The following is a 46,295-nucleotide window of genomic DNA, read 5'->3' as shown; positions in this document are numbered from 1 at the left end:
CTTGATCCCAAAATGCTGGCCCGGAGCAGGCCTGACGAACTCCATTCGAAGCGCCGATGCCACAGAATCGGGGGCGATTCCCAAGTGCGTCGCCCTCATCCCACCGCTGGCGCCGGCGTCGGTCTCCCGCGCTCGAATTCAATCTCCATAGCGCATCGCCTACGCTGAGCGCTCCCGACCGAAATCCGCGGTTTCCTCCCTGGAGCGTTGTCCAACGCCTGCCATCAGCCTCGACCGATCATCGACGGCTTTCCCGATTGGCAGGCGTCGAACAACGCTAAACCTTTGCCGTCGTTCACGTCCATCTCACTAGGCGGCTGGTCCTGCGCTCACACCTGCCATTACTCATGGATACTACGGCCCCGATGGCGAGGGGTCGTAAGGCGCGTCATTTTCCGGCCATGACCTGAAGCAGGTATTGGCGTTGGAGAGATTCGCGCGCTTTAGCGCTTGTACCCAACCGCGTTCGAAATCATTGAAAGCGTCGGTACCGGGTTGGTATGGGTTCTTGTAATGCTTGTAATCCCGGAAATGTCGTGCGCCTTCCGCGACGATGTCCTTGTTGCTCATCTCGTTCTCCAATCTTGCCCTGATGTCAGCTTGATCGACGGGCCGCTACTTGCTGGCGTTAAAATTGTCTCGACATCCCGACGTTCTTAGCCGAGATCATGAATACACCAACTCCCACCGCCCCCTCTCGTGGCGCTGATCTGAACGTCAGCGACGAGCTCAGCGTGGCAGCCGAGCGCGGCGGAAACCACGGAAAAGCGCCTGATACCCCGTTTGCCGGGGAAAGGGAGCTCAAAGTGCTGGCTAGGTGGCTGGACCAAGAGCAGTCCGATGCTGATGGTTGGCACATCCTTAACGAACTCACCCGGCGAAGTCTGGACCGTATCAACATGGCGGAAAGCGCCCGATGTTTCACCACCGAGGAGCTGTGCGATTGGGCAGGCATTGCCGCCACCGGCAACCTCTGGAAGGGTGTCAAGACGTGGTGGGAGTCGCGACGTAGACGAGTACATCTCGCGATGCGCCGCGCGGGTGTCGAATTCGAGCCCATCCTCGATCGCCGAGGAGGTGGCGGACGCGGCAATAGGGCGGTGAACTCACTGCGGATGATCCCCTTAAGCGATGGCGCTGCCGAAGGTTTGCTGCAGGAAACTGACACTCAGGACGATGATGCGGTAACCAGCGCACGGGAATCCCCGGTAGCCAAGGAAGCGCTTTATTGGCGGCCCAACGACTCGCCGGTCAAGCTCTCCAACGTGCTACTCCGAAGGCTGTTCAGTGCGGGCGAGGTAGGCATCGGCTCATCACGCCACAACATCTTGCGTTTCAACTTGTTGGGCTCGTCCCTGTTCATGCTCATCTTCTCCTTGTCGGCGGTTGGCATGATGGTCATCGAGAACCGGCCGGTTGGGACCCGTGACCTCGGTCTTTTTGTCCTCGTGGGCATCGGCGGCCTGATGTGGTGGCAGAAGTGGCGGCCTGTTTTTCATTCGCGTGAAGACCGCATCACCCCCTTGCCCGACGAATGGTTGCCGATTAAGGCTGCCCCGGCGCAGCTCGAGCGCAAGCGCACCGACTCAGGCGAGGTCTTGCGCCTAGTGCGCTATGTGGCCACATGCCCAGTATGTGGAGGCGACATGCACTTGGCCAGCGGGGCTCCCGCATGGCCACGGCGGACTGTTGGGCGATGTGCCGATGCGCCACGGGAGCATGTGTTCAGCTTCGATCCTGTGAAGCTCATCGGCCATCGTCTCTAATCGGGGCTGCCGGCTTAGAAAGCGGGCGAACCCCGAGGGCCAAGACGGGTGTTCGGCCGGTGCTCCCGTTGGCGACCAGACCTTACTTTGGTCCGTAATGTGCACGTCACCAGTCGTCGGTCAGGAAGATCAATCTCTAGTCGGAAACCCCTTCCTCATTGTTGGCAACCGCTATGGGCGATGATGCTCTATGCGTACAATCGGTCAGACTCGAAATTGTGACCGTCTGCTTAGAAGTCTATGACAGTTGCTGGCCATGGGCAGTACAGACGCCTGCTGGTAGGTGGGCTTCATCTTCCTTGGGCAGCAAATTCGTCCCTTTTTCGGCGGCGCCGATCCCAAAGTCACACCGTACATTTGAATGCCGCGCCAATACTGGAGCCATGTATGTTTCTGAACGATCAAGAGACGGCCACAGACCTTCTCTACTACGAGGCGATAGCGCGAACGGTTGTTCGATTTATCCGAGAAACGCCAAGCGCTCCCGTGACCATCGGCGTCCATGGGGACTGGGGGGCCGGCAAGTCCAGTGTCCTCAAGATGACTGAAGCGGCATTCCGGGGCAATGATCGAGTGCTGTGCGTTTGGTTCAATGGATGGACCTTCGAAGGTTTCGATGACGCGAAGACCGTGGTGATCGAGACGCTCATCGAGGAACTCCGCAGAGCGCGGCCGACCTCGAAAAAAGTGGCAGAAGCTGCCAAGAAAGTTCTAAGGCGAGTCGACTGGCTGAGGCTGGCACGCAAAGCCGGAGGTTATGCATTCACCGCATTCAGCGGTATTCCCACGCCCGACCAGTTGCGCGCCGTGATGGACACTGCAGCAGCATTCGCTAAGAAACCACAAGATCAGATCTCGGTCGAGGAGCTGAAAGCGGTCGCTGGCCAGGCCCAGGAGTATTTGAAAGCGTCACCTGACGACGTTGAGCGGCTGCCTGAGCACATTCACGCATTCCGCAGGGAGTTCAAAGAACTGCTCGATGCTGCCGAGTTGGACCGTTTGGTCGTGATTGTCGACGACCTCGACCGCTGCTTACCAAAGACCGCCATTGCCACACTTGAGGCGATCCGTCTTTTTCTGATGGTCGACCGCACAGCGTTCGTCATCGGCGCAGATGAGCTGATGATTGAGTACGCCGTCAAAGAGCACTTCCCCGATTTGCCCCCCAGTTCCGGGCCCGTCGGCTATGCCCGCAGCTACTTGGAAAAACTAATTCAAGTCCCTTTCCGCGTCCCGGCGCTTGGGCTCGCCGAAACACGCGTCTACATCACGCTTCTCCTGGCCGAGCTCGCCTTGCCTGCGGGCGACGAGCGGTTCAAAGAGCTGCTCAAAGCCGCAAGCGAGGACATGAGGCGCCCCTGGGCGAGTCGTGGCTTAGACATCAAGGCAATCCAAGAGGCCATAGGCTCACCGATTCCGGACGCGGTGCGCGAAGCGCAAGTCATCAGCACTGTTTTAACCAAGATATTGACGGAGGGCACGCATGGCAACCCTCGTCAGATCAAGCGGTTCCTGAATACCATGATGTTGCGTCGAGCCATCGCGGAGGAGCGCGGGTTTGGCGATGACATCAAGCTGACCGTCCTCGGGAAGATCATGTTGGCGGAACGCTTCTATCCAGACTTCTACAAGCAACTTTCCCAACTGGCAACGGCGGAAGGTGGGATGCCGACTTCAGTTGTTCAGTTCGAAAAGCTCCTGAACGGGGAGTCGAACGCACGAACACCAAAAGCCGGCACGAAAGAAAATTCGGAGCCGGAGGGCAAGAAGACAGGGGCCAAGGTCGAGGACGCGGAGCTCGCTTCGACGGAAGCTGCGGAATGGCTCAAGAACGAATGGATCAAGGGCTGGGGAGCCATGGACCCGCCACTCACCAATGTGGACCTCCGCCCCTACGTCTTTGTGACCCGCGACAAGCGCGGATCTCTGGGCGGATACGCAGCCTCTGCACACCTGGAAGGTTTGGTCGAACGACTAATGGGCGGAAAGCTAGTCGCCCGTGGGTGTGTGCCCGACGTCGCCAAGCTCTCGTCCCAGGAACTGGACGAAGTCTTCAGCGCGGTCAGCGAACGGGTCATGCAGGCTGAAAGCATGAAGGGTGAGCCGAGCGGCATCCAAGGCCTGATGGTCCTGTCCGAGCGTGCGCCTGAGATGGGCCGGCGCCTGCTTGAGTTTGCGAAAGATTTGGATCTTGGCAAGGTCGGCGTGTGGCCGGCAGCCATGGTCGCGAACATCAAGGATCCGACACTGGTCGAGGATGCGAAGACGTTGCATATGGCATGGGCTGCACAAGATGAGAACCCGAAATTGAAGAGTGCAGTGACGCTCATGGGAAACATTGCAAACAAGGGTTGATGGGCATGGGAACATCAAAAGGATATGGCGGACCACCCACGGACTTGGTGCCTTCCTGGCTGGCTCCGGCTGCCGGTGACGCCGATACCGGCGGCGATGGGGGCGACTCGAGTGACAACGTACCCGCTGATGGCGGTTCCTCGGCCGCTCCTGTGACAAGCGGCTTCACCGCCGCCAGAACGGCATTCACGCGCTTCTCAAAGAGCGGTAGTGCCAGTTCGCTGGGCTCGGCTCTAGCGAATTACGTTCGAGGAAGCAGTTCCAGTGGAGGACGTGGCGGTGGCGGCGGCGGCGTAAGGCGTGCTGCGCAGCGGATGGGCGCATCACGAGGGGCCGGTTCTCGACTGCTTGGCGTGGTTCGAGACTTTCAGCAGATTGGAGCAGCTGAGACGCTGCGACGGCTGGACCTCGGGGACATGGTCAACAGGCCTGCAGCGGACGTGTTCGTCGCGATGTTGGAGTTTCTTTGCCCGCCGGGCGGCGCCATTGACGAAGCGATCTCCAGGCAGGCCATGCTAGAAGCGATCGGGAATCTAGAGGACATCGGTCCAACTGGGTTTGGAGAGATGGCGCCTGAGCAATTGCGGGAGTTCTTCATGGATTTCGTGGCGCTGTCCATCGAAGGCAGGGTCATCGCCGACATCGCAGCTCGCGGGATTGCAATCTCGAGCGACATCGAAACCGTCGAAAACACGCACACACAGTTGCATGAGTTCATCGATGGATGCTGCCGGGTACATCTCTCCGGCCTTCTGACTGGCCTGGAAGCCCTGAGCAATCGGGAGATTGATCAGCGGGTCGACGAAATCTACGAGGCCGCATTTTCTTTGATCGCTGAAGCAGGGGAGGATGCCCAATGACGGCACACACCTTGATAAGTCGGCTTGGCCCATCCGACGACGCCCCTGTTGTGCCTGCCATTCCAGGATCGCAAGCCACTGAAATCCACTTCATCGATGGCTACAACCATCTCGATTTCGGGCTTGGGCAGGCGCTGGAGGAACTCGATCTATTGGGACTTACACCCAGTGAGCGAGCGATCGACTTCGCCGTGCTTGCAGCGACCGTGACGGCTGCAGACACACGGATCTCCCGGGAACATTCTGCCCAGGACGCCTGGACGCGTGAAATCGAGATCTGCGTGCCAGTCTCGGAACCGTGCATTTGGGAAGAAGCCACCCCTCTTCTGCGGACCACCCTGGACTTCCTCTCCGGAGACAAATGGACGTTCCAGTTTCGTGCGCGTCCGACCGACAGAAGCCGTTTGGCCCCTATCACCGAGCACCTCCGCACGGCGAACCCCGACAGCGTCTGCCTTTTTTCAGGCGGGCTGGACAGCTTCATAGGTGCAATTGACCTGTTCTCCGAAGGCGCATCACCCTTGCTCATCAGCCATTACTGGGACGGCATCACCAGCCAACACCAAAGGCTGTGCGCGGATGCACTCAAGGCCCGGTTCCCTGGCTCGGAGTTCAACCACGTCCGAGCACACGTTGGTTTCCCCAAGAACACGGTTGACCAGGCGTCCGTGGAAGACACGCTGCGCGGCAGGTCCTTCATGTTCTTCGCACTGGCTGCGCTTGCTGCGGATGCCGTCGGTGGAAATATGACGATCCATGTGCCCGAGAACGGATTGATCTCGCTGAATGTGCCATTGGACCCGCTTCGAATCGGCGCGCTGAGCACGCGGACCACTCATCCCTTCTACATGGCACGGGTGAACGAGTTGTTGGATATGCTCGATCTAAGGAGCCACCTGCTCAACCGCTACAGGTTCCAGACCAAGGGCCAAATGGTCAGGGGCTGTGCGGACGACACGTTTCTTGCCGTCAATGCGAAGCTCACGATGTCCTGCTCGTCGCCTACCAAGACGCGGTTCGCCAAGGAGGAATCCCAGCGTCAGCCTAAGCATTGCGGCTATTGTGTGCCGTGCCTCATCAGACGTGCGTCGCTGCTCGGGGACTCTCCGGACATGACGCAGTATCAGTTGCAGGATCTCCATGCGCAGGTGATCCATACCGACAGGGCTGAAGGCAGCCACATCCGATCATTTGGGCTCGCGATTTCACGGTTGCGCAATAGCCCTGCACGCGCTCGATTCGACATCCACCGCCCCGGTCCGCTCAGCGATCACCCGAACGACCTTCAGGCTTATCATGACGTTTACGTGGCCGGCCTAGAGGAAGTTGCTGACCTGCTTGTGGGCGTGCAAGCGGAGCCATCGTGACTGCTTTGCCGTTGGTTGCCGCCAAGTGGGTCGACTTCCACTGCCATCTGGATCTCTACCCCGACCACGCACAACTGATTTCGGAATGCGAGCGCGAGCGCATCGCAACCCTAGCCGTCACGACTACCCCACTGGCTTGGGCACGCAATAAGGAGATGGCGGAGGGCTCGACCCATGTTCGCGTTGCACTCGGACTTCATCCTCAGCTTGTTGCTGAGCGCGAGAACGAGATCGCCCTGTTCGAAAGGTTACTGCCAGAAAGCCGATATGTGGGCGAAGTTGGGCTCGATGCGAGTCCACGTTTCTACAAGAGCCTTGAGGCTCAGGAGCGGGTATTTGAGCGGGTCTTGCGAGCGTGTGCAGAGCAAGGCGACAAGGTTCTGACGTTGCACAGCGTCCGCGCTGTCTCCAAGTTACTGCAATATCTGGAGAAGACACGCCTCCCCGATCGCGGTAGGGTTGTCATGCACTGGTTCACGGGTTCCGTGTCGGAGGCCCGTCGAGCGATCGACATGGGCTGCTATTTTTCCGTCAACTCTGAAATGCTGAGATCGCCAAGGCTCCGCTCATTGATTGTGGGCCTCCCTCTTGATCGCATCCTGACCGAAACGGACGGGCCGTTTGTCCAAGTGGATGGTGTCGCTGTTAGACCGAGGTCGGTTGCGGGAACCTTGACTGCCCTCGCACCCCTGAGGGGAATCGAGCCGGAGGCGATGCGCGTTCAGGTGCTGCGAAATCTTGCAATTATGTTGAAACAATAAAACGGATCCGACCTAACGCGCCAAGCTGGCTGCAAACGTCGAGGAAATTCAGGTCGTCTGGCGTTCAGCCGACCTGCGCCGACCCTGAGCGGCAGGTTACCTTCGGATTGCGGACCGAGGCAGCGGTGTAATCCACCGTCCGCTTCGGCCGACTTGGCGACGTTCCCTCATCGCCCGATTCGAACGCGGATAGCCTTGCCCACCTCAATAGTCACTCGACCTACGGAGAATGTACGTCCAGATCTCCGCGAATTATGCGGTGAATAAGTTGCGCGTGCGGGGAATGGATCTCATAATCTCCGCATGAAACGCGGAGATTGCACTTATATCTGGCAAGCCGGCGACTGGCCGGACTGGCGCTACGACTTGGCTGCACTCGCGGGCGCTTTGGCCGAAGTCAGTCGTGCCCAAGGCCTGCTGGCGGGGCGTCTGGCGGATGTCGGCATGGCCTTGCGTGATCAGGCGAGCCTCGCCGCGCTCACCGACGACGTCGTCAAGACGAGCGAGATCGAGGGCGAGCGCCTCGACGTCGAATCGGTGCGTTCGTCGATCGCTCGGCGAATTGGGGTCGACATCGGTGCTCTGGCTCGCGTCGATCGCAATGTCGAAGGCGTCGTCGAGATGGTTCTCGACGCGACAGCCCACTGCAACGAACCCGTCTCGCGCGAGCGGCTGTTTGGCTGGCATGCCGCACTGTTTCCGACCGGCTATTCCGGCATTTCCAGAATCAACGTCGGTGCCTGGCGTGATGACGGCAGTGGGCCGATGCAAGTGGTGTCTGGCCCGGTGGGGCGTCAGCGTGTGCATTTCGAGGCACCGCCGGGCGATCGCCTGGAAGCCGAGGCGAGCCGCTTCCTCGACTGGATAAACGCTGCTCCGAGCGAACCGGCCCTTATCCGGGCGGGGATCGGGCACCTCTGGTTCGTCACGCTGCATCCTTTCGACGACGGCAATGGTCGGGTTGCGCGGGCCATTGGCGACTTGCTGCTCGCGCGCGCCGATGGCAGCCCGCAACGCTTCTACAGCCTGTCGGCGCAGATTCAGCGGGAACGGGAAGCGTATTACGACATCCTGGAGCGAACACAGAAGGGGCCGCTCGACGTCACGGAGTGGCTCGCGTGGTTCCTCGTCACGCTGCATCGTGCCGTCGATCAGGCGCAGCACACCGTCGATTCCGTGCTGATCAGGGCCCGGTTCTGGCAACGCTTTGCCGGCACGCCAATGAACGAGCGACAGGCAGAACTGATCAATCGGCTGCTTGACGGTTTCGAGGGCAAGCTCACCAGCAGCAAGTGGGCCGCGATTGCCAGATGTTCGACCGATACGGCTTTGCGCGACATCAATGAGTTGATGGCCCGCGGTGTTTTGCGCAAGTCGCCGTCGGGTGGCCGTAGCACCTGCTACGAGTTGAATGCGCCACCCTCGGAATAAGGCCGACTGCGATCGCGGGTGCGGCGGCAAGGAAGGGGATGTGTTGCTCAACCGCCCTGCCGCGAGGTGAACTCCAATTTCGGCCGACGTTTCATCGCGCTGTCGCTTCGGCCGCCCCCGGCTTCATCGTGAGCGGATGCCCCCGCCGTAGCTTGTTGCCCAGCGCATATCCCTGCACCTGTGCGGCGCGGGTGATCAGCTGCAGCTTGAAATGCGCGCCGGCGACGAGCGCGGCGACCGCCGCGAGGGGGGCTATCGCAGGCACCGCAAGTGTGAGCCCCGCGGCGGCCAGCGGCGCGACCGTGCCCACCCAGAGCATTCCGCGGGATACCGAATCCAGCACGCGGCGCGTCACGGGCGGCATGTCGGAGGCGTCCATGCGGGCGCGGTAGCGCAACCAGGAGGCGAAGCGCAGCACGGCGAGCGCGGTCAGCGCAGCGAGGAGCGCCGAGGACGGGACCTCCTGCGCCGTCGCGATCAGCACCAGCAGCGACACGCCCTCGACGAGCCCCGTCGCGACGATGAGTGGCACGATCGCCGGTTCGCGCCATGCGGGAATGCCGCGTGCGGCTTTCAGGATGCGCGCCTGGCAGTAGAGGAACAACAGGGCGGCGAGACCGGCGGCGTGGGCGAGGGGGGCGATGCCGGTGAAGGCCCAGCCTGCGACCAGCGCGCCGGTCAGCGCGGCGACGTAGGCCTCGCGGGTCATCCACGACGTCTGCGGATGGAACAGCACGTTGAACGCCCGCCACGTCCGGCCGATCTCGGTCCAGACGAAGACGAGGCCGGCGCCGATCAGCAGCAGCGCGGCGAGCAGAACACGCCAGTCCGGGGCCTCGGGGAAGGCGGCGGCGACGCTGCCGGCGAGCAGCGACGAGCCCGCGCCGCCGCAGATGAAGTTGCCGGCCGCGCGCCAGTCCCAGCTCGTTTGGTGCGAGGTGCCGAAGCGGGAGAATTTCGTCCGAGTCATTTTTCTTCCCACAGGTAGTAGAAGCCGGGATCGGTGCCGAGATCTTCGTGCATCCGGAACCAGGTGTTGTCGGTCAGCAGCTTCGAGACGTTGCTGTCGGGGTCCTCGAGGTCGCCGAAGGTCAGCGCGTTGGCGATGCAGGCGTTCGCGCAGGCCGGGGTGGCGTCGGGATCGACGCCGGGGGTGAGTCCTTTCGCCAGGCCGGCGTCGACGCGATCGGCGCAGAAGGTGCATTTCTGCGCGACGCCGATGCGGCCCTCGTCGAAGCGGATCGCCTCCGTCTCGGTCGGGCCGCTGGAGTACGCGAAGCGCGGTTCCTCGACCTTGTAGCGCGCCTGGTATGGACAGGCGACCGCGCAGTACGAGCAGCCGATGCAGATGTCGTAGTCGATGGTGACGATGCCGTCCTTGCGCTGGCCGGTCGCGGTGCTCGGGCACACTTCCATGCACGGAGGATCGGAGCAGTGCTGGCAGCCGACCGGCATGAAGAGGCGCTCGACGTTGGGGTATTCGCCCATCTCGACGTCGAGCACCTTGCGCCACTGCACGCCCGGCGGTGTCGCGTTGGTGTGCTTGCACGACGCGGTGCAGGTCTGACAGCCGACGCAGCGGTTGAGGTCGGCAACCATGACGTAACGGGTCATGCGGATTTCCTCCCCACTTTGCGGATATTCACGAGCACCGCGTCCACTGCCGAGCCGGTACCGTCGACGAGATCCATGTTCATCGGCACGAGATTGTTCAGGCTCGGCATGTCGAGGTCCTTCGCGTAGGGCGTCTTCCAGTGGCCGAACTGGCCGACCATGACGATGGTGTCGGGGCGCACGCCCTGCCGCAGGAGCGCGCGCCCGCTCGTCACGCCGATCGGCGAACGGACTTCGATGCGGTCGCCCTGCTCGATGCCGAGCTCGTCGGCGACCCGCGCGTTGATCATGATTCCGTCGTGGCCGGCGACGTTCGCCGCGACTTCGCGGATCATCTGCAGGCTGACGTTGCCGCCCCACGCGTACTGCATGCTGCGCGCGGTCAGCAGCCAGAACGGGTAGTCGCTCGCCTTGATGCCGTAGGCGCGCTCGTACGCATCCGCCCACAGCCGGTTTAGATCCTTCCACGTCGGCAGCGGCTCGTATTCGTGCAGTTGCCGGTCCCACCACGTGACGCCTTGTTCGTGCAGGCGCGCGGACAGTTCCTGGCCGATGCGCAGGATCCGCTCCTGGTACGGCAATTCGAAGCGCAGCCCGAGGTCTTCCATGCGCGGGTACAGGAACCAGTTCATCTTCGGGAACGGTTTGACGCGGAAGCCTTTTTCCTTGAAGTAGGCCAGGCCGTCGCTCGCCGCGCCCTCGGTGACATCGGCGCTCGCTGCGCGACAGATCGCGTTCCAGGTCTCGTCGACCGAATGGGCGCGCGTGACGTCGAGCGAGAAGTCGTAGGCCTCGGTTTTCAGCGGCAGCCCGGCAGCGCCGAAGTTGATCATCGCGTTGTAGGCCTCGAGGAGTCCCGTGCGCTGTGCGAGTTCGGTCGCGATCCACGTGAAGTCCTTCGCCTCGCCGCGCGGGGGTACGACCGGTTGGCGCAGCACCCAGCCCTGCGTGTCCCAGAACTGCTCGAAGTAATGCGTGCCGCCGATGCGAATCAGCTGTGTGCTCTCGAGGTCGATCGCCTCGGGCAGCACCAGGTCCGCGAAGTGATTCGTCTCGTCCTGGGTGTAGGAGAACGCGACCGTGAACGGGAAGGTCGCCATCGTCTCGCCCATCCGGTCCGTCTCGGAGAACGAGATGTTCGGGTTGCAGCGATAGACGAACCAGACGTCGGGCGGCTTCGGCTTGCCCCAGCTATCGGCGGCGCGCCCCTGCAGGCGCATCCACGACAGCACCGTCGAGCCCATCAGCTGACTCGTCAGGCCCCCGCCGATGATCGGGATCAGCGTCGTGTGGCCGTGGCGCACCTGTGGCTGCGCTGCCCAGTGCTCCTTGTCGGTCGGATTGAACGGGTAGTCGAGGAAGCCGTCGGGGTGCGGGGCGACCGAGCCCATGCGGTCGAAATCCATGCCGGAAATATGCACGGTGCTGCCCAGGAGCCCGCCGGGCACTTCGAGGCCGCCGACGAGCACCATCAACATCGTGCGCGCCCATACGCACTCATAGGCGCCCCAGCCATTGTTGACGCCCTTCCCGAGCATCACCGCAACGGGCCGGAACGGCAGCGTGCGGCCCTCGAACTCGATCGTCTCGCCGATGCGTGCGTGCTGCAGGAACTCCGTTGCGACGCGCCGTATTGTCTCCGCGGGCACGTCGCAGATGGGCGCGGCCCATTCGGGCGTGTGCATTGCGACGAGTTTTCGCGCGAACTCGAACGCGGTCGTCACCTCGACGGCCTCGTGAGTCCAGCTTTTGTTGTCGGCGCCGACTTCGATGCCCCCGACGCTGAAGCTGCCGACGAGCGCAGGGTCGAGCCCGGGCGTGTCGAACGGCAGCGCCCGTCCGCTCGTCGCGTCCCATACCAGTGGCTTCCTCGACTCGGGATCGCGCAGGAAGAAGCCGTTCGGGCCGACGAGGTAGGGCGAGCCGGTGCGGTTCTTCAGAAACGGCACGTCGAGCTCGGCGAGCGGGCGCTCGTGCAGCAGCACGTGCAGCATCGCGTACAGGAAGGCCGGGTCGGTCTTCGGCCGGATCGGGATCCATTCGCTTGCCGATGCGCCCGTCACCGACAGGTGCGGCTCGATCTGGATGCGGCGAATGCCTCGGGCGCGGGCGTCGGCATGGCGGCGCACGCTCGTGACGCCGCCGGAGGCGTCGATGTTGTTGCCGAACGAGACGATGTACTCGCAGCGCGGCGTGTCCGGGCACACCGTGAAGGCGCGGTGCCACAGCTCGCCGTAGACATGCTCGGTGTGGTAGCACTTGACGGTGCCCCCGGCGCCCAGGCTCTGGTCGACCGGTCCCCACGCGGCGAGGAACGATGCGAACGTGCCCATATAGAAGTAGGGCGTCGCGGCACCTCCGGTCGTGAAGGCGACGCGCGGATAGCCCTGCTCGTCGACGAGGCTCGTCGCGCGGATCGCGTTGAGCTTCGCGGCGATCGTGTCGAGCGCCTCGTCCCACGTGATCTCGACCCAGCCGGGATCCTCGTGCCGGCCCTTCTTCGGGTTCGTCCGCTTCATCGGCTTCAGCAGCCGGTTGGGGTTGTAGATCTTCTGCACGAGTCCGTACGGCTTGACGCACACCTTTCCGTCGGCCGGGTGGTAGCCCTTTGCCTCGAAGTTGGGCGCGACGGTCGTCGCGACGCCGTCGGTCACTTCGACGGTGAGCATGTCGGGACCGTTGACGCACTGATAGCAGTACGTCGACACCTTATGCGTGGTGCTCATGTTCGTCTTCCACTCCTTGCCGGGGTCGCAGGGGTGACTCGGCTTGGTTTCGCCGCTCGTCACGTGTGGCGCCAGACTAGGAAGCGGGGGGGAGACGGACTATCCGGTGCGTGCAGCGCCTGTCCCGGCGCCGCATCTTTCGCTGAGCACGGGGGAAGGGCCGTCGCGCGGGACAGGCGCGACGGCGGTGGGTTTCAATGAGGGCGGCGAAGAGCGGCCCCGCGCGCGTCAGGGCGTCTTCGTGAAGTCGGGTTTGCGCTTCTGCTGGAACGCGGTGATGCCTTCACGCGCTGCGGCCGTGCAGGCGCTTTCGCCCCAGGCCACGTAGCCGATCTCGAGGGCCTCGGAGAAGGTCGGCGCGGCCGCCGCGGCGCTCACCGCCCGCTCGAGGATGCCGATGACCTCGGCACTCAGCGGCTGGCCGCTCGCCGCCGCTGGCACGATCGGATCGAGCGGGGCGATCTCGATCGCGCCGTCGGGGATATTGCCGACCTGGCCGTCGAGCGCCTTCACCCGCCCGATGGCGGCGCGGATGAGTTCGGGGTAATCGTTGGCGATGCCGTCGACGACTCCCAGCTCGAATGCGCGGCTCGCCTTCAGCCGCTCGGCCCGGCGCAACATTCCGTGGAACTGGGCCGATGCCTGCGGCCAGCGCCGGTAGGGCACGACCATCGCGCCGATGCCGTGGACGATGCCGAGCGTGATCTCGGGCATCTGCATCCAGGCGCTGTCCAGCGCGACGATGCTGTGGCATCGCATCGCCAGCTCGAAGCCGCCCCCGAGCGCCATCCCGTTGATCGCGGCGACGACCGGCTTCTTCATCTGGTCGAGATGCACGAGCAGTCGCGAGCAGTCGCGCGCGTACTGCGCGGAGGCCGTCGCGTCGCCGAGCATGTCGACGAAGCGCCCGATGTCGCCGCCGGCACAGAAGGCCCGGTTGCCATAGCCGACGAGGACGAAGCCGGCGACGGCCGGATCGTGCTCGAAGCGGCGGATCACCGCCAGGATCTCGTCGGTCATTTCGTCGTGCAGCGCGTTCATCGCCTCGGGGCGGCGCAGCGTGATGATCTTCACTCCGTCGAGGTCGTCCACGAGCACGTGACGCAGGAAGCCCTGGTAGTCGCCGAGCGGCTTCTTCGCCGCCGGCATGCCGCGGCGCTCGTCGCAGAAGCGTGCGAGGATGCGGCCCGTCTCGGCGCCGCCCACGTCGCGCATCAGCTCGAGCGGTCCCTTCTTGAAGCCGAGCGCCTGGCGGCAGCCAAAGTCGAGGTCGGCGGGCTCGCCGATGTTGCGGTCGAGGATGTCGACGGTCTGCGAAACCAGCACACCGACTAGTCGCTCGCGCACTCGCTGGGCCGTGTGCGGCGCGACCGCAACCGGCCGACCGGGAGGCGCGGTGAGCCAGCGATCCACCGAGCGGAACACCGGTGCGGGCCGGTAATGCTCGCCTTCGAGCTCGGCCTGCAGGGTGTTCGTCTCGGTGATGATCGGGTTGCCGTTGGCGAGGTTCAGCACGAAGAACGGTCCGGCATGGACGAACTCGCTTGCGACGCTGTCGATCTCCGCCGCGGTCGCACCGTCGAGCAGCAGCGCGGACTCGTTGCACCAGTTGTCGAAGATGCGGTCGAGCATGAAGCACGCGACGTCCTCGGTGACGAGCGGCACCTTGCCCGTGGTGCAGAATAACCAGCGCAGGTATTCGACGTGGGCGGCGTCGACGCGGTTCCAGCGGACGACCTCGACAACCGGGTTCTTCCACGCCGGCGCGAAGAAGTGTGTGACCGTTGCGCGCTCCGGATGTGCGAGGCCCGAGAAGATCTGCTCGGCGGGCAGCGAGCTGGTGTTCGACGTAATCAGGGCATCGGGCCGCACGACCGCCTCGACCTGGGCGAAGATCCGCCGCTTCAGTGCGAGGTCCTCGGTGGCGGCCTCGAGCACCCAGTCGGCCTCCGCGAGGTCGCCGTAATCGAGCGTCCCGACGACGCCGGCAGTCACTGCGGCGGCTTCCGCCTCGCTCATCTTGCCCTTCGCGACCGCCTTCGCCGCGTAGTCCGCGAAACGCTGCAGCGCGCGATCGAGCGCCCCCTGCGCGACGTCTACGAGGATCAGCCTGAGGCCCGGGAGCGCGCTCTTCAGGTAGTAGCCGATGTCGGGGCCGATCGTGCCGGCTCCGATGACCGCGACAGTGCGAGGCAGCGGTCGCGCCGGGTGATGCAGCAAGGGGTTCGAGAAAGTCTTGGGCATGGTCCGGCGCTCCTTTGAAGGGGGTCGTGCTCAGGGAGGGACCGCTGGCGCCCGGCATCCGGTGCGGGCACGGCCCCATGGGTGTTCAACCGAGGTCTGCGTGGCGGCAGGGAGGGAGCCCCGCCCGCTCGCTTGTGGCTTCAGCGCTTCTTGCTCTCGCCCGGGGGGCTGACGCGGCAGTAGGTCGCCGAGATCCGGCTCGCCTCGTCGTAGGTGCCGGTGAGCAGGCTGATCAGTTTCGCGGCTTCGTACAGCTTCTTGTCGATGCTCTCGAAGTTCTTCGTCTGGTCGGTAAGCATCTCGCGGCGGATGCGCGTGTATTCGTCCAGCATGGCCGCGGCGCGCTCGGTGGCGGCATACATCCAGATCTTGCTGTTGGCGCCCTTGATCTTGTCGACGAAACCGGAGTTGAGGAGCTTGCGCAGGCTGTACTGCACGTTCGTGACGCCGTCGATGTTGAGCTGGCGCGCAAGCACGGCGGCCGTCTTGGGGCCATCCTGCATCCGGATGACATGGAGCAGGACAAGCTCAGCCGAACTGAGTTCGCCCAGGCCGCACATACTCGCGATCTGCAGCATGAAGCGCTGGAACGCCTGCTCGAAGCGCAGCATCGCCCATTCGAACTCGGTGGTCATCGCGTCGTGGTGCGTGCCGCCGAGGTGCCAGCCCTTGTAGTAGCTCTGATCCAATTCGTCTTCCCCGGTAAGTGTGGGTTGCAGTGTCTTCGTCAGCATGAGTCGTTGGGTAGTGTTGCGCGGATTAATTGAAATTCAATTGATTTTATCCTAGACGTCGTGAATTGCTGTTGTCAATCGCCGGGGCTCGGCTTCACGGATGTCCCAAGGCGCCTCCCCCCGCTCCCGCACCTCCCGCTTTCCTCCTCCCGCCATACAGTCCGGCGGTGGGCTACCCCCGTCCGCAGTCCCGTTGCAAGCGCTCACGGAACTACCGACGGGCCCGTATACGCCGTTCAGCCTGGCGGCCGACGCCGCTTTGTCCGCCGGTCGAGCTGGTCTTAGGTAATGTTATAAATATCAATAAAAAAAAGTTTAAAGATCGATTGACTTTCAATCGATAAAGGTCGAGATTAAAAAACGAGCTCGGGTCCGCGTGTCGTCGATTGGCGCGCTGAGGCACGAGACGGCAAAGGAGGAGACAAATGGCACTCAAAGCCGAGATTCCGTACGGCGCTTACTGGAGTACGCCCTTCGCCCGCTGGCAGGGCAGCCTCGCCGCGCTGCACAGCGTCGAATTCGCCGCCCATGTGGCGAAACGCGAGCTCGCCCGACGCGGCATTCCGTTGGAGACCTTCGATTACGGCGTGCTCGGCCTGTCGGTGCCGCAGCGCCACGCGTTCTACGGCCTGCCGTGGCTCGCGGGGATGTCTGGCGGCGCGCAGGTCGCCGGCCCGACGCTGATGCAGGCCTGCGCGACCGGCGTGCGCTGCCTGCTCGCCGCGGCGCAGGAGATCGAGCTCGGGCTCGCCAGCGCGGCGCTCGCGGTGACCTGCGACCGGACGTCGAACGGCCCCCACCTGTACTACCCGAACCCGCGCGCGCCCGGCGGCACCGGCGCAAGCGAGAACTGGGTGCTCGACAACTTCACGTACGACCCGCTTGGCGGACACTCGATGCTCGCAACTGCCGAGAACGTTGCCCGCAAGCACGGCATCTCGACGTCGCAGCAACACGAGCTGGTGCTGCGCCGCGAAGCCCAATACCGCGAGGCGCTTGCAGACGATTCCGCGTTCCTGCGCCGCTTCATGACGTTGCCGTTCGACGTGCCGACACCGGATTTCCGCAAGAGCGCGGCGACCCTCGACGGGGACGAGGGCATCAATCGCTCGACCGCTGAAGGGCTGGCCCGCCTGCGCCCGGTCGTCGAGGGCGGCAGCGTCACCTACGGCTGCCAGACCCATCCGGCCGACGGCAACGCGGGGATCGTCGTCACCGATGCGGCGTGCGCCCGCGAGCTGTCGTCGCAGCCGTCGATCGCGGTGCGCCTGCTCGGTTTCGGCCAGGCGCGCGTGCCACTCGCATACATGCCGGAAGCGATGATTCCGGCAGCCCGCCGGGCGCTCGACCACGCGGGGCTCGCGCTCGCGCAGATGGACGCGATCAAGACGCACAACCCGTTCGCGCTCAACGACATCGTGTTCGCACGCGACACCGGCGCCGACCTCGACGCGATGAACAACTGGGGCTGCTCGCTCGTCTGGGGCCACCCCCAGGCGCCGATGGGGACGCGGTCGGTGATCGAGCTGATCGAGGAGCTCGCGATGCGCGGCGGCGGATACGGCCTATTCACCGGTTGCGCGGCGGGCGACAGCGCGATGGCCATCGTATTGCAGGTCGGCGACCGCTGACCGGGTCGGCCCCGGGACGGGCCGCAGCAAAAACCAAAGGAGGTTCTTAATGACTTATCGCATCGGCGTGGACGTCGGCGGCACGTTTACCGACTTCCTTCTCATCGACGCGGACGGCAATTCGAGTGTGTTCAAGACATCGAGCACGCCGAAGGACCCGTCGATCGGGGTGCTGAACGGACTGCGGGAGATGGCCGAGAAGGTCGGCACGAGCCTCGCAGAGTTCGTCGCGCAGGTGGACCTGATCGTCCACGGCACGACGGTGACGACGAACGCGGTGCTCACCGGCCGCGGGGTCAAGACCGGGCTGCTGACGACGGCCGGCTTCCGCGACATCCTGGAGATGCGCCGCGGCTACCGCGAGGAGCTGTACAACAACAAGCTCGCGCCGCCCCCACCGCTGGTGCCGCGCGACCGGCGGCTGCCGGTGGTCGAGCGGATAGACGCGGCGGGCGAGGTCGTGACGCCGCTCGACGAGGCGTCGCTGCGCGCGGCGGTCGCCGAGCTCGCCCGGCAGGAGGTCGAAGCGGTCGCGGTGTGCTTCATGCACAGCTACGCGAACCCCGCGCACGAGCAGGCGGCAAAGGCGATGGTCGCCGAGATGCTGCCGGGCGCGTACCTCACCGTGTCCTCTGAAGTGCTGCCGCAGGCACGGATGTACGAGCGGGTATCGACGGCGGCGCTCAACAGCTACATCGGGCCGATCCTGCGCCGCTACCTCGACGCGCTGCTCGCGAATCTCAAGGACATCGGCTTCGGTGGCGTGCTGCTGATCATGCAGTCAAACGGCGGCGTCGCGACGCCGGCCTCGACCGACGAGCGCGCGGCGATGACGCTGCTGTCGGGCCCGGCGAGCGGGCCGACGGCGGGCATTACCTTCGCGGCGGTGCAGGGCTACGACGGCTGCATGACGGTCGACATGGGCGGCACGTCGTTCGACGCGTCCGTCGTGCAGAACGGCGTGCCGCTGCTGCGCAGCGAGGGCTGGATCAACCGACAGCGGCTTGCGCTGCCGATGCTCGACATCCATACGATCGGCTCGGGCGGCGGCTCGATCGGCTGGATCGATGATGGCGGCCTGCTGCGCATGGGGCCGCAGAGCGCCGGCGCCGACCCGGGGCCGGCCTGCTACGGGCGCGGCGGCACGCTGCCGACCTGCACCGACGCGAACCTCGTGCTCGGCTATCTCGACCCGCAGTATTTCCTCGGGGGTCGCATGAAGCTCGACGTCGAGGCAGCACGCACTGCCATCGACACGCACGTCGCGAAGCCGCTCGGCCTGTCCATCGAAGAGGCGGCGGCGGGCATGTACCACCTGATGAACGTCAACATGGCGGCGGGGCTGCGCGAGATCACCGTGAGCCGCGGCATCGATCCGCGGGAGTTCCCGCTGGTGGTCGCCGGCGGCGCCGGGCCGATCCACGGCGCGATGATCGCGCTCGAGCTCGAGCTGCCGGTGATCCTGGTGCCGAAGGAGTCGTCGATCTTCTGCGCGAGCGGCATGCTGCGTTCCGACTTCAAGCACAGCTATGTGCGCACCTATCACGCGCTCGCGTCGAAGGCCGATGCGCGCGCGATGATCCAGGTGCTCGGCGAGCTCGAACGCGAGGGCCGCGCGGTGCTCCACGGCGAGAAGGTCGAGGACCGCGACCGCGTGCGTGTCGACTACGCCGCCGACATGCGCTACCTCGGCCAGCACAACGAGATCACCTGCGGCTTCGACGTCGTGCGCTTCGAAGCCGAGGGGCTCGACTATTTGCGCGAGGTGTTCCATCGCGAGCACGACAATCTCTACGGCTATTCGCTTGCCGGCTCGCCGACGGAGATAGAGGTCGTGAACCTGCGCGTGACCGTCGTAGGTATTACCGCGAAGCCGGCAATGCGCTTCATGGCGCGCGGCGAAGACAGCGCCGAGGGTTGTCGCAAGGGCACGCGGCGCGTCTATCTCGCCGGCGAGCGGGCGTTCCGCGACGTCCCGGTCTATGACGGCGAGGCGATGGTTTTCGGCAACCTCGGCAGCGGCCCTGCGCTGATCGAGCAGATCACCACCACGACCCTCGTGTCGCCCGAGTACGACTTCGTCGTCGATCGCGCGGGCACCTTCTGCCTCTTCCGGAAAGAAATCGCGCATACCTATCTGCGGAGGGTTCTGAAGTGATACCCCCACGCTCACTTTGTTCGCTGCCCCCCGAGGGGGCGCAGGCCCCCTCGGGGCGGCCCAGCGGGAGACCTGAAATGACGCAAGCAATCGATCCGATTCTCGTGACGGTGATCCAGCGCCGGCTCAAGGCGATCACGGAGGAGATGGGGCTGGTGATGTTGCGCACCGCGCGTTCGCCGATCCTCAGCGAGGCGCGGGATTTCGTCACCGGGCTGTACGACGCGCGCGGCCAGATGATGGAGCAGACCGCCTACATTCCGATCCTCGCCTTCGCGGTGCCGCTCGGCATCAAGTACATGGTCGATTACTACGGCGACGACCTGCATCCGGGCGACGTGATCATCCACAACGATCCCTTCACCGGCGGCAACCAGGCGGCCGACGTCAAGATCGTGCGGCCGATCTTCGTCGGCGAGCGGCTGATCGGCTTCTCGGCGATCAACGGCCATCAGGCCGACGTCGGCGGCGCGGTCGCCGGCGCGTACAACCCGGGCGCGACCGAGATCTGGCAGGAAGCGCTGCGGATCACGCCGGTGAAGCTGTACGAGAAGGGCAAGAAGCGCCAGGACGTGTGGGATCTGGTGTTCGGCAACATCCGCTTTCCGATCGTCCAGGAGGATATCCAGGCCGCGATCGGCGGCTGCGCGGTGGGCGAGCGGGAGCTCGTGAAACTCGTCGAGCGCCACGGCTGGGAACGTTTCGACGCGCACCTGCAGCACCTCTACAACGCGACCGAGCAGCAGATGCGCGCCGAGGTCCGCGCGATCCCCGACGGCACCTACCACGGCGCCTCGACCGCGCACTACGACGGCTTCAACGATGGCTCGACGATGGATATCAAGGTCGCCGCGACCGTTAGCGGCGAGAGCATCCATTTCGACTTCACCGGCACCGCGCCGCAGACGCCCGGCTATGTAAACGCGCCGCTCGGCTCGAGCATGACGTCGGTGATCCTGACGCTGCTGATGTGCCTCAAGGACCCGAACATCCCGCAGAACGCCGGGATGGTGCGGCCGCTCACCGTGCATATCCCCGAAGGCTCGATGCTGAACCCGCGCTTTCCCGCGGCGAGCACCTTCGGCAACCACCTGTCGGACCAGATCTCGGCGGCGGTCTTCGACGCGCTGTCGCAGGCGCTGCCCGAGCGCGTGACCGCGGCGTGGAACCCGCTCTTCGCGATTGCCGCTGTCGGCACCAACAACCGAACCGGCCAGCCCTTCGTCGACATCCTGTTCAACGGCCTGAAGGGCGGCGGGGGAGGCACCGAGGGTGCCGATGGCTACGACCATATCGGCCTGATCGCGTGCGGCGGCGGCCTCCTCGCTCAGGACCCGGAGATGTTCGAGATGAAGGAGCCGTTGTTCCTGCACCGCTTCGAGTACATGCCGGATTCGGCCGGGTCGGGGCAGTGGCGCGGCGGCCTCGGCGTCGAGATGGAGATGGAGTTTCTGAACGACGGCAACCTCATCAGTGCGTTCGGAGACGGCATCGATGCGGGCTCCGAGGCGAAGGGCATCCTCGGCGGCGGGGCGGGGCGGCTGAACTGCGGCGAGCTGCGCTACCCGGACGGCACCGTGCATGTGTGCAAGAGCAAGGAGGTCGTTGCCGGGATCCCGCGCGGCACGCGCTGGTATCAGGTCGCGGGCGGAGGCGGGGGCTACGGCGACCCGCGCCGGCGACCGGCCGAAGTCGTCGCACGCGAGGTCCGCTACGGGTACGTGTCGGCGAAGCGTGCGCACGACGACTACGCGGTCGTCGTCGCGCCGAACACGCTGGAACTCGACCGCGCCGCGACCGCGGCGCTGAGAAAGGAGATCGCGCAATGAGCGATGCAGCCAAGCAGCAGCCCGCGGGACGCGCCCGCGACTACGAGGAGCAGCTGTTCGAGACCGGCGCCGGTATCGGCATCCGCGCCCTGTATCAGCCCGAGGACACCGGCGACTTCGACGTCGGGCGCGACCTCGGCGAGCCGGGCGACTACCCTTTTACACGCGGGCCCTATCCGGGGATGTACCGGGAGCGGATCTGGACGCGGCGTTTCCAGGTCGGGTTCGGTTCGCCGCAGGAGACCAACGAGCGCATCAAGTACCTGCACGGGCAGGGCGCGAACGGCTTCGTCATCACGATCGACCTGCCGACGTCCTACGGTTTCGACTCCGACGATCAGATCGCCGACGGCGAGGTCGGCGTCACCGGGGTGCCGATCAGCACGCTCGAAGACATGGAGACGCTGTACGACGGCTTCGGTCCCGACGCGGTGTCGTACGCGCTGTCGATCCGCCCGCCGGTGTCGGCGGTGACGCTGGCGATGCTCGCGTCGGTCGCCGAGCGCAAGGGCGTGCCCTTCGACAAGGTGATCGGCACGCAGCAGAACGACCCCTTCTACCAGATGAGCGGCGGGCCGTTGCAGACAGTGACGCAGTTCTTCCCGCTCGACGGCACGCTGCGCCTGTGCGTCGACAACATCGAGTTCATCTCGAAGAACATGCCGCGCCTGAACTGGATGGTCACCAACGGCTACAACCTGCGGGAGACCGGCATCAACGCGATCCAGGACGGCGCGTTCACCCTCGGCCATGCCTTCGACATCTTCCGGCGGGCGCGCGAGCGCGGCCTCGACGTCGACCTCTTCCCGCGCCGGGCGTCGTTCTTCCTGTCCTGTTCGATCGACTTCTTCGAGGAGATCGCGAAGTTCCGCGCCATGCGCCGCATCTACGCACGCACGATGCGCGAGGAGTTCGGCGCGACGAACCCCGAGTGCTGGCGTCTGCGCTTCTCGGTGCAGTCGGCCGGCAACACGCTGACCCGCCAGCAGCCGCAGGTGAACATCATCCGCGCGAGCGTCGAGGCGATGGCGGCCGTCTTCGGCGGCGCGCAGTCGATCCACCTGTGCTCGTACGACGAGGCGCACGGGCTGCCGACCGAGGAGTCGTCGCGGATGGCGCTGCGCACGCAGCAGGTCATCGCCTACGAGAGCGGCATCACGAAGACGATCGACCCGCTCGGCGGCTCGTACTACGTCGAGACGCTGACCAACGACATGGAAGCGGCGATCCGCGCCCGGCTCGCCGACATCGGTGAGCGCGGCGGCATGGTTGCGTGCATCCGCGAGGGCTGGCTCGAGCGCGAGATCAACGCCGAGCGCATCAAGAACCAGAAGGACATCGACTCGGGGCGGCGCAACCTCGTCGGCGTCAATCGCTTCCGCATCCCGCCGGAGGAGGAGGTCCCGATCGCGACGCACAAGATCCGCGCCGACGTCTGGGGCGCGCGCCGCGGCGAGTATCTGCGGCAGTACCGTGCAGGGCGCGACCCGCAGGCGTGGGCGGACGCGATGGCGCACATCGGCCGTGCATGGAAGGCGGGCGAGAACATGGTGCCGGCGCTGATGAACGCGGTGAAGAACAAGGTGACGATGGGCGAGTGCCACGAGGCGATGCGGCAGGCGCAGAGCTGGTCTTTCCGCTGAGGGGGAAAATGTCATGACGATCCACGAACCGATCCACGAACCGATCCACGAACCGATCCACGAACCGATCCACAGACCGCTCCACAGACGAATCCTGCTGGCGAAGATGGGGCTCGACTGCCACGACACTGGCATCGTCACCGTCGCGAGCGTCCTGCGTGATGCGGGCTACGAGGTGGTGTATCTCGGGCTGCACAATTTCGCCGATCGCGTCGTCAAGACGGCGATCGAGGAGGATGCCGACGCGATTGGCATCAGCTTCCTGTCCGGTCAACACATGACGCAGATGCGCCGGCTGATCGAGCAGATGCAGAGCGAAGGCCTGCGCATTCCGGTCTTCTGCGGCGGCGTCATCCCGGACGACGACGCCGAGGCGCTGAAGGCCATGGGTGTGGCAGACGTCATGCTGCCGGGCCTGCTATCGAGCGACGTCGCGGCGCGCGTCGAAGGCCTGCTCGCGCGGGGGGCGGCGTGAGCGCCGCTGCTTGCGCCGCGGGCGTCGAGCGGCCCGAGCTTGCGGCGTCCACGCTCGAGCGCTGCCGCGCCGCAATCGAGCGCGGCGACCGCGACGAGGCGCTGGGACTGACGCAGGCGATGCATGACGAGTGGCGGCCGCTGCACGACCTGTACGTCGAGATGTCGGGCCTGTTCTGCACTTATCTGCGCGACCGTCTCGGCGAAGCCGCGGTCGAGGATGCGTGGCGCTTCATCGGCGAGCGCTTGTGGAAGCCGATCCTGATGCAGATCCGCGAGACCGGCTCGACTGCGCAGCTCGTACAGGTCTATGCGCAGTTCCTGCGCGCGCACGGACACCGCTTCAGCGTCGTCGAGGACGACGAGAAGACGACCTTCATCCTGCACTTCTGCGCGAGCGGCGGCATGCTGATGCGCGACGGCAAGAACGAGGACTCGGCCCGCCACACGCTCGATATCGCCGTGATGAAGACGCCCGGCCCACACACCTTCGGCCGCCCGCTGTCGGCTTACTGCGTCCATACGCCCCTCTGGATGGACATCATGCCCAGGGAATGGGGCTGGGACGTCTTCGAGTCGAGCTTCGGGCGCCAGTTCGACGACGACGGGCGCCCGGTCGACGAGCCGTGCGTGACCCACATCTACAAACGGCCGCGGCCGGCGCGGGGGGCGTGATGATGACGCTCGATCAGATCGCGCGGCGCAACGCGCTGCGGTTTCCCGACAAGCCCGCGCTCGTCTTCGGCGAGCAAAGCTTGACGTGGCGGGAGCTGGATCGCCGCATCGACCGCGTCGCCCACGCGCTGGGTGCGACCGGGATCGCGCGCAACACATTCGTCGCGATCCTGCTGCCGAATTGCCCGGAATACATCGAGCTCTATCTGGGCATCGCGCGCGCGGGGCTCGTCGCGCTGCCGCTGAACTACCGGCTCACGCCCGCGGAGCTCGGGCAGATCCTCGGCCACGCACGGCCGTCGCTGCTGGTCGTCGGGGACGCCTACCTCGATCGGGCACGCTCGCTCGAAGCGGTGCTGCCGGGACTGCCGCGCTGGATCGTCGGCGCCGGCGCACTCGACGGCGCGGTGCGCTACGAGGAGGCGCTGCAGGGGGCCGCCGAAATGCCAGTGGACTCCCCGGCCGGCGACGACGACACCTTCGCGGTGTTCTTCACCAGTGGCACGACCGGGCTGCCGAAGGGCGCGATGGTGTCGCACCGCAACCTCGAAGCGAACGCGTTCAACCAGTTCGTCGCCGACGGCAGCCGGGCCGACGACATCAACCTTGTCGGAACGCCGCTGTATCACATGGGCGCGGTGTTCATGGCGATCACCTACATGATGCTCGGCTGCACGCAGGTCATCCTCGACCACTTCGAGCCCGCGGCCTGGCTCGCGGCCGTGCGCCGTCATCGTGCCAGCGTCGCGCTGCTCGTGCCGACGATGATTAACGCGATTGTAAATCACCCGGAGCTCGCTGCAGGGCCGCTGTCGACGCTGCGGCTGGTGTTCTACGGCGGCGGGCCGATGCCGCCCGCAGTGCTCGCGCGCGCGCTCGACCGGCTGCGCTGCGGCTTCACGCAGGGCTACGGCCTGACCGAGACGCTCGAAGCCACTTTCCTGGTCGCCGCCGACCACGTGCCAGACGGTAGCGCCACGCAGCAGCGCCGCCTTGCCTCGGCCGGGCGCGAGGCGGTCGGCGCCGAGGTCCGCGTTGTCGACGCCCAGGGACGCGACTTGGGCACCGGCGAAGTCGGCGAGATCCTCGTACGCAGCCGCTCGGTGATCGCGGGCTACTGGGGGCTGCCCGACGAGACCGCGAAGGCAATCCGCGACGGCTGGTTCCACACCGGTGACCTCGGCTACCTCGACGACGAGCGCTACCTCTTCCTCGTCGACCGCGTCAAGGACATGGTCATCAGCGGCGGCGTCAACATCTACACGAAGGAAGTCGAGAGCGTGCTGTACGACCACCCCGCGGTCCTCGAAGCGGCGGTCGTCGGGCTGCCCGACGACGAATGGGGCGAGATCGTCGCGGCGGCGGTCGTGCTTCGCCCGGGGATGTCGGCGTCCGCGCCCGAGCTCGTCGAGCACTGTCGCAGTGCACTCGCGAGCTACAAGAAGCCGCGCACGGTCGTGTTCCTCGACGAGCTGCCCAAGAATCCGAGCGGAAAGATCCTGAAGCGGGAATTGCGGCGAGTTCTTGCCCCCGTCCCCGATACGGCCCGAGGCGCGACGACGCGCCCCGACCTGGCCTAAGGCGCACCGCCCTACATCCCGAATCCAAGGAGTCCGGACTCAGCCATGAACGAACCCTACGTCCCACCGCTCGCCGACCTGCGCTTCGTGCTCGACGAAGTGCTCGACTACGGCCGCCTGTTTTCCCTGCCGGCATTCGCGCACGCCGACGCCGGTCTCGCCGACGCGGTACTCGGCGAGGCCGCGCGCTTCGCGGCCGGGGTCCTCGCGCCGCTCAACGCCCCGGGCGACGCGGAAGGAAGCCGCCTCGAAGACGGCCGCGTCATCACCCCGCGCGGCTTTCGCGACGCATACTGGCGCTACGTCGAAGCCGGATGGCCCGGGCTGGACATGCCGCAGGAATTCGGCGGGCAGGCGTTGCCGCTGACGCTGCAGGCGGCGTGTGCCGAGCTCGTCAATGGCGCCTGCGTCGCGTTCGGGATGCTGCCGCTGATGGAGCGCGCGGCGACCCGGCTGCTCATCGCGCATGCGCCGCAGGCGCTCGTCGACGCTTTTGCGCCGTCGCTCGCGGCCGGCCGCTGGGGGGCGACGATCTGCATCTCGGAGGCGCAGGCTGGTTCCGATGTCGGGCGCATCGCGACGCGTGCCGAGCGCGAGGTCGACGGCAGCTATCGCCTCACCGGCACGAAAATCTTCATCACCTTCGGCGACCAGGACTTCACCGAACAGATCGCCCACATGGTGCTCGCCCGCGTTCCGGGAGCGCCCCCGGGCACACGCGGGCTGAGCCTGTTCCTCGTGCCGAACCGCGTACTGCAGGCCGACGGCTCGCCCGGTGAGGCCAATGCTGTGGCGGTGACGCGCGTCGAGCACAAGATGGGCCTCAAGGCCTCGCCGACCTGCGTCCTGAACTTCGACGGCGCCCGCGGCTACCTCGTCGGAGGGGAGAACGCGGGGCTCAAGGCGATGTTCACGATGGTGAATACGATGCGGCTCGAAGTGGCGGTGCAGGGCGTCGCAGTGGCCGGCGCGGCCACTGCGAAGGCGCTGCAGTACGCGCTCGAGCGTCCGCAGGGCGGGCGGGCCGACGCGCCCGCACGCCCGATCGTCGAGCATGCGGACGTGCGCCGGATGCTGCACCTGATGCGCGTGCGCACCGAGGCGATGCGGGCGCTGGTGCTCGAAGCAGCGCTGCAGCTCGATCTCGCGCAGGCCGGCCCCGACGCGCAGCGCGCCGACGCGCTGGCGCTCGCCGAGTGGCTGCTGCCGGTCTGCAAGGCCTGCGGTTCCGAGGCCGGGTTCGAGGTCGCGAACCTTGCGGTGCAGGTGTTCGGCGGCCATGGCTACGTCGCCGACGCGGGCGTCGAGCAGTACGTCCGCGACAGCCGCGTGATGTCGATCTACGAGGGCGCGAACGGCATTCAGGCGCTCGACCTCGTGACGCGCAAGCTGCCTGAAAGCAATGCACGGCGCTACGCGCTTTTCGCGGCGCGCATCCGCGCCGACCTCGACCGGACGTCGGGCCGCGCGGCGCTGCGGGAGATCCACGACGCGCTCGTCGACGCGCTCGCGCGGCTCGATGCCTGCACGGATGCGCTCGCCCCTCGCGCGGCAGGCCGCGACGCCGAGGCCGGCGCGAGTGCCTACCTCGCGCTGGTCGGCCTCGTCGCCGGCGGCTGGATGTGGTTGCGAATGGCGGCGGCGGCGACCGAGGACGTCCCGCGGCACGAAGCGAAGCGGGCGCTGGCGCGTTTCTACGCAGAATACCTCATGCCGGAAGCGCCGACGCTTCAGCAGCGGGCGCTCGTCGGCGCGGCCTGCCTCGACGCGCTTGACGCGGAGACGCTCGCCGGCGCGGGATGAAACGGACCGCGCCGCCCGCACTGCGGCACACCGCAGGACGGTCACCAGAACAATCGCGTCAAACGAGGAGGTTCATGGAGATGAGATATCCGAAGCTGTTTGCCCCGGGCCGGATCGGCACGCTCGACCTGCCCAACCGCATCATCAAGGCGCCGACCTCGACCGGCATGAGCAACATCGACGGCTCGGTGTCGGAACGGCTGATCCGCCACTACCGCGAAGTCGCGAAAGGCGGCACCGGGCTGATCATCGCCGAGTACGCGTACGTCGATGACATCGCGGCCAAGTCGGCGCATTGCCAACTCGGCATCAGCAGCGACGAGCACATCTCGGGCCTCACGCTGCTCGCAGAGACCATCAAGGAGCAGGGCGCGCGCGCCGGCATCCAGATCGAGCACTGCGGGCGGCAGAAATTCCTCGGGACGCCCCCGATCAAGGCCGCGTCCGCGGTGCCCTGGCTCGCGCTGAAGGCGCGCAGCGGCGACAAGGCGATTCCCGAGCAATTGTCGGTCGAGGAGATTGCCCAGATCGTCGAGGCGTTCGGCGACGCGGCAAGGCGCGCGGTCGCGGCCGGCTTCGATCTCGTCGAGATCCACGGCGCGCACGGCTACCTGATCACGAACTTCCTGTCGCCGCACACGAACAAGCGCACCGACTGCTACGGCGGATCGTTCGAGAACCGTACGCGCCTGCTCGTCGAGATCATCCGGAACGCGCGTGCGAAGATCGGCCGCGAGTTCCCGCTCACGCTACGCCTGAGCGGCACCGACTACGAGCCCGACGGCTTCGGCATCGGCGAGACGATCGAAGTCGCGAAGATCGCCGAATCGCTCGGCATCGATGCGATCCATGTCTCGGGCGGCGACCACCACCAGATGATCCACCAGGTCAGCCCGATGTCGGTGCCGCGGCTGCATAACGTTTGGGCGGCCGAGGCGGTGCGCAAGGCCGTTCGTGTCCCGGTAATTGCATCGGGCTCGATCACGCTGCCGGACCTGGCCGAAGGCATCCTCGCCGAAGGCAAGGGCGACTTCATTTCGCTCGGCAGGCCGCTGTGGGCCGACCCCGAGTGGTCGAACAAGGCGCGCGAAGGTCGGCAGGAGGACATCCGTCCGTGCATCCGCTGCAACGACGGCTGCCTCGACCGCACCTTCTTCCGTTTCCGCGCCGTCGGTTGTTCGGTCAATCCGGAAATAGGCCGCGAGGGCGACCTGCAGATCGTGCCGGCGCCTGCGCCGAAGCGGGTCGCGGTCGTCGGCGGGGGCGCCGCGGGCATGGAGGCGGCGCGGGTCGCGGCGCTGCGCGGCCACCGCGTTACGCTGTTCGAGAAACGGAGCCTCGGTGGCGTCCTGTTCGAAGGTTCGGTCGCCGAGTTCAAGTCGGACCTGCGCTTCCTCAACGATTATCTCGCGACCCAGATGACCAAGCTCGGCGTCGAAGTCGTACCGCGCCGCGCGGAGGCCGCCGACATCGCCGGGAAGTTCGACGCCGCTGTCGTCGCAACCGGCGGTCAGGCATCGGCGCCGCCGATCCCCGGTATCGACGGACCGTGCGTGATGGATGCGATCGACGTGTTCAACGGCGGGGCCACGCCCGGGCGGCGCGTGATCGTACTCGGCGGCGGCGAAACCGCCGTGGAGGTCGCGCTGCATCTGCAGCGGGAGGGCCGGGCCGTGACCATCCTGCATCGGCGCGACGAGCTGATGGCGCGCGACTGCACGATCACCGACAAGATCTCGTACGGCGAGATGTTGGCCGCGGCCGGGGTCGAGATCGTCACCGGGCTGCAGGTCGCAGAGGTCGACGGCGGGCTGGTCACCGCGAACGATCGCAACGGCAAACCGCGCCGCTTCGAAGCGGATTCGGTTGTTACCGCGCTCGGCTATGGGCCGAATCGCGACGGTCTCGCCGTGGCGCTGCGGGCGGTAGGCGGCATCGACGTCTACGAGGCCGGCGACTGCGTTCGCACCGCGAAAGTCTACGACGCGATACACGGCGGCTACCGGGTGGGCTGTCGGATTTGACCGGGTATCGCACCGAAGCGTGGCTGGGCGGGCGCGCCGTCCGAGCAACGCACGCGCAGCGCTGGTGCCGGCCTCCCCGTCGAGGGGGGGCCGCGCGCGGATGGGTTTCGAGAGAATTTGAGCACGCGTCGCCACGCCGGAGTCCCCGTGGCGTCGCCCGAGGAGGAGACATGTCGAAGCTGCCCACGGTATATCCGAGCGTCGTGCATATGTTGGTTAACGCTGCGGATCGCGTCCCCGATCAGGACGCGATCGTATGCGGTGACGAACGCCTGACCTACCGCGAATACCTCCGCTGCGTCGCGTGGTTCGCCGACGAGCTCGTCGCGCTCGGCGCGGCGCGACAACGCGTCGGCTTCGTGCTCGGCAACTCCGCGGACATCTGCATCGCGATGTTCGCCGCGCACGCGGCGCTCGCGCAGGCGGCCCCGTTCAACCCGATGTACACCGCCCGCGAGCTGCGCGCACTGTTCGAGGATGCCGACCTCCATGTCGTGATCTACGACGAGGACAAGCGCGACGTCGTCGAGCCTATCCTCGATGTGCTGCGCATTCCGCATCGCATCTGCATCGGAGCGGGCGGCCGGCGGCTGACCGCGTGGCGCCGCGCTGCGGACCGGGCGCTGCCGCCGCTGCCGACGGGCGACGACCTCGCGACCCTGCAGTACACCGGCGGCACGACCGGTCGCGCGAAAGGTGTGAACCTGCGCCACTGCGCAATCGCGACCAACATCAGCCAGCGTGAGGCGCTGTTGCCGACGCGCAAGGATTGCGAGCGACTGCTATGCGTGATGCCGCTGTTCCACATCTACGCAGTCGCAATGTGCCTCCACAACATGGCCTACGCCGGCGGCACACTCGTGATCGTCCCGCGTTACACGCCGGAGGCGGTGTTTGATCTGCTCGCGCGGGAGCGCATCACGATCATCGCCGGCAGCCCGACGCTATTTACCGGTCTGCTCGCACATCCGCGGTTCGGGAGCGTCGACTTCTCCGATCTGACCTTGTCGTATTCCGGGTCGGCCGCTCTGCCGGAGGAACTATTGCGGCGATGGGAAAGGGCGACCGGCGCGCCGGTGCTCGAAGGCTACGGCCAGTCGGAAACCGGTCCCGTGCTGACCTTCAACCCCCTCGACGGCGTTCGCAAGTCGGGATCGGTCGGCCGGCCTTTGCCGTACACCGAGATCGAGATCGTCGACCTCGAACGCGGCGCGCGGACGCTCAGCGTCGGCGAAAAGGGCGAAATCCGCGTCCGCGGGCCGCAGGTCATGTCCGGCTACCGCAACTTGCCTGACGAGACTGCCGCGACAATCCGCGACGACTGGCTCCATACCGGCGACGTTGGCGAATTCGATGACGACGGGTACCTGTATATTCGCGACCGCAAGAAGGAGATGGCGAAAGTCTCCGGCTTCAACGTGTTCCCGCGCGAGATCGAGGAAGTGCTGTACCTGCACCCGGCGGTGCGTGAAGCGGCGGTCGTCGCGACGCCCGACGCGTACCGCGGCGAACTCGTCAAAGCCTTCATCGCTCTGCGACCGGGCCAGGCGGCGAGTCCCGCGCAACTGGTGGAGCACTGCCGTGCGAATCTAGCGAAATACAAGGTGCCCGCGCAGATCTCAATCGTCGAGGAGCTGCCCAAGACAGCGGTCGGGAAGATCGACAAGAACCGGCTGCGTGAGTCGCTTCTGCAGGCCGAATGTTCGCGAATCTGAGCCGCGCCGGTCGCGTGCTAGCCTGTGCGGAGCACGTTCGCCGCCGTGCGCGCGCGGCGGGGGTGCTGCCGCGAAGGGCGAGCCAGCGCGAGATACCGGCAGATGAAGGCCGCGATCGCTTCGTGCTCCTCGAGGGCGAACGTGCGCAGATGTGTGTCCTCGATACGGTCGCTCGCCACAGCGACGACCCACGGGTCGGTGCGGTGCAGCGCCGGCGCTGGTCGCGCCGCACGGCGCACTTCGATCTTCGGCAGCGGCGCGTGCTTGTAGCCTTCGATCAGCACGAGATCGCACGGGGCGAGCATGCGCACGAGGCGGTCCAGGTCCGGCTCGGGCGCACCGCGCAACTCGCGCATCAACGCGACGCGTTGCGGCGACGCGACCAGGACGTCGCTGCACCCGGCCCGACGATGGCGCCACGAGTCCTTGCCCGGCCGGTCGATGTCGAACGCATGGTGGGCGTGCTTGATCAGCGACACGCGCAGGCCCCCATTTACGAGACAGGGGACGACTCGTTCGATCAACGTCGTCTTTCCCGCGCCACTGAACCCGGCGAATCCGAACACTTTCATCTGCATGTCCTGCGTCGGGGAGTTGCGTTCAGGCTAAAGCCAGGGACTGCGACCGCCTATCCGCGGAACGAAGGACTTATCCGAGCGCTGCACCTTTCTGCTCAGGTCGGGCGAAGCGGCGGGAAAAAGTGATGACGCAGGAAGGGGAGGGGTGTATCAATTTGAACGCCACTAGTTGAAACATAAAAAAACTGCCTGAGCAGTAAAACTTGGAGGAGAAGGTCGTGGAGATACAAAAACGGTTCGGAGCCGGTGCCGCCGGCCCGGTACTCGCAAATTCGCTCTTGTTTCGCACGTCGGACCTCGACGAAGCGCGCGACCGCGTGTCGCGCGTGTTCTGCGCGCACCGGCTGCGTGTCGTCGGCGAGTCCCGGCAGATCGACGCGGAAATGTATTTCCGCCGCATCCGTGGGATTGGCGTCGGGCGGATCCGCTACGGTGCGAGCGTCTCGATCGAGCCCGGACTGCTCGACAGTTTCGCGCTCGTGCAGATGCCGCTGACCGGCTCGGAAGTCGTCGAGCACGGCGGGCGCACCGTCGATTCGACGCCCGACGTCGCCTCGGTGCTGAGCCCCACGCTGCCGGTCTGCATGCGCCACGGCGACGACACCGAAAAACTGTTCGTGAAGATCGAGCGCGATGCGCTCGAGCGCCACTGCCGTCAGCACCTTGGCGGCGATCTGCGCCGCCCAATCGAATTCCGGCCGGAGATGTCGCTCGCCGCCCCACGGAGCCGGTCGTGGGTGCGCCTGATGAACTGGCTGTGCGACGAAGTTGCCGGTGAGCGCAGCGGCGCCGACACGATCCTCGACTCGCCGCTTTTTTCAGCTCAGATCGAGCAGATGGTCATCACGACGCTGCTCCTGTGCCAGCCTCACAACTATTCCGAGCGCCTCGAGGATGAAAGCCCTTCGGTCGCGCCACATTTCGTGCGGCGGGTCGAGCGGATGATCGACGAGAACGCGCACGAGCCGCTGACGATCGGAGTTCTCGCCGAGCACGCCGGCGTCAGCACGCGTTCCCTGTTCGTTGGGTTCCGCAAGTACCGCAACACAACGCCGATGCAGTACCTGAAGGACGTCAGGCTGAAGCGCGTGCGTGAGGACCTGCTACAGGCCGCGCCCGATGCGACGACGGTGACCGCGGTCGCGATGCGTTGGGGGTTCTCGCACCTCGGGCACTTCACGTCGGACTACAAACGCAGTTTCGGCGAAAACCCGTCCGCGACGCTGCACCGATGAAAAAGGGGGCATACGCCCCCTTTTCCTTTTCCGGCCGGGCCGTAACGGTTCGGCCGGGCGGCGACCTTATTTCGCCAAGGTCCAGTTGCCGTCCCTGACGGCGATGAGGACGCGTCCGCGCTCGTCGAAGCCGCTGTGGTCGGTCGTGCTCATGTTGTAGATGCCCTGGGTGCCGACGAGCTCGCGGGTCTGCTCGAGGCTGTCGCGCAGCGCGGCGCGGAACTCCTTCGTGCCGGGCTTGGCGACCTTCGCCGCGGCGGGTACCGCCCGCTGCAGGAGCAGGCCGGCGTCGAAGACGTTGGCGCCGAAGGTGGCGGGGCGGGTGCCGTGGGCCTTCTCGTACGCGGCGATGTAGTCGGCGGCGATCTTCTTCGACGGGTGGGTGTCGGCGATCTCGGGCAGCACCAGCATCAGGCTCGCGGCGAGGATCGTGCCTTCGACCTTCTTGCCGCCAAGCTTGAGGAAGTCGGGCAGGGCGGCTCCGTGGGTCTGATAGATCTGGCCCTTGTAGCCCTGCTCGACGAGGGTGGTCTGCGGCAGCACCGCCGGCCCGCCGGCGGCGGCGACGAGCACCGCGTCCGGTTTCGCGCCGAGGATCTTCAGGCTCTGGCCGGTGACCGACGCATCCTGGCGCTGGAAGCGCTCGTTGGCGACGATCTGGATGCCGTTCTTGTCGGCGAGTCCCGAGAACACCTTGTACCAGTTCTCACCATAGGGGTCGCCGACACCGATGAAGCCGACCGTCTTCACGTTGGCCTTTACCATGTGCTCGACGAGCGCGCGGGCGATGATGTCGTCGTTCTGGGTGGTCTTGAACACCCACTTTTTCTTGTCGTCCATCGGCGTCACGACGGCCGCGGTGCCGACCGGGGCGAGGAGCGGCACGCCCGCATCGGCGACGAACTGGATCACGCCCATCGCGTTGGGCGAGCCGGAGGGGCCGATGATGGCGTCGACGTTCTGCTCCGAGATCAGCTTCTTCACGGCGGTGACGGAGGCGGTGGGATCGCTCGCGTCGTCGAGCGCGATGTACTCGACCGTGAGCTCACCGATCTTCGCCGGCAGCAGCTGCACCGTGTTCTTCTGCGGAATGCCGACCAGCGCGATCGGGCCGGTCGCCGACGACACGACGCCTATCCTGAGTTGGGCGTGCGCCGACAGCGACGCAGCCAGCACGAGCCCGGACAGCGCCAACCGAATGCCAAGTGTCTTCATGTTCTGGTGTCTCCTACGATGTGGACCACGGGGGTCTCTTGTCGCGCGCGGATGGGCTCCGTGCGCTCCTCTCGCCGTCGATGGATTCCGGGCTTGGTGAGTCGAGGGCGGCGCCCCTCCCGGTGGGGCGCCGCATGACGATGTAGCGCCCGGACTCAGCCGGCGATGATCCCTCTCGCATGGAGCAGCCCGATCTCGACATCGCTGCATCCGGCCTCGCGCAGCACGGCATCCGTGTGCTGGCCGTAGCGCGGCGGAAACGGCAGCTCTCCACCATCGGCTCCGGCGACATCGACCGCCATGGGCTGCATATGCACGAGCTTGCCGCCGGGCATGCGCGTCGTCGTCAGCCGTCGCCGGATCGCGTCCATGTCGCGCACGGCCGGTATGTCGTGGATCGGCGCGTGGGGGATCGTGGCGTCGCGGAAGTCCGCAGCGATCTCGGTAGTCGGATAGCGGCTCGTGACGGCGGCGACGTCGCGGTGGATCGAATCGCGGTCGCGGTGCCGCCCCTCGTTGGTCGCACGTACGGCATTGCCGATCGCCGCGAACTTGGGGATGGCGGAAAGCCGCTTCCACTGCACGTCGCTGCCGATCGCCATGTAAATGAAGCCGTCGGCGGTCGGATAGACGTTCGTCGGGATGAACTTGCGGTGCTCGTTTCCGCAGCGCGTGATCTCGGACGGCTGGCAGTCGAAGTCGATGAGCGGCAGCGTCGTGATAAGCCAGGACGCCGCGGCCTGCAGCATCGACACGTCGATGCGCGTTCCCTTGCCGCTCTCGGCACGTTCGAGCAGCGCCATCATCACGTTCGCATAGACCTCGTCGCCCGCCTTCAGGTCGATGATCGGCACGCCGGCGAGGGTTGGCGGCCCGTCGGCGGGGCCGGTGAGCTCCATGTAGCCCGCCATCGCCTGGATCACGGGGTCGTAGCCGGGCGCGTCCGGGTAGTCGGGGCCCATCGCCGAGATCCCGGCCCAGATCAGTTCCGGCTTCGCCGCGCTCAAGGTCTCGTAGTCGATGCCGAGCTGCTTGTAGCGGCGCGGCACGGTGTTGCAGCAGAAGACATCGACGTCGAGCTCGACGATGAGGCGCCGCAGCAGCGCCTGGCCGTCGGGCTCCTTGAGGTTGAGCGCGATCGCTTCCTTGCCGACGTTCGGTGCGATGAAGTAGGTGCGCCGGTCGTCGTCGGCGACCGTGCCGCCGATATAGCGGTTCGGGTCGCCGGGCAGGCCGTCGCCGGCCGGCGTCGATTCGATGCGGATGACGCGCCAGCCGAGCTGCGCGAAGCGCAGCGTCGCGTAGGGCATCGACAACGCCTGCTCCATAGAGAGTACGGTGCGGCGCTTCATGCCGATTTCCACGCTTGCCAGTTGGGCTTTTCGGCCTTGCCGCGCAGCGCCCGGTACACCGCTTCCGGCGTGAAGGGCAGGCCGAAGATGCGCACCCCGGTCGCGTTGTAGATCGCGTTCGCGGCCGCCGCGGCGATGCAGATCGACGGCGCTTCGCCGACGCCCTTCGCGCCCTGCGGGCCTTCGCCATCCATGGACTCGACGAAGGTGATGTCCATCTCCGGAATCTCCGGCGCGGTCACGAGCTTGTAGTCGCGGAAGTTCGGGTTGCGCGTGACGCCGTTTTCGACGATCAGGTTCTCGGTCAGCGCGTAACCCTGGCCCATGACGACGCCGCCTTCGATCTGGCCTTCGAGGCCGAGGCGGTTCAGCACGCGGCCGACGTCGTGCGTGCCGGTGACTTTCGTCATCTTGACGATGCCGGTGTCGGTATCGACCTCGACTTCGACGACCTGCGTCGCCCACGCGTACGCGGCCGACACGTCGCCCTTGAAGCCCTTGTCCTGGTGCACGCTCGGCGGCTCGTAATAGAAGGTCGTCATGACGAGCTCGGCCTTGTCGGAGAAGTGGAGGTTCCGCATCAGGCGTGCGAGCTCGACCACGGGCTCGCCGGTCTCGGCGACGACGACGAAGCCGCCGCGCAGGTCGAGCATCGCCTCGTCGCAGCCGTGCTTCTTCGCCGCCGCCGCGAGGATCTTCGCCTTCGCCTTGCGCGCCGCGCCGATCGCCGAGTTGCCGGCGATGAAGGTCGTGCGGCTCGCATGCACGCCGACGTCCCACGGGGTGATCGCGGTGTCGTTATTGACGACGGTGACCGCCGAGATCGGCAGCCCCAGCTCCTCGCAGACGAGCTGCGACAGGACCGTCTCCGAGCCCTGTCCGATCTCGGATGCGCCGGTGATGAGCGTGACGTTCGCGAAGTCGTCGAGCTTGAGGATGGTGCCGCAGCCGTCCGACGGGTAGATCTTCGCGCCGCCGCCCACGTGCAGCATCGACGCCATGCCGATGCCGCGTTTCACCGGTCCCGGCGCGTCGCGGTTGGCGAGGTTGTCGGCGTGCTTCTTCCGGTAGTCGCTGCGCTCGGCGGCGGTCGTCAGGCACTCCTTGAAGCCGCAGCTCTTGAAGCTCATGCCCTGGCCGGTGACTTCGCCGGCGTCCTGCGCGTTCTTGATGCGGAAATTGAGCGGGTCCATGCCGATCTTCTCGGCCAGCATGTCCATGTGCTGCTCGATGGCGAAGGTCGCCTGCAGGTTGCCGTAGCCGCGGAAGGAGCCGGCGTACGGGTTGTTCGTGTAGACGACGGTCGTGTGGTAGTCGCAGGCCGGCACGCGGTACAGCGACGAGAAGGTCTGCATCATCACGAAGGGCGTGGTCGCGCCCCACGACGTGTAGGCGCCGTTGTCGTGCAGCGTATGGACCTGGCGGAAGGTCAGCGTGCCGTCCTTCTTGCAGCCTGAGCGCAGCGTCAAGAGCACCGGCTGGCGCGTCGGCGACGCAAGAAACTCCTCCTCGCGCGTAAAAACCATCTTCACGGGGCGCTTCGCGGCGCGTGCGAGGAAGATGCAGATGACCTCGAAGGGGTAGATATCGAGCTTGGAGCCGAAGCCGCCGCCGATCGGGGGCTGGATGATGCGCACGCGGCTCGGGTCGATGTTCAGGTACTCGGCGAACTCGCGCTTGTGCAGGAAGGGCACCTGCGTGTTCGAATACATCAGCAGGTTGCCGGAGGCGTCGAACTCGGCGATGACGCCCGATACGCCCATGCAGCAGTGCGTCACGTAATGCAGCTGGAACGTGTCCTCGACGACCACGTCGGACTCGGCTTCGGCCTGCGCGACGTCGCCGTGCGTGTAGTCGAAGCGCATCGCGATGTTGTCGGGTTTGCCTGCGAATGCGATCGGCGTCTTCGGTGGCAGCGCCTTCGGCTGGCCGTCGGCGGCGAGCGGGACAGGGTGGATCAGCGGCGCGCCCGGCTTGATTGCGTCCTCGGGCGTGGCGACGATCGGCAGATCCTCGTATTCGACGCGGATCAGGCGCAAGGCCGCCTCGGCGATCTCCTCGCTGTCGGCGGCGACCGCGGCGATCTCGTCGCGCAGGCTGCGCACGCGTTCGCCCTTCAGCGGCAGATGGTCGCGTGCGACGCCGATCGGCTGCTGGTCGGGCACGTCCGCCGCGGTGAGGACGACATGGACGCCCGGCAGCGCCTTCGCCGCGGAGGTGTCGATGCTCTTGATCTTGGCATGCACGCGCGACGAGCGCAGGATCTTCGCGTGCAGCACGCCCGGCACGATCATGTCCTGGATGTAGCGCGTCTTGCCGGCGGCCTTTTCGGGTGCGTCCTTCTTCTGGATGCGCTGGCCGATCAGGGATTCGGGTGCGATCACGGGTTTTTCTGCGACGTTCATGCTGTCGTTCTCCTCATCGCCCGCCGCAGCACGCGGATTCGACCGCGTCGACGATCTTCTTGTAGCCGGTGCAGCGGCACAGGTTCCCTTCGAGGCCGCGCTTGATCGCGTTGGCGTCCGCGTCCGGATTCGTGTCGAGAATGTGCGCCGCCTGCATGACCATGCCGGGCGTGCAGAAGCCGCACTGCACCGCGCCGTGCTCGACGAAGGCGTCGCGCAGCGCGTCCGCTTTCGGATCGGCGGCGAGGCCCTCGATCGTGACGATGTCCCGGCCGTCGAGATCGACCGCGAACATCAGGCAGGAATTGCGCGTCTCGCCATCGACGCGAACGGTGCACGCGCCGCACTCGCCCTCGCCACAGCCGTACTTCGTGCCGGTCAGCCCGACGACGTCGCGCAGCATGTCGAGCGCGTTCATCGTGACGTCGACGGTGAGCCTTTTTGTGACGCCGTTCAGAGTGAATTCGATGTCATGCTTGAGCGACATGGTCGAGCATCCTCTTGGTCATGTTATGGATCAGTTCCTTGCGGTACCAGGCGCTCGCGCGGATATCGTCGATCGGGTTCACCTCGTCGCGCGCGGCGTCGGCGGCGGCTTCGATCGCTCCGGCGTCGAGACGGCGGCCTTCGAGCGCGGCTTCGGTGCGCGGCGCGCGTACCGGCGTCGGGGCGACGGCGCCGAACGCGACGCGGGTGTTCGTGAGCGTGCCGTCGCGCATGACGCCGGCGATGCCGATCGAGATCGTCGAGATGTCGAGCGCGGGGCGCGTGCCGAACTTGTAGAAGCGCGCGACGTGACCCGGTTTCGGCAGCGGGATGCGCACCGCGGTCAGCAGCTCGTTCGCGTTGCGCTTGGTCCTGCCCGGGCCGGTGAAGAACTCGGCGAGCGGCATGCGACGCGTCGCGACCGAGCCGTTCGGCTTCGATGCGAGCTCGACTTCCGTGTCGAGCACGATCAGCGGTACGAGGGTGTCACCCGCGGGCGAGGCGTTGTTGATGTTGCCGCCGAGCGTGCCCGCGTTGCGGATCTGGTCGCTCGCGAAGTGATCGCAGGCCTCGGCGAGCACCGGTGCGTGCTGCGCGACGAGCGGATCGCGGAGGAGCTCGCTGATCGTGGTGAGCGCGCCGATGCGCAGGTGCTGGCCGTCGAGCGTCACGCCCTTCAGTCCGGCGACACGGCCGATGTTCATCAGCGTCGGCTTGAACGCGACGCGGCCGGCCTTGGTCTGCGGCATCAGATCGGTGCCGCCGGCCAGTATCGTCACTTCGCCCTGCTGCAGGATGCCGAGCGCCTCATCGAGGCTCTGCGGCGCGGCATATCTTTCGATTGCTGTCATTGATCGTTCCTCAGAAGCGGATCGGTTCCTGGTACCGTCCGAACACTTTCACCAGTTCCTGCGTGATCTCCCCGACGCTCGCGTAGGCCTTCACCGCCTCGACGATCGCCGGCATGACGTTCGTGCCGGCCCGCGCCGCATCGCCCACCGCGGCAAGCGCACGCGTCACCCGTGCCGCATCGCGTTCGGCGCGCACGCGGTTCAGCGACTCGACCTGCACGCGTGCGTCGTCCTCGTTGTAAGCGTGGAATTCGACCGGATGCTCGTCTTCCTGGTCGTTGCGGTAGCAATTGACGCCGACCTTCGGGAACTTGCCGCTCTCGATGTCGCGCTGCATCCTGTACGCCTGCGCGGAGACCTTGGCCTGGATCGCGCCTTCGGACACCAGCTTGACGATGCCGCCCTGCGCGTCGGTCTCGGCGATGATCTCTTCCATCTTCTGGCGCATCTGGTTCGTCATCGTCTCGACGTAGTACGAGCCGCCGAGCGGGTCAACCGTCTCGGTGAGGCCCATTTCCTCGATGAGAATCTGCATCGTGCGCAGCGAAATACGCGCGGAATACTCGGTAGGGATCGTGTAGGCCTCGTCGTAGGAGCACAGCGCCATCGTCTGCGTGCCCGAGAGCGCGCTGATCAGCGCGTAGTACGCGCCGCGCACGATGTTGAGTTCCGGCTGTTCGAAGGTCAGCCCGCCGCCGCCGCCGGCCGCGATCATGCGCAGCCACATCGAGCCCGGTTTCTCGGCCTTGTATTCCTCCTTCATGATCTTCGCCCACAAGCTGCGCCCCGCGCGGAACTTGCAGACCTGCTCGAAGAGGTTGCCGAAGATATTGAAGTTGTATGACAGGCGCCCGGCGAACTCATCGACGTGCAGGCCGCGTGCGATGACTTCGTCCGCGTAGGCGCGGGCGATGCAGAACGCATAGGCCATTTCCTCGGCCGGCGTCGCCCCGGATTCCCGGATGTGGTAGCCGCAAACCGACACCGGGCTGTACTTGGGCGCGTGCTCGGCGCAGTACTCGATCGTGTCGCCCACGAGCTTGATCGACGGCTCGACCGGGAAGATCCACGTGCCGCGGCCGATGAACTCCTTGAGGATGTCGTTCTGCGCGGTGCCCCGCAGCTGCTTCACGTCGTAGCCGCGCTTCTCGGCCATCGCGAGGTACATCGCGATCGCGATCGCCGCCGCGCCGTTGATCGTCATCGACACCGTGATCTTGTCGAGGTCGATGCCGTCGAACGCGATCTCGAAGTCGCGCAGCGTGTCGACCGACATGCCGACGCGGCCGATCTCGCCCTGCGCGAGCGGGTCGTCCGAGTCGAGGCCGATCTGCGTCGGCAGGTCGAAGGCGACGTTGAGGCCCGTCTGCCCGTTCGCGATCAGGTACTTGAAGCGCTGGTTGGTGTCCTGAGGATTGCCGAAGCCCGCGTACTGCCGCATCGTCCAGGGCTGCTTGCGGTACATCTCGCGGTGGATGCCTCGCGTGAAGGGATATTCCCCGGGCAGGCCGATCATCGCGTCGCCGCCGCTCGCCGCGACGTCGTCGGCGGTGTAGAGCGGCTGGACTTCGAGACCGGATTCGTTGGTGACGCGTTTCACGGTCGATTGCACGCGGTCGTTCATGCAGCGTTCTCCCGGATGTAATCTGCGATCGCGTCGAGCTTCGAGCCGGTCGGGAAGATGCCCTTGAAGCCCAGCTCGCGCAGCGCGTCGTGGTCCTGGGCCGGCAGGTTGCCGCCGATCATCCACAGCTTGTCGTCGAGGCCGTTCGCTTCGAGCAGTGGCTTCAACTTGCGGCAGAAGGGCAGGTGCGAGCCCGCCATCGACGAGAGCGCGATCACGTCGACGTCCTCGTCGAGCGCGATGCGGCTCACCTGTTCCGGCGTCTGCCGCAGGCCGGTGTAGATGACTTCGAAGCCGGCGTCCATCATCGCGCGGGCGACCACTTTCGCGCCCTGGTCGTGACCGTCGAGACCCGGCTTCGCGAGCAGCACGCGGATGCGGCGTTGTTGTGTGGTGTCGTTCATGCGCTGAGCTCCTTCGCAATGACGAGTTTGAGGATTTCGCTGGTGCCGCCGCCGATCAGCGTGAAGCGCACGTCGCGCAGGTAACGCTGCACCGGGTACTCCATCGCGTAGCCGTAGGACGCGAGCACGCGCGCGGCCTGATCGCAGATCGATGCGGCCGTCTCGGTCGCGAAGAGCTTCGCCATCGCGGCCTCCTTGTGGTGCGGGCGCTTCGCGTCGCACAGCCATGCGGCGCGGTGGACGAGGGCGGTGGCGGCCTCCAGCCCGGTCGCCATCTCGGCGAGTTTCAGCTGGATCGCCTGGAAGCGGTTGATCGGCTTGCCGAACTGCTGGCGCTCGCCGGCATAACGCACGGCTTCATCGAGCGCCGCCCGCGCGACACCGAGCGCCATCGCGCCGGTGATGATGCGAATCTCGGCTAGCGTCTTGCGCAGATGCCCTTCGCCGTCGCCTTCCTCCTTCGACAGGCGATGGCTGTCAGGCACAAAGCAGTCGTTGAAGGCGACTTCCGAGGTCGGCAGCGCCCACACGCCCATCTTGTGGATCTCGCGGCCGACGACGAGGCCCCGGGACTCCTTCTCGACGAGGAAGATCGTCAGCTTCTTCTCGTCGCCGGCGCGGGCGAAGACGGTGAAGAAGTCGGCGAGCGGCGCGGAGGTGATCCACGTCTTCTGCCCGTTGATCACGTAGCCGCCGTCCACCTTTGTCGCGGTCGTCGCGATCGACTCGAGGTCCGAGCCCGCGTTCGGCTCGGTCATGCAGATCGCGCCGATTTTGTCGCCGCGCAGCGCCGGCTTGAAGAGGCGTTCGACGATGTCCGGGTTGCCGAGGAGCTGCAGGAACTTCGTGCCCATCAGCGACTGCATCGCGACCGCCCCGGCGAGCGACATCGAGCCGCGGGCGACCTCGGTCAGCGCGAGACAGAACTCGGTGAGCGCGAGCCCGGTACCGCCGACCGATTCCGGATAGCGCATGCCGAAGAAGCCGAGCTCGGCGAGCTCGCGGAACAGCGCCCGGGGGAAGGCGTGCGCTTCGTCGAGCGCGGCCGCCTGGGGGGCGATGCGCTCGTCGCAGAAGCGCGCGAAGGTGTCGCGAATCGCGCGCTGTTCGTCCGAAAGGTCGAAGTTCATCCGGCCACCTGCTCGGGCTCATAGCCGTACTTCTCGCGAGCCGCCTGCTCCGAGATCACGCCGTTGCGGATCTCCTCGGCGAGCAGCTTGCGGTCGCGCCGCTTCGGATCGCCATAGCCACCGCCGCCGCTCGCGACCTGATGGTAGATCGTGCCTTTCGGTACGCCGGTGATCAGGTCCTTGTTCTTCGGCACGACGGTCTGGCCGTCGGGGTAGTGCAGGCGGATGAAGTTGAGCCCGCCCTCGCCGCCGCCGAAGAGCCCGAAGGCCGGCTCGAAGTCACCGTCGCCGAAGGTCACGAGCTGCGTGTCGTTGGAGCCGATCTCGAAGATCGTCTCGACGCCGAGCCCGCCGCGCCATTCGCCGGCGCCGGCCGAGTCGGCCAGTAGTTCGTGGCGGATCAGGCGGTGCGGCGTCTGCTGCTCGAACATCTCGTAGTCCTGGTCGAGCACGCCGCCGGACGCGTCGATCATGCCGATGTGATCGTAGCCATCGGTGCCGAGCATCGCGCCCGAGCCGCCCTTCAGGCCCATGAAGCCGATGTCGACGTATTTCTCGTTGGTCTTCGGATCGATGCCGGTCGTGAGGCTCGCGAGCAGGTTGTTCCAGCCCGCGGTCACGCGCTCGGGCATCACCGGCGCGAGCGCGCGCTGGATGGCGTCGGCATTCGGCGGGCACAGGTGATTGCCGAAAGTCGTGGCCTTCGGGTAGGCCGCGTTCAGGATCGTGCCTTCCGGAATCACAATCTCGATCGGCTGCACCATGCCCTCGTTATGCGGGATGTCGGGGTTCACCATCTGCAGCAGCGTCAGGATCGTCGCCGACGCGCTCGACGTGAAGGTGCCGTTCACGAAGCCGTTGGTCTGCGCGTCGGTGCGGGAGTAGTCGAAGCGGATCGCGCGGTCCTCGACCTCGATATCGACGCGGATCGTGAATTCCGAGCCGACGTGGCGGCCGTCGTAGAACACCTTGCCTTCGCCGGAGTAGCGGCCGTTCGGGATCTTCGCGATCTCGGCTTCCATCATCCGGCGCGTCGCGTCGAACAGCGCCTGCTTGTGCGACTCGTAGCTCCCGACGCCGTATTTCGCGATCAGCTCGAGGAAACGTCGCTCGCCGACAGTGCAGGCGCCCATCTCGGCCTTCATGTCGTGCTGCACGATGTCGAGCCGCACGTTCGCGAAGATCAGGTTCCACACGTCCTTCCTGAGCTTGCCCTTGTCGACGACCTTCACCGGCGGGATGCGCAGCGCCTCCTGCCACACCTCGACCGCGTTCGGGTTGTAGCCGCCCGCAACGTTGCCGCCGATGTCGGCCTGGTGGCCCTTGACCGCCGTCCAGGCGACCAGCCGTCCCTCGAAGAACACCGGCTTGAACACCGCGACGTCGTTGTTCTGGTTGCCCAGGCTGAACACGTCGTTGTGGAAGATCACGTCGCCCGGGTGGATGTCGTCGCCGAAGTATTCCTTGATGTACTTGCACACCGGCGCGAGCGAGAAGGCGAGGATCGGCAGGTTCTCGGTCTGTTCCAGCATGTTGCCGTCGCCGTCGTACAGGCCCGTGACGTAATCCTTCGCCTCGCACAGGATCGGCGAGCGCGTCGTCTGCTCCATCGAGATGCTCATCTCGTCCGTGATCGAGCGGAAGGTCCGCGCGTAGACGGACAGCAGGATGGGGTCGATCTTCTCGTTGCTCATGCCAGCGCCTCCTTCTTCTCCGGGATGCATGTTGCGACGAGGTCCTCGCGCCCCTTGCGGTACAGCGCGAACGAGCCGAGCGCATCGACGACGCAATCGAACGACGCCGACACGAAGATCGCCGTCGTCTCCTGCTCGATCATCGCCGGGCCGTCGATGCGGTTGCCGTGGCGCATCCTGTGGCCGTCATAGACGGGCACTTCGCGGAATTTCTTCGTCTCGGGGATATAGACGGCGCGTTTGCCCTTCAACGCGTGCGCCGCGTCCTCGCCCGCCCACTCCTCGTGCCGCGCGACCGGCTTGTCGGTGAGGCCGATCGCCTGCACGCGCACGTTGATGATCTCGATCGGCGTGTTCTCGGCTTCCAGCGAATAGCCGTACAAGCGGTTGTGCTCGGCGTGGAAGGCGCGTGCGATGGCAGGCGTGTCGCCCGCGTCGATCAGGCTGCGCGGCACGGCGAAGGAGACCTCGTGGTACTGCCGGATGTAGCGGCAGTCGAGCTTCACGTCGTCGCGGCGCCGCGCTGCGGGGATACGTTCCTCGTCGAGCTGGCGCGCGCCCTCGCGCGACATCTCGTCGACGATCGCGCCGAGTTTCGCCCAGTCGAGCCCTTCGAGCCGCGATACGAAGGTGCGCACGAAGTCGTGCTTCAACTCGCTCATCAGCATGCCGAACGCGCACAGCACCGAGGACTCGCGCGGCACGATCTGCAAGGGGATTTCCAGCTCCTCGCAGATCAGGCACGAGTGGATCGGCCCCGCGCCACCGGCCGGGATGAAGGGGAACTCGCGCGGGTCGAAGCCGCGCTTGATCGTCACTTCCCGCACGCCCTGCGCCATGTTGTTGCACGCGACGCGGTACATGCCCGCCGCGGCGTCCTCGACGGAAAGTCCCATCGGCTGCGCGATGTGTTCAAGGATCGCAGCGCGCGCGGCGGCGACATCGAGCTTCATCCTGCCGCCGGCGAAGAACTCCGGATCCAGGTAGCCCAGCACGACGTTCGCGTCGGTCGTCGCCGGCAGCTTGCCGCCCTTGCCGTAGCACGCCGGGCCGGGGTCCGCGCCGGCGCTCTGCGGCCCCATGCGCAGCAGGCCGCCTTCGTCGAGCCAGCCGATCGAGCCGCCGCCGGCGCCGATGGTGTGGATGTCGAGCATCGGCAGTGCGATCTTGTGGCGCGCGATCTCGCCGTCGTTCTTGATCATCGGCGCATCGACCGCGACCGAGGCCTCGAAGCTCGTGCCGCCCATGTCGGTGACGATGCACTTGTTCTGGCCATGCACGCGCACGTAATGCAGCCCGGCGCCGGGGCCGCCGGCCGGGCCCGAGAGCAGCGTCAGCGCGGCCTTCTCGCGCGCGAGCTGCGGCGAGATCACGCCGCCGTTGGACTGCATGATCAGCAGCAGTCCGTCGAAGCCGATGCCTTTCAGCCGGCCGACGAGCTGGTCGAGGTAGTGGTTCAGTTTCGGGCCGACGTAGGAATTCAGCGCCGTCGTGCTGACGCGCTCGTAGAAGCGGATCGACGGCAGGAGGTCCGTCGACACCGACAGGTAGGCGCCGGGCAGCTCGCGGCGCACCAGTTCGGCCGCGGCCTGTTCGTGCGCCGGGTTCGCGAACGAGTTCATGAAGCAGATCGACACCGCCTGCACGCCTTCCGCCCGGAAGAGGGCGATCGCGTCGCGCACCGCGGCGAGGTCGAGCGCTGCGGATTCGATACCGTCGCGGTCGAGCCGCCCCGGAATCCCCGCGCGCAGGTAACGCGGCACCAGAGGCTTCACGTTCGTGTAGCGATTGTTGTACTGCTCCTCGCGCACGCCGCGGCGCATCTCGAGCGCGTCGCGCACGCCCTCGGTCGTCAGCAGGCCTGTCTTCGCGCCGGTGCCCGTCAGCGTCGCGTTGGTCGTCACGGTCGTGCCGTGCACGATGGTGTCGAT

Annotated in this window: 34 protein-coding genes (1 of these 34 only partly in view); 17 read left to right on the top strand and 17 right to left on the bottom strand. The window is 66.0% G+C overall.

The window, feature by feature from the left end; genetic code table 11:
• Positions 1 to 354 precede the first annotated feature (354 nt).
• Positions 355 to 570, bottom strand: coding sequence for a hypothetical protein (locus F464_RS0119890; RefSeq protein ID WP_018991611.1), 216 nt, complete (start codon positions 568 to 570; stop codon positions 355 to 357).
• A 98-nt stretch (positions 571 to 668) separates the two neighbouring features.
• Between F464_RS0119890 and F464_RS0119885 the strand changes: the two genes are divergently transcribed.
• The 6 genes from F464_RS0119885 to F464_RS0119860 all read left to right on the top strand — a co-directional run bounded on the left by F464_RS0119885 (position 669) and on the right by F464_RS0119860 (position 8,540).
• Complete coding sequence (locus tag F464_RS0119885) at positions 669 to 1,766, top strand: hypothetical protein (protein ID WP_084600548.1); 1,098 nt, start codon at positions 669 to 671, stop codon at positions 1,764 to 1,766.
• A gap of 387 nt (positions 1,767 to 2,153) precedes the next feature.
• Positions 2,154 to 4,121 carry a Qat anti-phage system ATPase QatA gene (qatA, locus tag F464_RS0119880; RefSeq protein ID WP_018991609.1) on the top strand — a complete coding sequence of 656 codons (1,968 nt, stop codon included), beginning with the start codon at positions 2,154 to 2,156 and terminating at the stop codon, positions 4,119 to 4,121.
• A gap of 5 nt (positions 4,122 to 4,126) precedes the next feature.
• Positions 4,127 to 4,981 carry a Qat anti-phage system associated protein QatB gene (gene qatB, locus F464_RS31085; protein WP_157353918.1) on the top strand — a complete coding sequence of 285 codons (855 nt, stop codon included), beginning with the start codon at positions 4,127 to 4,129 and terminating at the stop codon, positions 4,979 to 4,981.
• The gene (qatC, locus tag F464_RS0119870) at positions 4,978 to 6,348 is read left to right on the top strand and encodes a Qat anti-phage system QueC-like protein QatC (RefSeq protein WP_018991607.1); all 1,371 of its coding nucleotides are present in this window, start codon (positions 4,978 to 4,980) and stop codon (positions 6,346 to 6,348) included. Before qatB ends, qatC begins: the two co-directional genes overlap by 4 nt.
• A complete protein-coding gene (qatD, locus tag F464_RS0119865) occupies positions 6,345 to 7,109 on the top strand; it encodes a Qat anti-phage system TatD family nuclease QatD (RefSeq protein WP_018991606.1) in 765 nt (254 codons plus the stop codon). Before qatC ends, qatD begins: the two co-directional genes overlap by 4 nt.
• Before the next feature lie 303 nt (positions 7,110 to 7,412).
• Positions 7,413 to 8,540 (top strand): Fic family protein, encoded by a 1,128-nt coding sequence (locus tag F464_RS0119860; protein WP_018991605.1) that lies wholly within the window; start codon positions 7,413 to 7,415, stop codon positions 8,538 to 8,540.
• Between the two features lie 91 nt (positions 8,541 to 8,631).
• Here the strand turns inward: F464_RS0119860 and F464_RS0119855 are convergent, their stop codons facing one another.
• The 5 genes from F464_RS0119855 to F464_RS0119835 all read right to left on the bottom strand — a co-directional run bounded on the left by F464_RS0119855 (position 8,632) and on the right by F464_RS0119835 (position 15,858).
• Positions 8,632 to 9,510 carry a DmsC/YnfH family molybdoenzyme membrane anchor subunit gene (locus F464_RS0119855; protein WP_018991604.1) on the bottom strand — a complete coding sequence of 293 codons (879 nt, stop codon included), beginning with the start codon at positions 9,508 to 9,510 and terminating at the stop codon, positions 8,632 to 8,634.
• The gene (locus F464_RS0119850) at positions 9,507 to 10,154 is read right to left on the bottom strand and encodes a 4Fe-4S dicluster domain-containing protein (protein ID WP_018991603.1); all 648 of its coding nucleotides are present in this window, start codon (positions 10,152 to 10,154) and stop codon (positions 9,507 to 9,509) included. Before F464_RS0119850 ends, F464_RS0119855 begins: the two co-directional genes overlap by 4 nt.
• Positions 10,151 to 12,880 carry a molybdopterin-dependent oxidoreductase gene (locus F464_RS0119845; RefSeq protein ID WP_026296166.1) on the bottom strand — a complete coding sequence of 910 codons (2,730 nt, stop codon included), beginning with the start codon at positions 12,878 to 12,880 and terminating at the stop codon, positions 10,151 to 10,153. The genes F464_RS0119850 and F464_RS0119845 overlap by 4 nt, the downstream gene beginning before the upstream one ends.
• Before the next feature lie 228 nt (positions 12,881 to 13,108).
• Positions 13,109 to 15,124 (bottom strand): 3-hydroxyacyl-CoA dehydrogenase/enoyl-CoA hydratase family protein, encoded by a 2,016-nt coding sequence (locus F464_RS0119840; protein ID WP_018991601.1) that lies wholly within the window; start codon positions 15,122 to 15,124, stop codon positions 13,109 to 13,111.
• Positions 15,125 to 15,264: 140 nt separating this feature from the next.
• A complete protein-coding gene (locus tag F464_RS0119835; RefSeq protein ID WP_157353915.1) occupies positions 15,265 to 15,858 on the bottom strand; it encodes a winged helix DNA-binding protein in 594 nt (197 codons plus the stop codon).
• Between the two features lie 425 nt (positions 15,859 to 16,283).
• Between F464_RS0119835 and F464_RS0119830 the strand changes: the two genes are divergently transcribed.
• From F464_RS0119830 to F464_RS29085, 10 genes are all read left to right on the top strand, one after another.
• On the top strand, positions 16,284 to 17,489 hold the full coding sequence (locus tag F464_RS0119830; protein ID WP_018991599.1) for a thiolase family protein: 1,206 nt from the start codon (positions 16,284 to 16,286) through the stop codon (positions 17,487 to 17,489).
• A 49-nt stretch (positions 17,490 to 17,538) separates the two neighbouring features.
• Positions 17,539 to 19,647, top strand: a complete 2,109-nt coding sequence (locus F464_RS0119825; RefSeq protein ID WP_018991598.1) for a hydantoinase/oxoprolinase family protein — start codon at positions 17,539 to 17,541, stop codon at positions 19,645 to 19,647.
• A gap of 77 nt (positions 19,648 to 19,724) precedes the next feature.
• A complete protein-coding gene (locus F464_RS0119820) occupies positions 19,725 to 21,476 on the top strand; it encodes a hydantoinase B/oxoprolinase family protein (protein WP_018991597.1) in 1,752 nt (583 codons plus the stop codon).
• Complete coding sequence (locus F464_RS0119815) at positions 21,473 to 23,119, top strand: acyl-CoA mutase large subunit family protein (RefSeq protein ID WP_018991596.1); 1,647 nt, start codon at positions 21,473 to 21,475, stop codon at positions 23,117 to 23,119. Before F464_RS0119820 ends, F464_RS0119815 begins: the two co-directional genes overlap by 4 nt.
• Positions 23,120 to 23,132: 13 nt before the next feature.
• Positions 23,133 to 23,594, top strand: coding sequence for a cobalamin-dependent protein (locus F464_RS29090; protein ID WP_018991595.1), 462 nt, complete (start codon positions 23,133 to 23,135; stop codon positions 23,592 to 23,594).
• Positions 23,591 to 24,268: a helix-turn-helix domain-containing protein gene (locus F464_RS0119805; protein ID WP_018991594.1), complete on the top strand. Its 678-nt coding sequence runs from the start codon at positions 23,591 to 23,593 to the stop codon at positions 24,266 to 24,268. Before F464_RS29090 ends, F464_RS0119805 begins: the two co-directional genes overlap by 4 nt.
• Positions 24,268 to 25,848: an acyl-CoA synthetase gene (locus F464_RS0119800; protein WP_018991593.1), complete on the top strand. Its 1,581-nt coding sequence runs from the start codon at positions 24,268 to 24,270 to the stop codon at positions 25,846 to 25,848. The genes F464_RS0119805 and F464_RS0119800 overlap by 1 nt, the downstream gene beginning before the upstream one ends.
• Before the next feature lie 45 nt (positions 25,849 to 25,893).
• Positions 25,894 to 27,651, top strand: a complete 1,758-nt coding sequence (locus tag F464_RS0119795) for an acyl-CoA dehydrogenase (RefSeq protein ID WP_018991592.1) — start codon at positions 25,894 to 25,896, stop codon at positions 27,649 to 27,651.
• An 80-nt stretch (positions 27,652 to 27,731) separates the two neighbouring features.
• Positions 27,732 to 29,675, top strand: a complete 1,944-nt coding sequence (locus F464_RS0119790; protein ID WP_198292301.1) for an oxidoreductase — start codon at positions 27,732 to 27,734, stop codon at positions 29,673 to 29,675.
• 170 nt (positions 29,676 to 29,845) lie between these two features.
• Positions 29,846 to 31,390 carry an AMP-binding protein gene (locus tag F464_RS29085; RefSeq protein ID WP_018991590.1) on the top strand — a complete coding sequence of 515 codons (1,545 nt, stop codon included), beginning with the start codon at positions 29,846 to 29,848 and terminating at the stop codon, positions 31,388 to 31,390.
• A 17-nt stretch (positions 31,391 to 31,407) separates the two neighbouring features.
• Here F464_RS29085 and mobB read toward each other — a convergent pair whose 3' ends face one another.
• The gene (mobB, locus tag F464_RS0119780) at positions 31,408 to 31,962 is read right to left on the bottom strand and encodes a molybdopterin-guanine dinucleotide biosynthesis protein B (RefSeq protein ID WP_018991589.1); all 555 of its coding nucleotides are present in this window, start codon (positions 31,960 to 31,962) and stop codon (positions 31,408 to 31,410) included.
• 224 nt (positions 31,963 to 32,186) lie between these two features.
• Between mobB and F464_RS0119775 the strand changes: the two genes are divergently transcribed.
• A complete protein-coding gene (locus tag F464_RS0119775; protein ID WP_026296165.1) occupies positions 32,187 to 33,203 on the top strand; it encodes an AraC family transcriptional regulator in 1,017 nt (338 codons plus the stop codon).
• A gap of 66 nt (positions 33,204 to 33,269) precedes the next feature.
• On the opposite strand, the gene F464_RS0119770 is transcribed toward F464_RS0119775, so the two are convergent.
• The 10 genes from F464_RS0119770 to F464_RS0119725 form a co-directional block, all read right to left on the bottom strand.
• Entirely contained in the window at positions 33,270 to 34,418 is a 1,149-nt protein-coding gene (locus F464_RS0119770) for an ABC transporter substrate-binding protein (protein WP_026296164.1), read from the bottom strand.
• Between the two features lie 155 nt (positions 34,419 to 34,573).
• Positions 34,574 to 35,770, bottom strand: a complete 1,197-nt coding sequence (locus F464_RS0119765) for a CaiB/BaiF CoA transferase family protein (protein ID WP_018991586.1) — start codon at positions 35,768 to 35,770, stop codon at positions 34,574 to 34,576.
• Positions 35,767 to 38,175 carry a xanthine dehydrogenase family protein molybdopterin-binding subunit gene (locus F464_RS0119760; RefSeq protein WP_018991585.1) on the bottom strand — a complete coding sequence of 803 codons (2,409 nt, stop codon included), beginning with the start codon at positions 38,173 to 38,175 and terminating at the stop codon, positions 35,767 to 35,769. The genes F464_RS0119765 and F464_RS0119760 overlap by 4 nt, the downstream gene beginning before the upstream one ends.
• Before the next feature lie 13 nt (positions 38,176 to 38,188).
• A complete protein-coding gene (locus F464_RS0119755; protein WP_018991584.1) occupies positions 38,189 to 38,662 on the bottom strand; it encodes a (2Fe-2S)-binding protein in 474 nt (157 codons plus the stop codon).
• Positions 38,646 to 39,512, bottom strand: a complete 867-nt coding sequence (locus tag F464_RS0119750; protein WP_018991583.1) for an FAD binding domain-containing protein — start codon at positions 39,510 to 39,512, stop codon at positions 38,646 to 38,648. Before F464_RS0119750 ends, F464_RS0119755 begins: the two co-directional genes overlap by 17 nt.
• Positions 39,513 to 39,522: 10 nt before the next feature.
• Positions 39,523 to 41,136 (bottom strand): acyl-CoA mutase large subunit family protein, encoded by a 1,614-nt coding sequence (locus F464_RS0119745; RefSeq protein WP_018991582.1) that lies wholly within the window; start codon positions 41,134 to 41,136, stop codon positions 39,523 to 39,525.
• Positions 41,133 to 41,540 carry a cobalamin B12-binding domain-containing protein gene (locus F464_RS0119740; RefSeq protein ID WP_018991581.1) on the bottom strand — a complete coding sequence of 136 codons (408 nt, stop codon included), beginning with the start codon at positions 41,538 to 41,540 and terminating at the stop codon, positions 41,133 to 41,135. Before F464_RS0119740 ends, F464_RS0119745 begins: the two co-directional genes overlap by 4 nt.
• Positions 41,537 to 42,670 (bottom strand): benzylmalonyl-CoA dehydrogenase, encoded by a 1,134-nt coding sequence (gene iaaF / locus F464_RS0119735; protein WP_018991580.1) that lies wholly within the window; start codon positions 42,668 to 42,670, stop codon positions 41,537 to 41,539. Before iaaF ends, F464_RS0119740 begins: the two co-directional genes overlap by 4 nt.
• Entirely contained in the window at positions 42,667 to 44,364 is a 1,698-nt protein-coding gene (locus F464_RS0119730; protein WP_018991579.1) for a hydantoinase B/oxoprolinase family protein, read from the bottom strand. Before F464_RS0119730 ends, iaaF begins: the two co-directional genes overlap by 4 nt.
• Positions 44,361 to 46,295: the 3' portion of a hydantoinase/oxoprolinase family protein gene (locus F464_RS0119725; RefSeq protein WP_018991578.1), read on the bottom strand. It continues 186 nt past the right edge of the window; the window shows 1,935 of its 2,121 coding nt (coding positions 187-2,121); its start codon lies beyond the right edge, outside the window; it ends in the stop codon at positions 44,361 to 44,363. The genes F464_RS0119730 and F464_RS0119725 overlap by 4 nt, the downstream gene beginning before the upstream one ends.

It is taken from the genome of Aromatoleum toluclasticum ATCC 700605, assembly GCF_000378245.1.
Lineage (GTDB): Bacteria > Pseudomonadota > Gammaproteobacteria > Burkholderiales > Rhodocyclaceae > Aromatoleum > Aromatoleum toluclasticum.
The sequence above is the reverse complement of the archived record's forward strand: the minus strand, read 5'-3'. Positions and strand labels throughout refer to the sequence as shown.

Excerpts from the sequence above, each read along its gene's own strand:
- F464_RS0119890 (WP_018991611.1), bottom strand. The coding sequence starts at position 570 with ATGAGCAACAAGGACATCGTCGCGGAAGGCGCACGACATTTCCGGGAT.
- F464_RS0119885 (WP_084600548.1), top strand. The coding sequence starts at position 669 with ATGAATACACCAACTCCCACCGCCCCCTCTCGTGGCGCTGATCTGAAC.
- qatA (WP_018991609.1), top strand. The coding sequence starts at position 2,154 with ATGTTTCTGAACGATCAAGAGACGGCCACAGACCTTCTCTACTACGAG.
- qatB (WP_157353918.1), top strand. The coding sequence starts at position 4,127 with ATGGGAACATCAAAAGGATATGGCGGACCACCCACGGACTTGGTGCCT.
- qatC (WP_018991607.1), top strand. The coding sequence starts at position 4,978 with ATGACGGCACACACCTTGATAAGTCGGCTTGGCCCATCCGACGACGCC.
- F464_RS0119860 (WP_018991605.1), top strand. The coding sequence starts at position 7,413 with ATGAAACGCGGAGATTGCACTTATATCTGGCAAGCCGGCGACTGGCCG.
- F464_RS0119855 (WP_018991604.1), bottom strand. The coding sequence starts at position 9,510 with ATGACTCGGACGAAATTCTCCCGCTTCGGCACCTCGCACCAAACGAGC.
- F464_RS0119850 (WP_018991603.1), bottom strand. The coding sequence starts at position 10,154 with ATGACCCGTTACGTCATGGTTGCCGACCTCAACCGCTGCGTCGGCTGT.
- F464_RS0119845 (WP_026296166.1), bottom strand. The coding sequence starts at position 12,880 with ATGAGCACCACGCATAAGGTGTCGACGTACTGCTATCAGTGCGTCAAC.
- F464_RS0119840 (WP_018991601.1), bottom strand. The coding sequence starts at position 15,124 with ATGCCCAAGACTTTCTCGAACCCCTTGCTGCATCACCCGGCGCGACCG.
- F464_RS0119835 (WP_157353915.1), bottom strand. The coding sequence starts at position 15,858 with ATGCTGACGAAGACACTGCAACCCACACTTACCGGGGAAGACGAATTG.
- F464_RS0119830 (WP_018991599.1), top strand. The coding sequence starts at position 16,284 with ATGGCACTCAAAGCCGAGATTCCGTACGGCGCTTACTGGAGTACGCCC.
- F464_RS0119825 (WP_018991598.1), top strand. The coding sequence starts at position 17,539 with ATGACTTATCGCATCGGCGTGGACGTCGGCGGCACGTTTACCGACTTC.
- F464_RS0119820 (WP_018991597.1), top strand. The coding sequence starts at position 19,725 with ATGACGCAAGCAATCGATCCGATTCTCGTGACGGTGATCCAGCGCCGG.
- F464_RS0119815 (WP_018991596.1), top strand. The coding sequence starts at position 21,473 with ATGAGCGATGCAGCCAAGCAGCAGCCCGCGGGACGCGCCCGCGACTAC.
- F464_RS29090 (WP_018991595.1), top strand. The coding sequence starts at position 23,133 with ATGACGATCCACGAACCGATCCACGAACCGATCCACGAACCGATCCAC.
- F464_RS0119800 (WP_018991593.1), top strand. The coding sequence starts at position 24,268 with ATGATGACGCTCGATCAGATCGCGCGGCGCAACGCGCTGCGGTTTCCC.
- F464_RS0119795 (WP_018991592.1), top strand. The coding sequence starts at position 25,894 with ATGAACGAACCCTACGTCCCACCGCTCGCCGACCTGCGCTTCGTGCTC.
- F464_RS0119790 (WP_198292301.1), top strand. The coding sequence starts at position 27,732 with ATGAGATATCCGAAGCTGTTTGCCCCGGGCCGGATCGGCACGCTCGAC.
- F464_RS29085 (WP_018991590.1), top strand. The coding sequence starts at position 29,846 with ATGTCGAAGCTGCCCACGGTATATCCGAGCGTCGTGCATATGTTGGTT.
- mobB (WP_018991589.1), bottom strand. The coding sequence starts at position 31,962 with ATGAAAGTGTTCGGATTCGCCGGGTTCAGTGGCGCGGGAAAGACGACG.
- F464_RS0119770 (WP_026296164.1), bottom strand. The coding sequence starts at position 34,418 with ATGAAGACACTTGGCATTCGGTTGGCGCTGTCCGGGCTCGTGCTGGCT.
- F464_RS0119765 (WP_018991586.1), bottom strand. The coding sequence starts at position 35,770 with ATGAAGCGCCGCACCGTACTCTCTATGGAGCAGGCGTTGTCGATGCCC.
- F464_RS0119760 (WP_018991585.1), bottom strand. The coding sequence starts at position 38,175 with ATGAACGTCGCAGAAAAACCCGTGATCGCACCCGAATCCCTGATCGGC.
- F464_RS0119755 (WP_018991584.1), bottom strand. The coding sequence starts at position 38,662 with ATGTCGCTCAAGCATGACATCGAATTCACTCTGAACGGCGTCACAAAA.
- F464_RS0119750 (WP_018991583.1), bottom strand. The coding sequence starts at position 39,512 with ATGACAGCAATCGAAAGATATGCCGCGCCGCAGAGCCTCGATGAGGCG.
- F464_RS0119745 (WP_018991582.1), bottom strand. The coding sequence starts at position 41,136 with ATGAACGACCGCGTGCAATCGACCGTGAAACGCGTCACCAACGAATCC.
- F464_RS0119740 (WP_018991581.1), bottom strand. The coding sequence starts at position 41,540 with ATGAACGACACCACACAACAACGCCGCATCCGCGTGCTGCTCGCGAAG.
- iaaF (WP_018991580.1), bottom strand. The coding sequence starts at position 42,670 with ATGAACTTCGACCTTTCGGACGAACAGCGCGCGATTCGCGACACCTTC.
- F464_RS0119730 (WP_018991579.1), bottom strand. The coding sequence starts at position 44,364 with ATGAGCAACGAGAAGATCGACCCCATCCTGCTGTCCGTCTACGCGCGG.